This window comes from Bradyrhizobium sp. BEA-2-5, assembly GCF_032918025.1.
Lineage (GTDB): Bacteria > Pseudomonadota > Alphaproteobacteria > Rhizobiales > Xanthobacteraceae > Bradyrhizobium > Bradyrhizobium pachyrhizi.
This window is the reverse complement of the sequence record NZ_CP136629.1, coordinates 6,098,772-6,153,764: the sequence shown is the minus strand read 5'-3', so window position 1 is coordinate 6,153,764 and position 54,993 is coordinate 6,098,772. Positions and strand designations below refer to the sequence as shown.

The 54,993-nt window shown below is 65.6% G+C and carries 54 protein-coding genes, 1 pseudogene and 1 riboswitch (2 of these 56 running past the window's edge); of the genes and pseudogenes, 22 read left to right on the top strand and 33 right to left on the bottom strand.

The features are described 5' to 3' along the window. The 5 genes from RX327_RS29120 to RX327_RS29100 all read left to right on the top strand — a co-directional run. Positions 1-1,073, top strand: partial view of a cell wall hydrolase gene (locus tag RX327_RS29120; protein ID WP_317247866.1) — the 3' portion only. Its footprint begins 403 nt before the window's first position; 1,073 of the gene's 1,476 nt are visible here — the last part of the coding sequence; the start codon falls outside the window, past its left edge; it ends in the stop codon at positions 1,071-1,073. 399 nt (positions 1,074-1,472) lie between these two features. Next, positions 1,473-2,717, top strand: a complete 1,245-nt coding sequence (locus RX327_RS29115) for an MFS transporter (protein ID WP_317247865.1) — start codon at positions 1,473-1,475, stop codon at positions 2,715-2,717. Positions 2,718-2,763: 46 nt separating this feature from the next. After that, positions 2,764-3,750, top strand: coding sequence for an MDR family oxidoreductase (locus RX327_RS29110; RefSeq protein WP_317247864.1), 987 nt, complete (start codon positions 2,764-2,766; stop codon positions 3,748-3,750). Positions 3,751-3,936: 186 nt separating this feature from the next. Continuing rightward, on the top strand, positions 3,937-4,515 hold the full coding sequence (locus RX327_RS29105; protein ID WP_317247863.1) for a hypothetical protein: 579 nt from the start codon (positions 3,937-3,939) through the stop codon (positions 4,513-4,515). Between the two features lie 139 nt (positions 4,516-4,654). Next, complete coding sequence (locus RX327_RS29100; RefSeq protein WP_050384986.1) at positions 4,655-4,888, top strand: DUF6894 family protein; 234 nt, start codon at positions 4,655-4,657, stop codon at positions 4,886-4,888. Between the two features lie 25 nt (positions 4,889-4,913). On the opposite strand, the gene RX327_RS29095 is transcribed toward RX327_RS29100, so the two are convergent. The 5 genes from RX327_RS29095 to RX327_RS29075 form a co-directional block, all read right to left on the bottom strand. Beyond that, a complete protein-coding gene (locus tag RX327_RS29095) occupies positions 4,914-7,619 on the bottom strand; it encodes a DUF2339 domain-containing protein (protein ID WP_317247862.1) in 2,706 nt (901 codons plus the stop codon). A 109-nt stretch (positions 7,620-7,728) separates the two neighbouring features. Further along, positions 7,729-8,235: a tyrosine phosphatase family protein gene (locus RX327_RS29090; protein ID WP_317247861.1), complete on the bottom strand. Its 507-nt coding sequence runs from the start codon at positions 8,233-8,235 to the stop codon at positions 7,729-7,731. A 115-nt stretch (positions 8,236-8,350) separates the two neighbouring features. Further along, positions 8,351-8,962 (bottom strand): HD family hydrolase, encoded by a 612-nt coding sequence (locus RX327_RS29085; RefSeq protein WP_317247860.1) that lies wholly within the window; start codon positions 8,960-8,962, stop codon positions 8,351-8,353. Further along, positions 8,959-9,585 carry a DNA-3-methyladenine glycosylase I gene (locus tag RX327_RS29080; RefSeq protein ID WP_317247859.1) on the bottom strand — a complete coding sequence of 209 codons (627 nt, stop codon included), beginning with the start codon at positions 9,583-9,585 and terminating at the stop codon, positions 8,959-8,961. Before RX327_RS29080 ends, RX327_RS29085 begins: the two co-directional genes overlap by 4 nt. Continuing rightward, positions 9,582-10,568: a YgfZ/GcvT domain-containing protein gene (locus RX327_RS29075; RefSeq protein WP_410712200.1), complete on the bottom strand. Its 987-nt coding sequence runs from the start codon at positions 10,566-10,568 to the stop codon at positions 9,582-9,584. Before RX327_RS29075 ends, RX327_RS29080 begins: the two co-directional genes overlap by 4 nt. Before the next feature lie 23 nt (positions 10,569-10,591). Here RX327_RS29075 and RX327_RS29070 point away from each other — a divergent pair, with 23 nt between their 5' ends. Then, positions 10,592-11,926 (top strand): dihydroorotase, encoded by a 1,335-nt coding sequence (locus tag RX327_RS29070; protein ID WP_317247858.1) that lies wholly within the window; start codon positions 10,592-10,594, stop codon positions 11,924-11,926. A 65-nt stretch (positions 11,927-11,991) separates the two neighbouring features. On the opposite strand, the gene RX327_RS29065 is transcribed toward RX327_RS29070, so the two are convergent. The 5 genes from RX327_RS29065 to RX327_RS29045 form a co-directional block, all read right to left on the bottom strand. After that, entirely contained in the window at positions 11,992-12,258 is a 267-nt protein-coding gene (locus RX327_RS29065; protein WP_317247857.1) for a hypothetical protein, read from the bottom strand. Between the two features lie 155 nt (positions 12,259-12,413). Further along, on the bottom strand, positions 12,414-13,070 hold the full coding sequence (locus tag RX327_RS29060) for an HAD family hydrolase (protein ID WP_050384990.1): 657 nt from the start codon (positions 13,068-13,070) through the stop codon (positions 12,414-12,416). Continuing rightward, entirely contained in the window at positions 13,060-13,437 is a 378-nt protein-coding gene (locus RX327_RS29055; RefSeq protein ID WP_317247856.1) for a TIGR02301 family protein, read from the bottom strand. The genes RX327_RS29060 and RX327_RS29055 overlap by 11 nt, the downstream gene beginning before the upstream one ends. Before the next feature lie 84 nt (positions 13,438-13,521). Beyond that, on the bottom strand, positions 13,522-13,941 hold the full coding sequence (locus RX327_RS29050; RefSeq protein ID WP_317247855.1) for an NUDIX hydrolase: 420 nt from the start codon (positions 13,939-13,941) through the stop codon (positions 13,522-13,524). Positions 13,942-13,983: 42 nt separating this feature from the next. Then, positions 13,984-14,484 (bottom strand): hypothetical protein, encoded by a 501-nt coding sequence (locus tag RX327_RS29045; RefSeq protein ID WP_317247854.1) that lies wholly within the window; start codon positions 14,482-14,484, stop codon positions 13,984-13,986. A 62-nt stretch (positions 14,485-14,546) separates the two neighbouring features. Between RX327_RS29045 and RX327_RS29040 the strand changes: the two genes are divergently transcribed. Continuing rightward, the gene (locus tag RX327_RS29040) at positions 14,547-15,308 is read left to right on the top strand and encodes an SOS response-associated peptidase (RefSeq protein WP_317247853.1); all 762 of its coding nucleotides are present in this window, start codon (positions 14,547-14,549) and stop codon (positions 15,306-15,308) included. Between the two features lie 348 nt (positions 15,309-15,656). On the opposite strand, the gene RX327_RS29035 is transcribed toward RX327_RS29040, so the two are convergent. The 3 genes from RX327_RS29035 to RX327_RS29025 all read right to left on the bottom strand — a co-directional run bounded on the left by RX327_RS29035 (position 15,657) and on the right by RX327_RS29025 (position 17,031). Further along, on the bottom strand, positions 15,657-16,043 hold the full coding sequence (locus RX327_RS29035; protein ID WP_317247852.1) for a RidA family protein: 387 nt from the start codon (positions 16,041-16,043) through the stop codon (positions 15,657-15,659). 3 nt (positions 16,044-16,046) lie between these two features. After that, a complete protein-coding gene (locus RX327_RS29030; protein WP_050384994.1) occupies positions 16,047-16,526 on the bottom strand; it encodes a DUF6691 family protein in 480 nt (159 codons plus the stop codon). A gap of 67 nt (positions 16,527-16,593) precedes the next feature. Next, positions 16,594-17,031, bottom strand: a complete 438-nt coding sequence (locus RX327_RS29025) for a YeeE/YedE family protein (protein ID WP_317247851.1) — start codon at positions 17,029-17,031, stop codon at positions 16,594-16,596. Positions 17,032-17,236: 205 nt separating this feature from the next. Here RX327_RS29025 and RX327_RS29020 point away from each other — a divergent pair, with 205 nt between their 5' ends. Further along, positions 17,237-17,671 carry a hypothetical protein gene (locus RX327_RS29020; RefSeq protein ID WP_028332611.1) on the top strand — a complete coding sequence of 145 codons (435 nt, stop codon included), beginning with the start codon at positions 17,237-17,239 and terminating at the stop codon, positions 17,669-17,671. Positions 17,672-17,733: 62 nt separating this feature from the next. Here the strand turns inward: RX327_RS29020 and RX327_RS29015 are convergent, their stop codons facing one another. After that, entirely contained in the window at positions 17,734-18,249 is a 516-nt protein-coding gene (locus RX327_RS29015; RefSeq protein WP_317247850.1) for a mismatch-specific DNA-glycosylase, read from the bottom strand. Positions 18,250-18,311: 62 nt separating this feature from the next. On the opposite strand from RX327_RS29015, the gene RX327_RS29010 reads away from it, so the two are divergent. Beyond that, entirely contained in the window at positions 18,312-18,473 is a 162-nt protein-coding gene (locus RX327_RS29010; RefSeq protein ID WP_157346238.1) for a hypothetical protein, read from the top strand. A 95-nt stretch (positions 18,474-18,568) separates the two neighbouring features. On the opposite strand, the gene RX327_RS29005 is transcribed toward RX327_RS29010, so the two are convergent. After that, positions 18,569-18,964, bottom strand: a complete 396-nt coding sequence (locus RX327_RS29005) for a hypothetical protein (RefSeq protein WP_050384996.1) — start codon at positions 18,962-18,964, stop codon at positions 18,569-18,571. A gap of 226 nt (positions 18,965-19,190) precedes the next feature. Between RX327_RS29005 and RX327_RS29000 the strand changes: the two genes are divergently transcribed. Continuing rightward, complete coding sequence (locus RX327_RS29000) at positions 19,191-20,861, top strand: flavin-containing monooxygenase (RefSeq protein ID WP_050384997.1); 1,671 nt, start codon at positions 19,191-19,193, stop codon at positions 20,859-20,861. A 90-nt stretch (positions 20,862-20,951) separates the two neighbouring features. On the opposite strand, the gene RX327_RS28995 is transcribed toward RX327_RS29000, so the two are convergent. The 7 genes and pseudogenes from RX327_RS28995 to RX327_RS28965 all read right to left on the bottom strand — a co-directional run bounded on the left by RX327_RS28995 (position 20,952) and on the right by RX327_RS28965 (position 27,356). After that, the gene (locus RX327_RS28995; protein WP_028332607.1) at positions 20,952-21,347 is read right to left on the bottom strand and encodes a hypothetical protein; all 396 of its coding nucleotides are present in this window, start codon (positions 21,345-21,347) and stop codon (positions 20,952-20,954) included. 438 nt (positions 21,348-21,785) lie between these two features. Next, the gene (gene thiC, locus RX327_RS28990; protein WP_317247849.1) at positions 21,786-23,702 is read right to left on the bottom strand and encodes a phosphomethylpyrimidine synthase ThiC; all 1,917 of its coding nucleotides are present in this window, start codon (positions 23,700-23,702) and stop codon (positions 21,786-21,788) included. Positions 23,703-23,830: 128 nt separating this feature from the next. Continuing rightward, complete coding sequence (locus RX327_RS28985) at positions 23,831-24,439, bottom strand: thiamine phosphate synthase (protein WP_317247848.1); 609 nt, start codon at positions 24,437-24,439, stop codon at positions 23,831-23,833. After that, a complete protein-coding gene (locus RX327_RS28980) occupies positions 24,426-25,208 on the bottom strand; it encodes a thiazole synthase (protein WP_317247847.1) in 783 nt (260 codons plus the stop codon). The genes RX327_RS28985 and RX327_RS28980 overlap by 14 nt, the downstream gene beginning before the upstream one ends. Positions 25,209-25,382: 174 nt before the next feature. Then, positions 25,383-25,580 carry a sulfur carrier protein ThiS gene (gene thiS, locus RX327_RS28975; RefSeq protein ID WP_317247846.1) on the bottom strand — a complete coding sequence of 66 codons (198 nt, stop codon included), beginning with the start codon at positions 25,578-25,580 and terminating at the stop codon, positions 25,383-25,385. Then, positions 25,571-26,583, bottom strand: a pseudogene (locus RX327_RS28970) (FAD-dependent oxidoreductase). Before RX327_RS28970 ends, thiS begins: the two are co-directional and overlap by 10 nt. Further along, positions 26,571-26,711, bottom strand: a riboswitch (TPP riboswitch). (Overlaps the previous pseudogene by 13 nt.) Positions 26,712-26,819: 108 nt before the next feature. Then, positions 26,820-27,356 carry a lytic transglycosylase domain-containing protein gene (locus tag RX327_RS28965; RefSeq protein ID WP_317247845.1) on the bottom strand — a complete coding sequence of 179 codons (537 nt, stop codon included), beginning with the start codon at positions 27,354-27,356 and terminating at the stop codon, positions 26,820-26,822. Between the two features lie 378 nt (positions 27,357-27,734). Here RX327_RS28965 and RX327_RS28960 point away from each other — a divergent pair, with 378 nt between their 5' ends. Further along, positions 27,735-27,932, top strand: coding sequence for a hypothetical protein (locus RX327_RS28960; protein WP_028332600.1), 198 nt, complete (start codon positions 27,735-27,737; stop codon positions 27,930-27,932). Positions 27,933-27,961: 29 nt separating this feature from the next. On the opposite strand, the gene RX327_RS28955 is transcribed toward RX327_RS28960, so the two are convergent. After that, entirely contained in the window at positions 27,962-29,317 is a 1,356-nt protein-coding gene (locus RX327_RS28955; protein WP_317247844.1) for an ATP-binding protein, read from the bottom strand. Positions 29,318-29,319: 2 nt separating this feature from the next. Beyond that, positions 29,320-30,057 carry a response regulator gene (locus tag RX327_RS28950; protein ID WP_317247842.1) on the bottom strand — a complete coding sequence of 246 codons (738 nt, stop codon included), beginning with the start codon at positions 30,055-30,057 and terminating at the stop codon, positions 29,320-29,322. A gap of 282 nt (positions 30,058-30,339) precedes the next feature. Between RX327_RS28950 and RX327_RS28945 the strand changes: the two genes are divergently transcribed. From RX327_RS28945 to RX327_RS28935, 3 genes are all read left to right on the top strand, one after another. Next, on the top strand, positions 30,340-30,717 hold the full coding sequence (locus RX327_RS28945) for a PRC-barrel domain-containing protein (RefSeq protein ID WP_028332598.1): 378 nt from the start codon (positions 30,340-30,342) through the stop codon (positions 30,715-30,717). A gap of 335 nt (positions 30,718-31,052) precedes the next feature. After that, complete coding sequence (locus RX327_RS28940) at positions 31,053-31,580, top strand: PRC-barrel domain-containing protein (protein WP_317247841.1); 528 nt, start codon at positions 31,053-31,055, stop codon at positions 31,578-31,580. Positions 31,581-31,760: 180 nt separating this feature from the next. Further along, positions 31,761-34,829, top strand: a complete 3,069-nt coding sequence (locus RX327_RS28935) for an alpha-mannosidase (protein ID WP_050385005.1) — start codon at positions 31,761-31,763, stop codon at positions 34,827-34,829. Between the two features lie 130 nt (positions 34,830-34,959). Here RX327_RS28935 and RX327_RS28930 read toward each other — a convergent pair whose 3' ends face one another. The 3 genes from RX327_RS28930 to RX327_RS28920 all read right to left on the bottom strand — a co-directional run bounded on the left by RX327_RS28930 (position 34,960) and on the right by RX327_RS28920 (position 38,836). Further along, positions 34,960-36,174 carry an ABC transporter substrate-binding protein gene (locus tag RX327_RS28930; protein ID WP_317247840.1) on the bottom strand — a complete coding sequence of 405 codons (1,215 nt, stop codon included), beginning with the start codon at positions 36,172-36,174 and terminating at the stop codon, positions 34,960-34,962. 215 nt (positions 36,175-36,389) lie between these two features. Beyond that, entirely contained in the window at positions 36,390-37,958 is a 1,569-nt protein-coding gene (locus RX327_RS28925) for a DUF4403 family protein (RefSeq protein WP_317247839.1), read from the bottom strand. Positions 37,959-38,146: 188 nt separating this feature from the next. Beyond that, complete coding sequence (locus RX327_RS28920; protein WP_317247838.1) at positions 38,147-38,836, bottom strand: L,D-transpeptidase; 690 nt, start codon at positions 38,834-38,836, stop codon at positions 38,147-38,149. Positions 38,837-39,089: 253 nt separating this feature from the next. Between RX327_RS28920 and RX327_RS28915 the strand changes: the two genes are divergently transcribed. Next, positions 39,090-40,310: an acyltransferase family protein gene (locus tag RX327_RS28915; protein ID WP_244482116.1), complete on the top strand. Its 1,221-nt coding sequence runs from the start codon at positions 39,090-39,092 to the stop codon at positions 40,308-40,310. Between the two features lie 23 nt (positions 40,311-40,333). Here RX327_RS28915 and RX327_RS28910 read toward each other — a convergent pair whose 3' ends face one another. Then, positions 40,334-41,116, bottom strand: a complete 783-nt coding sequence (locus RX327_RS28910) for a sulfite exporter TauE/SafE family protein (RefSeq protein ID WP_050385016.1) — start codon at positions 41,114-41,116, stop codon at positions 40,334-40,336. 115 nt (positions 41,117-41,231) lie between these two features. Then, complete coding sequence (locus tag RX327_RS28905) at positions 41,232-42,614, bottom strand: TAXI family TRAP transporter solute-binding subunit (RefSeq protein ID WP_028332590.1); 1,383 nt, start codon at positions 42,612-42,614, stop codon at positions 41,232-41,234. Positions 42,615-42,752: 138 nt separating this feature from the next. Here RX327_RS28905 and RX327_RS28900 point away from each other — a divergent pair, with 138 nt between their 5' ends. The 3 genes from RX327_RS28900 (at position 42,753) to RX327_RS28890 (ending at position 45,391) form a co-directional block, all read left to right on the top strand. Beyond that, positions 42,753-43,808 (top strand): glycosyltransferase family 1 protein, encoded by a 1,056-nt coding sequence (locus RX327_RS28900; protein WP_317247837.1) that lies wholly within the window; start codon positions 42,753-42,755, stop codon positions 43,806-43,808. A 33-nt stretch (positions 43,809-43,841) separates the two neighbouring features. Next, on the top strand, positions 43,842-44,531 hold the full coding sequence (locus tag RX327_RS28895) for a class I SAM-dependent methyltransferase (protein ID WP_317247836.1): 690 nt from the start codon (positions 43,842-43,844) through the stop codon (positions 44,529-44,531). 242 nt (positions 44,532-44,773) lie between these two features. Beyond that, positions 44,774-45,391, top strand: coding sequence for a hypothetical protein (locus RX327_RS28890; RefSeq protein WP_317247835.1), 618 nt, complete (start codon positions 44,774-44,776; stop codon positions 45,389-45,391). Between the two features lie 299 nt (positions 45,392-45,690). Here RX327_RS28890 and RX327_RS28885 read toward each other — a convergent pair whose 3' ends face one another. After that, complete coding sequence (locus RX327_RS28885) at positions 45,691-47,358, bottom strand: aminotransferase class III-fold pyridoxal phosphate-dependent enzyme (protein WP_317247834.1); 1,668 nt, start codon at positions 47,356-47,358, stop codon at positions 45,691-45,693. Between the two features lie 34 nt (positions 47,359-47,392). Between RX327_RS28885 and asd the strand changes: the two genes are divergently transcribed. Together asd and RX327_RS28875 are read left to right on the top strand one after the other, a co-directional pair. After that, the gene (gene asd / locus RX327_RS28880; protein ID WP_317247833.1) at positions 47,393-48,262 is read left to right on the top strand and encodes an archaetidylserine decarboxylase; all 870 of its coding nucleotides are present in this window, start codon (positions 47,393-47,395) and stop codon (positions 48,260-48,262) included. Positions 48,263-48,380: 118 nt separating this feature from the next. Next, entirely contained in the window at positions 48,381-49,181 is an 801-nt protein-coding gene (locus tag RX327_RS28875; protein WP_317247832.1) for an NUDIX hydrolase, read from the top strand. On the opposite strand, the gene RX327_RS28870 is transcribed toward RX327_RS28875, so the two are convergent. Then, the gene (locus RX327_RS28870; RefSeq protein ID WP_317247831.1) at positions 49,182-50,987 is read right to left on the bottom strand and encodes a winged helix-turn-helix domain-containing protein; all 1,806 of its coding nucleotides are present in this window, start codon (positions 50,985-50,987) and stop codon (positions 49,182-49,184) included. A gap of 166 nt (positions 50,988-51,153) precedes the next feature. Between RX327_RS28870 and RX327_RS28865 the strand changes: the two genes are divergently transcribed. Beyond that, positions 51,154-51,459, top strand: a complete 306-nt coding sequence (locus RX327_RS28865; RefSeq protein WP_028332582.1) for a nickel-binding protein — start codon at positions 51,154-51,156, stop codon at positions 51,457-51,459. 602 nt (positions 51,460-52,061) lie between these two features. After that, positions 52,062-52,889: a class I SAM-dependent methyltransferase gene (locus RX327_RS28860; RefSeq protein WP_317247830.1), complete on the top strand. Its 828-nt coding sequence runs from the start codon at positions 52,062-52,064 to the stop codon at positions 52,887-52,889. Positions 52,890-52,972: 83 nt separating this feature from the next. Here the strand turns inward: RX327_RS28860 and RX327_RS28855 are convergent, their stop codons facing one another. Together RX327_RS28855 and RX327_RS28850 are read right to left on the bottom strand one after the other, a co-directional pair. Beyond that, entirely contained in the window at positions 52,973-54,562 is a 1,590-nt protein-coding gene (locus RX327_RS28855) for a FecR domain-containing protein (protein ID WP_317247829.1), read from the bottom strand. A 154-nt stretch (positions 54,563-54,716) separates the two neighbouring features. After that, positions 54,717-54,993: the 3' portion of a hypothetical protein gene (locus RX327_RS28850; protein ID WP_063616519.1), read on the bottom strand. The gene runs 50 nt beyond the window's last position; only the last 277 of its 327 coding nucleotides appear in the window; its start codon lies off the right edge, out of view; the stop codon is at positions 54,717-54,719.

Genomic DNA, 54,993 nt, shown 5'->3' with positions numbered 1-54,993 from the left:
TCGAACCTGCGGAGCCTGCAACTACGGCGCCGGCGAACGAGGATCCCGCGACATCGAATTCGTCGGTCAAGGGCATGAAGACCGCGACCGCACCGGCCGACAGCGCGCCGCTCGATCCTGAATTGCAGGAGGCGCTGCGCGCGCCGCCCTTGCCGCAATATGCCAAGCCGTCGCCGCAGCAGAACGACGTGTCGCTCTCGCTCGAGGCGAGCCCGCTCGACGATCTGAAGCCTGCGCCCGCGAAGCCTGCGGCTGCGCCCGCCGATGCGGCGCGCGAGCGCGACCCGTTCGCATTCCAGACCGCCAGCCTGTTCTTCGGCTCGTCGCTCGGCACGCCGGAGAACCTCGAGCGCTGGCAGCCCGGCGAGGCGCCGGTTGTTGTGATGCCGGTAGCAACGCCCGATCCCGACATGAAGGTGATGGCGTCATTGCCGGTCGATGCCGACGGTCCGGTCAAGGCCGGCGAGATGGGCGAGAGCGTTGCGCCGAAGGGCGAGGTCAACGCCGACAACCAGCGCGCCAGATCGCCGGCGGAGCGGCTCGCGCTCGACGACAAGTCGCGCGCGAAATCGGAGAAATGCCTCGCCGAAGCCGTCTATTTCGAATCCCGCGGCGAGGCCGTGCGCGGCCAGATGGCGGTGGCGCAGGTGGTGATGAACCGCTTGTTCTCCGGCAAATATCCCGAAACCGTGTGCGGCGTGGTCTACCAGAACAAGTACCGTCATTTCGCCTGCCAGTTCACCTTCGCCTGCGACAACAATCCGGACGTGATCCGCGAGCCCGAAATGTGGGAGCGGGCCAAGAAGATCTCCAAGGCGATGCTCGACGGCGAATTGTGGCTGCCGGAAGTCGACCGCTCGACCCACTACCACGCCTATTGGGTGCGGCCGTCCTGGGTCAGCGAGATGAAGAAGATGTACAAGTTCGGCGTCCACACCTTCTATCGCCCGCGCGCCTGGGGCGACGGCAGCGACGCGCCGAGTTGGGGCAACCCGGCCGAGACCGCCAAGATCTCGGCACAGCTCGCCGAGGCCGCCCAGAGCTCGGCCGAGCAGGCCAGCGCCCGGCGGTAGCTGTCAGCCTAACCTCCCCTTGAAAAGGGGAGGTCGCTTGCTCGTCAGAGCAAAGCGGGTGGCGATCCGGTCCCTCCACGCAGCGATGCGTGTGGCTGACCCCCATCCCGACCTTCCCCCTTTCAGGGGGGGGGGAAGGAGAAGACAACGTTCCCCGCCATTCGGCCTGAGCCCGTCGCGATATTCGGGGCAGACGCGTCGCAACCTCACGACGTCGTTCCGGGATGGCCCGCGGGGCGTGCCCCGGAATGACGGTCATCATCCTCTCCGATTCTGCAGAGCAGCCCTGCAGGCGAATATTTTTCTCCGGTCCCTCTTGGGGTTTTCATGCATCTGCATTAACTCCCCGTAACGTTCGGCGGGGCTGCTCCCCGCGCAGCAATTGCGGGGGAAGACAAGATGGCCGTTACCACCGGGGATCTTCGACCGACGTCGGGCACGTGGCGCACGCCGCTGGTCATCATCGTTTGCGGCTGCGCGATCGCTCTGCTGAGCTTCGGCCCGCGCTCCAGCCTCGGTTTCTTCGTGCAGCCGATGAGTCACGAATTCAGCTGGGGCCGCGACGTGTTTGGCCTCGCGATTGCCGTGCAGAATCTGTTGTGGGGGCTGGGCCAGCCGCTCGCCGGTGCGATTGCCGACCGTTTCGGCCTGCTGCGCGTCATGGTCGTCGGCGCGCTGCTCTACGCCGCCGGTCTATTGCTGATGCGCTACTCCTCGACGCCGCTCTCGCTCGACATCGGCGCCGGCGTCATGATCGGCTTTGGTCTTGCCGGCTGCTCGTTCAATCTGGTGCTATCGGCGTTCAGCAAGCTGTTGCCGGCCGAGAAGCGCGGCCTTGCGCTCGGTGCCGGCACGGCGGCGGGGTCGTTCGGGCAGTTCCTGTTCGCACCGATTGGCGTCGCGTTGATCGATAATTTCGGCTGGCAGACCGCGCTCCTCGTATTCGGCGCACTGATGCTGCTGATCCTGCCGTTGTCGCTGGCGCTCTCGACGCCGCCGGCGGAGACGAATGACGCCGCGCCGGCCGATCAGCAGTCGTTCAAGACCGCGCTTGCGGAGGCCTTCGGCCACCGCTCCTACGTGCTCCTGGTGCTCGGCTTCTTCACCTGCGGCTTCCAGCTCGCCTTCATCACCGTGCATCTGCCGGCCTTTCTGGTCGATAGCGGCATCTCGACGCAAACCGGTGGCTGGGTGATCGCGGCGATCGGCCTGTTCAACATCATCGGTTCGCTCAGCGTCGGCTATCTCCAGAACTATCTGCCCAAGCGCTACATCCTCTCGACCATCTACTTCACCCGTGCGCTTGCGACCCTCGCCTTCATCGCGTTCCCGATCACGCCGTTCTCGGCGATCGCGTTTGGCGCGATCTCCGGCCTGACCTGGCTGTCGACGGTGCCGCCCACCTCGGCACTGGTCGCGCTGATGTTCGGCACGCGCTGGCTCGCGACGCTCTACGGCTTCGCCTTCGTCAGCCATCAGGTCGGCGGCTTCCTCGGTGTCTGGCTAGGGGGCATCGTATTCGAGCGGTTCGGTTCCTACACGCCGATCTGGTGGCTCTCGATCCTGTTCGGCGTGCTTTCCGCGCTGATCAATCTTCCGATCGTCGAAAAGCCCGTCGCCCGCCCGGTTGCGCAGCCTGCCTGATGGGGTAAACCATTCCCCGAAACCAAGATTACGGGGAGTGCACATCGTGGCCACATTCAAGGCGATCCGGATCGACAAGGCGGACAAGGGCACCACCGCGCAGCTCACGCAGTTCGACGAAGCTGAGCTGATGGACGGTGACGTCACCGTCCGTGTGGAGTGGTCCACGCTGAACTACAAGGACGGCCTTGCGCTCACAGGCAAGGCGCCGGTGGTGCGCCGCTTCCCGATGATCGCCGGCATCGACTTCGCCGGCACGGTCGAAGCCTCCTCGCATCCCCAGTGGAAGCCGGGCGACAAGGTGGTCTGCACCGGATGGGGCATGGGCGAGACCCATCTCGGCGCCTATGCGGAGAAGGCGCGGGTGAAGGGCGACTGGCTGGTGCGGCTGCCCGACGGCCTGTCGGCGCGCGACGCCATGGCGATCGGCACCGCCGGCTTCACTGCAATGCTCGCGGTGCTGGCGCTCGAGAAGCACGGTCTCTCGCCGAAGAGCGGCCCGGTGGTGGTGACGGGGGCGGCCGGCGGAGTCGGTTCGGTTGCGATCGCCGTGCTCTCGAAGCTCGGCTACCACGTCATCGCCTCGACCGGCCGGATGTCGGAGACCGACTACCTCAAGGGTCTCGGCGCCACCGAGGTGATCGACCGCGCCGAACTGTCAGGTGCGCCCAAGGCCCTCGCCAAGGAGCGCTGGGCTGGCGGCGTCGACAGCGTCGGCTCGACCACCCTCGCCAACCTGCTCTCGATGACGAAGTACGGCGGAGCGATTGCAGCTTGCGGCCTGGCGGCGGGCATGGACCTGCCGTCCTCGGTCGCGCCGTTTATTTTGCGCGGAGTGTGCCTTCTCGGTATCGATTCGGTGATGTGTCCGATCGAACTGCGGAGGACCGCCTGGCGCCGCCTGGCCAGCGATCTCGACAAGGCAAAACTGGCTGATATCACTCACGAAATCACCCTGGACGAAGTCATGGGCTTTGGCGCGAAAATCCTGGCCGGTGAGGTCCGCGGCCGCATCGTGGTAAAAATTGTCTAACGGCGTTCAGACTTTACCAACCAAGCTGCTCCAATGTTGCCTTGGTTCGTATGGTAAGCAGCGGGTAAAGAGACTTGCAGCATGATCCCGGGGGGCCGGGTTTCCTCGCGCAGACGTCGAAAAGCGTCGGTGCGGGGGGCATGCGCAACAAGGAGCGAGTGCCCGCGCTCGTAAGTGGAGTAGCTCATGCTTGCGCGTTTGGTGTTGGGGGCCGTCACGGCCGGAGCAATGGTCGTGCCGGCATTCGCGGGCATGATGAACGCCGATGAGGCCCGCAAATTCGTCGCCGGCAAGGTGTTCGCGTTCACCTGTTTCGATGGTACCCGTGGCGCCGGCCGCATCCTCGACGATCTGGGTGCGGCAGGCTCGGTCCAGTTCTCCGGCTCGGGGCCGATCCGTCACCTGCGCCTGCCCGGCAACACGCTGCAGATCCGCGGTCAGAGCGTTTGCGCGTCGCTGAAGGGCATTCCGTTCGAACCGTGCTTCAATCTCGACAAGCAGGACGACCGCTCGTTCCGCGGCTCGGTGTCGGGCATGGGCTTCGCCTATTGCGACTTCCGTCACCAGGGCGGCAACCAGATGCTGATGGCGCGCGCTGCGGCGCGGCCGCGCTCGCTGCATCCGCGCACCCGATCGGCGGATGCCTCGCAGACCGAAGTGTCGCGCGTTGAGACGCCGCAGGTCGGAAGCGCGAAGCTCGAGCCGGTCAAGGCCGAGCCCGCCAAGGTCGAGAGCGCGCCGGAATTGCGCCGCTCCACCGACTAACCTTTCATCTGCGCGCTAGCGGGAATAGCGTCGCCAAGCCGTAGTCATACGGATGGCGGTCGCCACGCCTTGCTCGCTACTCAATACCTGGCGTTCGCCGCGAGGCGGGACATTGGGGACTCTGATTTTGAGTAGTCATATGGCGCAATATTTTTTTCGAATCAGTGACGGCGATTACGCTGGTGCATCCGACCACGCGACGGAGTTTGAGAGCCGCGAGGTGGCCTGGGCCGAGATGACCAAGGTCTGCGGAAATTTCCTCGGCAGCATTTCGCGCAATCTGAAGCAGAACAGCGAATGGCACATGGAGCTGCTCGACGAGGGCAGAAAACCCGTGTTCAGGATTAGACTGGTCGCCGAGTCCGTCGACTGAAGGCTGTCTTTCGAGACGGCAGGTTCTAGCCCTCGGCCTGCGCGAGCGGCGGGGTGGTTCGCCTGCGAAACAGGATGCGTTGGTACAGCCAGCCGATCGCGACCAGCACCACGCCGAGGCACATGAACGAGAGCGCGCGGTAGACGCCCGTCAGCGTCGACATGTCGATGACGAAGGCCTTGAGGATCGTCAGCGCGATGACTGCAGCCGACGCCAGCCGCGCCCGTTCCGAGTTGACGAGGATGCCGACGCCGAGCAGCACCACGCCGAAAGCGAGCCAGCCGATCGAATAGGTGTATTGCTCGGCGCCCGTGGTCTCGCCGCGCGTCAGCACCGGTCCGTGGTAGAGCCTCCGGATCTCGAACGTGACGTAGGCGAGCGCAAGGACCAGCGCGCCGGCGGCGATCGTGTTGGCATAGCCGGCAGGACGATGGCCCGCCACCGCATAGGACAGCAGCAGCGCCAGCACCGCCGGCAGCGCGTAGCCGAGCAGCAGCAGGTTGATGAAGCTGCCGCCGACGTCCTGCCACCACAGCATCGGGTTCTCCAGCGCCAGCAGCCCGAACAGGCTGGCGAGCCCGGCGAACGCGGTCAGCACCACCGCGCCGACATTGTGCACGATGCTGCGGCTGCGCAGCCGCAACCGCTCCAGCCCGATCGCCATCGCCAGCGTGACGCCGACTTGCAGAGCGACCTCGGTCAGCCCGGCGCTGGCGTAGTAGACATCGCCGCTGTTGACCGCGTGCCGGATCTCCATGAAGGCGAGCAGCGCGGTGAACAGGATCGCGGCGGCCTCGACCATGCGCAGCGGGACGTCGTCGCCCTTGCGGCGCAGGAAATGGCTTGCCACCCAGAACGAAAGGGCCGGCAGGCCGTAGCCCCACAGCAGCCAGTTCAGAATCGGCGTGGTGCCGACGGCGTCGCCCGCGATCCGCGGCTCATAGCCGATGCGCAGCACCACAATGCCGGCCAAGATCGCGGCAAGCCAGCGCAGGAACGGAATCGGCCGCTGCATCGAGATCCAGGCCGTGCCGAGCGACATCAGCGCCAGCGCGATCGTCAGCCAGCCCTTCTCCAGCGCGAAGGTCAGCGCCAGCGCCAGCGAGGCGAGGGCGCCGGTGGCGGACAACGCAATCGAAGGCGACAGCTCCGGCCGTTCGCCGCGCCGGGTCAGTGCTTCAGTCGCAGCCGCATAGGCGGCGGCAAGCAGCACCGCCAGGATCGCGAACGGGATCGAGCGGTCGAGATGAGCGATACGCGCGTAGAGCGCGACCAGGATCGCGATCGGCGTGAACACGGCCGCGGCGGCCCAGGTCACCGTGACCTTCGTGGTGGCAAAACGGAATTGTGCGAGGAAACCGGCGATGCCGAACGCAGCAGCGAACAGCGCGGCGGTGACGAGATGCAGCGAGACCGAGCCATCGGTCGCGGACGGGCCGATGCCGGGGATCGCGCCGCCCGGCAGCACCAGCATGTCGACGTTGCGGCGGACGGCCCATTCGCCGAACACGATGAACACGAAGATCGACGCGGCGCCGATCGCACGGGTAGCAGCAGGCGCGCGCCAGGCGACAAGCAGGCTTGCGGCCGTCAGCAGCGCGAAGCCGATCATCGCGGTGTCGGCGTGGGCGCTGTTGAGCACGATCAGCATCGCGCCAAGCAGATAAGCCGCGAGCGAGCCCGAGGAGATCGGCTCGATCTCCTCGCCATCGCCGCCGGGGCCGAGCATGAAGCCGCAGACCACGAGCAGCGCCGCCAGCACGAAGCCAGCGATCACATGGAAGACGTGCGGCGCGATCATCTCCGGACCGCATTGCAGGCAAGGGAAGGTCCACAGCAGCGCGAAGGCGATCGTCGTGACCGCGAGCCAGCGCCACAGCCGGATGCGTGCAAGGCCGAACGCTGCCGCCGTGACGATAGCGAGGTAGATGTAGAGCGACCAGAAATCGGGCTTGTCTGACGACACCAGGAGCGGCGTGACGAAGGCGCCGACGATGCCGAGCCCGGCCAGCGCGGGCCCGTGCAGCAGCGCGGCCGCAAGCGTGCCGAGCGCGACAAGGCCGAGCAGCACGAAGGCGGTTGCGGGCACGAGGAAGCCGTAGAGCGCGTAAGCGGCATAGATGGTGGCGAACGCCACCGCCGTGCCGGCCGCGGTGAGGATCGCGGGGATGTTGGCGATCGGCAGCGCCTGGATGCTCGATATGGCCTCCTTGCGCCGCGTCCATTCGCCGGCGCCGAGCAGCGCCAGTGCGAACAATCCGCCGAGGAACACGCGCACGCCGGGGCCGAGGAGGCCGGCCTCGATCGAATAGCGCACCATGAAGAAGCCGCCGAGCGCGAGCGCGAGCCCGCCGATCCACACCACCCAGCGGGTGCCGAGCGTCTCCTCGAAGCCCGGTGCCGGCTGCGGCGGGGCTGGCGGCTCCGGCAGGGGCGGCGGTGCGGCACCTGGCGCGTCCGCGGCTGGCTCGGTCTGCGCGGCCGGTCCCCCGGGAGTCGCCTCCGGGAGCGGTGGCGGCGCGACGGACGGCGCCGTCGGCGGCGTCTGCTCGAACTCCTGCAGCGGGGTCAGCGGTGGCGGCATGGCCGTCCTCACGGCGGCGCCGCCCGCGGCCTCGATCGCATCCAGGCGTCGCTGCAGCAGGTCGATCCGGCCCAGCGCCTTGCGCGCGAAAATGATCGCGACGATGGCGAGGACGAGCGTCAGGAAGTCGAACGGCGAATCGAACATTGGGCCTCCGGCGGGACGCGCCGGACTTGGCCAGCCAGCGGCCCGTCGCAACCTAGTAGTGCCGTGAGGAGGACCGGAAGTTCAAGCGATCGGGGGTGACCGGCCGCGCTTAGTCCAGATCGATGCGGAAAGGCCGGCCTTCGACGCTCATGCTGCCGGGACCCATCGCGTCGAGTGCACGCAGCATCCGGCCCTCGCGCCCCAGCGCCTTGTCGGCGAGGCTGACGATCAGCCGGTTGGGGGCCGCGATCGGCGAGGCCTCGCGGATCATCCGGGCGATGGACATTTCGTCGCGGTGCGGGTTGAGGGCGCAGACCGTGGCGAATGCGCTCGCCGTCGAACGGCTGATGCCGGCGTAGCAATGCACGACCATTGGTGCTTGGCGATCCCAGCCGCGCACGAAGCTCAGCACCTTCTCGATATGCGACTCGTTGGGCGCGACGAAACCGTCCATCTCCTCGGTGATGTCATCCATCGACACCTTGAGATGGTTGGCCGGCAGCACCGACACCGGACGTGCCACCTGCTCGACATTGGCCATCACCGTCAGCACATGGCTGGCGCCGGTGGCGCGAACCGTGTCGGAGAGTGCGGCAAGCGAGCAGACGTGAAGCATGATGGTCCTTCTATCGGGGGTGCCGGATTATAACGGCTGCTCCCGAACGGGCAAAGGCGGGGGTGCCATGCCGATTCGTCGTTTTGCGGCGCAACCGACGGCACACGTGCCGCGCCTAGGAGGCGTGCAATGTGTTGAAGCGCTCGAGGAACTGCTTTTCGGCCCGCGCGGCGGTCCATGGCGTCAGATAGTCGCGCTCGGTCGCTTCGGGCAGTTCCGGATCGCGGCCGAACAGCCGCTTGGCCTCGGCTTGCGAAAATCCCGCCAGATGCGTGGCCTCGAGGTAGGCTGCGCCGCGATCGGCGGCCTTGATGGCTTGCGTGATCTCGTCGGGCAGCACCGGCGGCAGGCCGAAGCGGATATGGATGGCGCCGAGGAGGCGCTTCTCGACCGCCTTGTAATGGCCGTCGAGCACGGCCTTGAACGGCGAGATCATGTCGCCGATCACATATTCCGGCGCATCGTGCAGCAGGGCCGCGAGACGATGGCGGATGTCGACGCGCGGCATCTGCTGGCGCATCACGGCCTCGACCAGCAGCGTGTGCTGGGCCACCGAGAAGATGTGCGCCCCGCTGGTCTGGCCGTTCCAGCGCGCAACCCGCGCCAGTCCATGCGCGATGTCGACGATTTCGATATCGAGCGGCGACGGGTCGAGCAGGTCGAGCCGGCGTCCCGACAACATCCGCTGCCAGGCGCGGGTTGTCTCCGTCGATTTGCGCGCCGTCATTTCTTCTTGAGTCGCGGTGTGCGGAGCTTGCCGCTGCAGCTCTCGTGGCAGAAGCAGGTCACGAGATGATCGTTGACCATGCCGGTCGCCTGCATGAAGGCATAGACGATGGTCGGGCCGACGAATTTGAAGCCGCGCGAGGACAGCTCCTTGGAGATCTGCACCGACAGCGGCGTCGAGGCGGGCACGCTCGCGGTGGACTTGAACTGGTTGACCTTCGGCTTGCCGTCGACGAAGTCCCAAAGGAAATTCGAGAAGCCCGGGCCTTTCTCCATGATGTCGAGATAGGATTTCGCGCTCAGGATCGCGCCATCGATCTTGGCCTTGTTGCGCACGATACCGGCATCGTTCATCAGCGCATGGACCTTCTTCGCGTTGTAGCGCGCGATCTTCTCCGGCTGGAAATCGTCGAAGGCTTTGCGGAAATTGTCGCGCTTGCGCAGGATCGTGATCCAGGACAGGCCGGCCTGGAAGCCGTCGAGCATCAGCTTCTCGTACAGTGCGCGGTCGTCATATTCCGGCACGCCCCATTCGGTGTCGTGATAGGCGACGTAGAACGCGTCCTCGCCCGGCCACGGGCAGCGCGTCTTGCCGTCGGGATGCAGTTGCGCGGTACGGGTCATGCAACGGTCTGCGTGGGTGTGATGCGGACGGCGTCCGGCTCGGCGAGGTGAAGCGACAGCCCGCCCGCGGTCAGCGCCAGGCCCGCGTCGAGCGCTTCGGCAACGCGGTCGATGCGCACGAGGGCAATGCCCTTGCCGCCGGCGGTCGAGCCGATGGTCCCGACCGGCTTGTCGCCGGCGAGGATCGTTGCGCCGGCTTCGGGCGCGGGGCCGTCGAGGACGATCTTCACGCTGCGCGTGCGTGCGGTGCCGCGATGCTGCATGCGCGAGACGACCTCCTGGCCGACGTAGCAGCCCTTGTCGAAATCGACGCCGGCGAGACGATCCATGTTGGTCTCGTGCGGGAACGCATCGCTGTACATGAAATCGAGCCCGCCGCGGGGCACGCCCAGCGCGATGCGGTGCGCCTCGTAGGCGCTGGAGTCGACGAGATCGGCACCGATCAGCTCAGTGAGCCTCTGCTTCAAATCTTCCGGGATCAGGATGCGCCAGCCGAGCGCTGGGTTGCGCGGATCGGCGAACGCGAGATCCGGCGTCGCCGCCGGCTCGCCATCCCAGGCTGCCAGGACACCGAGGCTGTCGGATAGGTTCTCGACCACGACCTTGGCGCGCAGCTTGTAGAAGCCGAGCTTGTCGGCAAGGCCCTTGGCGAGCGCGCGCGGCGCGTCGATCAGGAAGCCGCCGCCATGGCCTGAGGGTATCTCGGTGATCAGGAAATCGACGATGATCTTGCCCTGCGGCGTCAGCAGCGCGCCAAACCGGGCCTGTCCCGCGCGCAACTCGGCGATGTCGGCGGTGATGAGGCCGTTGAGGAAGTTGCGGGCGTCCTCGCCAGAGACCTTAACCGCGCCCCGATCTGGAAGAAACGCTGCTTTCATTCGCAAAATTGGCTCTTTTTCCAAGTTCCTTGGGAAACGCGCAGGCCGCGATATCCCCTGCCAAGCTAAGGCGCTAGAGTGCGCCGAACAAGGCCCGCGCGACAGCCGAAAGCGGGCGTCGAGGACCGATGAATCAGCATTTTGACACCATTCTAAAATCCGGCACCGTGGTCAATCAGGACGGCGAGGGCGTGCGCGATATCGGTATCGCGGGCGGCCGCATCGCCGCGATCGGCTCGCTCAGTCAGGCCTCGGCCGGCGAGGTGATCGACTGCAAGGGCCTGCACATCCTGCCCGGCGTGATGGACACGCAGGTGCATTTCCGCGAGCCCGGGCTGGAGCACAAGGAAGACCTCGAGACCGGCTCGCGCAGCGCCGTGATGGGCGGCGTCACCGCGGTGTTCGAAATGCCGAACACGGCGCCGCTGACGGTGACGGAGGCCGAATTCACCGACAAGGTGAAGCGGGCCAATCACCGCATGCATTGCGATTTCGCCTTCTTCATCGGCGGCACCCGCGAGAACGTGCAGGACCTGCCGGTGCTGGAGCGCGCACCCGGCTGCGCCGGCGTCAAGGTGTTCATCGGCTCCTCGACCGGTGCGCTGCTGGTGGAGGACGACGAAAGCCTGCGCCGCATCTTCCAGGTGATCCGCCGTCGTGCGGCCTTCCACGCCGAGGACGAGTATCGGCTTAACGAGCGCAAACCGCAGCGCATCGAGGGCGATGCGCGTTCGCATCCGGTCTGGCGCGACGAGACCGCGGCGCTGATGGCGACGCAGCGACTGGTCAAGCTCGCGCACGAGACGGGCAAGCGCATTCACGTGCTGCACATCTCGACCAAGGAAGAGATTGAGTTCCTGCGCGACCACAAGGATGTTGCCTCCTGCGAAGCGACGCCGCATCACCTCACGCTGGTCGCGCCCGAATGCTACGAGCGGCTGGGCACGCTCGCGCAGATGAACCCGCCGGTGCGCGGGGCTGATCATCGCGCCGGCATCTGGCGCGGCATCGAGCAGGGCATCATCGACGTGCTCGGCTCCGACCACGCCCCGCATACGCTCGAGGAGAAGTCGAAGACTTATCCGGCCTCGCCCTCCGGCATGACCGGCGTGCAGACGCTGGTGCCGATCATGCTCGATCACGTCAACGCTGGCCGGCTGTCGCTGGCGAGATTCGTCGACCTCACCAGCGCCGGCCCCGCACGCCTCTACAACATCGCGCGCAAGGGGCGAATCGCCGCCGGCTACGATGCCGACTTCACCATCGTCGATTTGAAGCGCAGCGAGACCATCACCAACAAATGGGTCGCGTCCAAGGCCGGCTGGACGCCCTATGACGGTGTCCGCGTCACCGGCTGGCCCGTCGGCACCTTCATCCGCGGCCGCCGCGTGATGTGGCAGGGCGAAGTCACGACACCGTCCACCGGCGAACCGGTTCGGTTCCTCGAGACGCTGAAGCCGTAGGTTCGCGTTTGACGCGTTTTCTTCACGCGAACCGGCGGCCCACTTCGCTCGAAAACGCTATCGGATTACTGTCTGGCCAATGCCAGCGAGAACTCGCCGTTGCGCACGCGCGCGGCGAGGCCCTCGACGAACTTCGCCACCGCGTCCTCGCCATAGGTGCCGACCAGCTCGGCCAGTGCCGCGAACAGGCTCGCCTGCGCCAGGCAATCGCCGTCGACGCCGTCATGGCGCGCCTCGGCCCAGGCCTCGTTGAGATAGCCCAGCGCGGCTTGCTTCTGCTCGTGGTCGGGTCGCGGGTCTTGGTGATGGGGGAAGGACGCTGGATGGCGCATGAAACTCTGCAAATTGACTGCGCGCGGTCCGAGGAGCGAACCACTGCGACGTCCGAGATGTATCACGCATGCGGGTACCGCCTAGCCCACATCTTTCGAAAAGGTTAATGGCGGCCCCGGCATTTAAAGGGGAATTCCGGATGTCCGGGCCGCGATCAGCCGAATGAGCTGTGGATATGGTCCAGCACCGCGCGCGGCGTGGCGCACAGATGGCTGGCGCCGGCCTCGGTCAGCTCCTCCGGCGTGCCGTAGCCATAGGTGACGCCGACCGCCCGGATGCCGTTTCGATTCGCCCCGATCACGTCGTGGCTGCGATCGCCGATCATCAGGGATTTGTCCGGATCGGCCCCGGTCTGCGCCAGCGCATAGGCGAGCAGGTCGACCTTGTTGACCCGGGTTCCGTCGAACTCCGAGCCGAACACATGGTCGAAATAGCCGCCGAGGCCGAAATGCGCGATGATCCGCGTCGCGAACACGTGCGGCTTCGAGGTCGCCACGAACATCCGGCCCGGCGCCCTGCGCAGCTCGGCCAGAACGTCCGCGATATCGGGATAGACGGCGTTCTCGAACAGCCCGACATCGCCGAATCTTTCGCGGTAGAGCGCGACCGCGCGGTCGGCGAGCGCCTCGCCGCCGAGCAGCATCGCAAAGCTCGCCCGCAAGGGCGGCCCGATGCACCAGGTCAGGTCCTCCTGCGAGGGAACCGGGCGGCCGAGCTTTTCCAGCGCGTACTGGATCGAGCCGGTGATGCCGGGCTTCGGGTCGGTCAGGGTGCCGTCGAGGTCGAAGAAGATCGCCCCGTCAGTTGGCATAGCGCGCGGTCAGATCCCGCGAGATCTTCGAGCCTTCCTCGATGTAGCGGCGGATCGCCACCGTCGCGGCCGGCGTGCAGCTGCGGTAGGTCTGCTGAAAGCCGTTATAGCCGCGGTTGAATCCGGCGATCATGCGGGTGCGGCGCTCGCCCGAGGGGGTTTCGGCATCGATCAGCGCCTGCATCTCGTTGCGCCACTTGTTGCCTTCGTTGGACCCGCAGATGCCGCGCAGATAGTGCAGGCCGCCGAGGATCTCGGCCAGCCGCTGCAATTCGCCGTCAAACGGCGCCGCCGCGTCCTGGGCCCGGGCGGGCGTCGCAAGGCATGCCGACATCAGGATCACAACGGCGAGAAAGGCTTTGATCATCGGGGGTTCCGGAATGGCCGTGGTATGCCCCCTCAATGCGCCCGAGGCAAGGCGGCCGAGCCCCCCAAAGCCCCCGGACGGGCCTCAAACCAGCCGCCGGGCGGCCGCAATCACCTCATGCAGGCCGCCGGTGACCTTGAGGTCGCCGATTTCCTCCGGCGCCAGCCATTTGAAATCGTCGTGCTCGTCGTTCAGCACGGGCTCGCGGGATGCCCAGCGCGCGGCGAAGGTCATGATCAGGTAGTGCCCGGTGCCGGGGCCGGCCGGCAGCACCTCGCGCCAGCCGGCGAGGCCAACGATCTCGATACGAAGGCCGGTCTCTTCGTCAACCTCGCGGCTCAGGGCCTGATGCAGCGATTCGCCGAATTCGACCCGGCCGCCGGGAAGCGAATAGAACCCCTTGGCAGGCGAACGGGCGCGTCGGACCAACAGCACCTTGCCGTCGCGGAAGATCACGCCTGACACGGCGAGCTGCGGGCGGATCGGAGGTTCGGGAGAGGTCAAGGTGATTGGCAGCCGGTTGTGAAGACCATCATGCCCGATATCTCAGGCGCCCGCCATGATGCTGTCGACATCGGCCTCTGCGGCGCCGTTGATGATGCCGGCGGTCTGCATCACCAGCGGCTTGACCCAGACGATCGCCTGCTCGGCGAGCGCGACCCGGCTCTTGTCCTGCTGCAATCGCCGCATCGCCGCCCCGACCTCGGTCAGGATCTTCGTCATGCTGTCGGTGAGCTGGTCGAATTCGGCCCGGATTGCGGCGTCCGCGGTCTCATAGGCCTCGATGGCCAAATCCCGTGCCTTGAAATTCGACGCCGTGAAATGCTCGGCATAGGACAGCGGCGTCCAGGTCAGGAAGTCGTCGGCGCATTCCGGCATGTCCGGGACCATTTCGAGCAGCATCACGGCTTCATTGAAATGGTTGAGATAGTCGGTGGCAAGCCCGGTCCGCGGGTTGATGTTGGCGGCGCGCAACAGCGCCGCCCGCGCCTCGTCGGGGTACGTCGGTCGCAGGGAAGAGCCCGCTATGGCGGCCGTTGAGGTCATTGATCGCAGTCTTTAACGTTCCAAGTTAAGGCAGAATAAACGGATACCACTCTGGACGGCAAATGTGCGGACGCTTTGTCATAACCTCGCCGCCGGCGGCCTTGCGCGAGATGTTCGGCTATATCGAGCAGCCGAATTTTCCGCCACGGTATAATGTTGCGCCGACCCAGCCGATCCCGGTGGTGCTGCTGCAGAATGGCGGCCGGCATTTTCAATTGATGCGCTGGGGCCTGATTCCGTCGTGGGTCAAGGACCCCAGGACCTTCTCGCTCCTGATCAACGCGCGCTCCGAGACGGTGCGCGAGAAGCCGGCCTTCAAGAACGCGATCAAGCGGCGCCGCGCGCTGATCCCGGCCGACGGCTATTACGAATGGCAGGATGCCGGCGGCCGCAAGCAGCCGTTCTTCATCCACCGCGCCGACGGCGAGCCGCTCGGCTTTGCCGCGGTGTTCGAAACCTGGGTCGGGCCGAACGGCGAGGAGCTCGACACGGTCGCGATCGTCACCGCGCCCGCGAGCCCCGATCTTGCGCAGCTGCATCACCGCGTGCCGGTCACGATCAGGCCCGAGCAATTCGCGCGCTGGCTCGACTGCCTGCCGAACGATGTCGACGACGTGATGCCGATGCTGAAGGGCCCCGAGGTCGGTGAGTTCGCCTGGCACCAGGTGACGATGCGCGTCAACGCCGTCGCCAACGACGATGCGCAATTGCTGTTGCCGATGACCGCGGAGGAAATCGCCGCGGAGGACGCGCCGGCACCGAAGAAGGCCGCGCCGAGAAAGGCGACTATGCGCGAGGACGACGGGCAGGGGTTGTTGTTTTAGCACATGTCTGCACAGCTGCGCAGCTAGGGCTGGAATTGAAGCGCAGCTCTCCAAGTCGTCGTCCCGGCGAAAGCCGGGACCCATAACCACAGGTCTGCATTGTTGAAGCGCGCTGCAGCTCCAGCTTCGCAAACCAATTGAGATTTGTGGCTATGGGTCCCGGCCTTCGCCGGGACGACACTGAATATGTTGCACGGGCAGTGCATCATACTTCGACATTCTCGCAACATGATCTGCCCGAGCTTTGCATTTCGTTTCGCCACTCTCTCCACTCGTCATTCCGAGGTTCGCGCAAGCGGCGCACCCTCAGGTGCGCAATTGCACACCGGGGAATGACGGAGAGAGTTGTCACCCCTTCACGTGCGCCACGCCCTCGATCTCGATCAGCATCTTCGGATCGGGCAGGGCCTGCACCACGCAGGTCGTGCGCGCAGGATAGGGCGGCGGGCCGAAGGCGCCGGCATAGAGCGCGTTCATGGCGGCGACGTCGGTGGCGCGGGTCAGGAGCACGTTGACCTTGACGAGGTCGCGCACGCTGGCGCCGGCCTCGCCCAGCACCCGCTTGATGTTGACCACGACGTTGGCGAACTGGGCCTCGAAACCGTCGGGCAGCGCGCCATTGGCATCGAAGCCGGGAATGCCCGAGACGAACAACAAATCGCCGACGCGGGCGCCGAACGAGAGTGGCGGCGCCTGGACGCCGGGCGGAGGAGGGAAGTGCTTGATTGTGGTCATGGGTCACCCGTCTGCGCGAGATGGAAGGGGAGAAACTTCGATGGCGCGCGGCGCCGCTGCACGCCGGCGCCAAAGATTCCTGCCGAAGAGATTCTGGCCGATCATGCCTGCGAGCATCGCGGCGACGAAGACCACGACCGGCAGCGAGAGGCCGGCGAGATTGACCAGTGCGGGGCCGGGGCAGATGCCGACGAGGCCCCAGCCGATGCCGAACAGCACGGCGCCGGCAACCAGCGGCGCATCGATGTCGCTGCGGTCGGGCCAGAGGAAGCGCGCCGAGAAGGCGGGCGCGGCGCGCCGCCGCGCGATCGCAAAGCCGGTTGCTGCGACCGCAACCGCGCCCGCCATCACGAAGGCGAGCGTTGCGTCCCACGCGCCGAACAGATCGAGGAAGCCGAGCACCTTCTGCGGATCGGTCATGCCGGAGATCAGAAGGCCCGCGCCGAAGATCAGGCCGCAGACAAAGCTGGCAAGCACCGACATCGCTAAACCCCTCCTTGTTTGAGCATGATCTTTTCGGAAAACCGCTTCGCACTTTTCCGGATCATGCTTAGCCTCCGATACCGTGCCTGACGATTGCGACCGTCGCGATCGCCGTCAGCATGAAGATGCATGTTGCCATGATCGAGCGGCCGGACAGCCGCGCGAAGCCGCAGACGCCGTGGCCCGAGGTGCAGCCATTGCCCATCCTTGTGCCGAATCCGACCAGCAGGCCCGCGATCGCGACCACCACAAGGCTCGCGTTCATCGCCGGCCGCGGCAGCGGCGCGCCGAACAGCGCCGCAATCAGGGGCGCTGCGATCAGCCCCGCGATGAACGCGATGCGCCAGGAACGGTCGGCGCTGCGGTCGGCGGTATCGGCCTGCAGCGCGCCGCCGACGATGCCGGTGACCCCGGCGATCCGCCCGGTCAGCAGCATCAAGAGCGCGGCGGCAAGCCCGATCAGCGCGCCGCCGGCGAGGCCGGAAAGTGGGGTGAAATCGTGCATCGATGCAGATCCCTGTTGCGCAAACTCCTCAGCGATCCGGCAAAGCGGTCGGCGCGCATGCGCCAGTGGTCGCGCGGCTGCCGAGGCGATGATAGACTCCGCACCATCAGGAACAAGCGCAATCCCGCATGTTTCGCGGCATTTCAGCGATGCTGCCGGTCGGTTGGGTTGCCGCGATTCGCTCTCACTTCGTCCGGAGAATCCCATGAAATTGCCATCCGTCGCCCGCGCCGCGCTGCTCGCGCTGGCGATGCTCACCGGAACGTCCGCCGCCCTGGCTGACGAGGGCGCGGTGACGCTCGTGATCTTCAAGGGCGGCTGGGTGTTCGGCGGCTCCGCCGGCAAGGGCGTCATGACCTTCCACGGCCAGACCTATGGGCTCACGGCCGGCGGGCTGGACTATGGCCTCGTGTTCGGCGGCTCGCAGACCACGTTGCAGGGGCGGGTGCGCAATATCCGCCGTCCGCAGGACATCAACGGCGTCTATGCCGCGGCCGGCATGGGCGTTGCGCTCGGCGCCGGCGTGCGCGGCATCCTGTTGACCAACCAGAACGGCGCGGTGCTCGAACTGAGCGGCAAGCAGGTCGGCCTGATGGCCAATGTCGACCTCAGCGGGCTTGCGATCACGTTGAAGGAATAAGCGTTCGATCTCGTAGCGATCTCGTAGGACGGGTAGAGCGAAGCGAAACCCATCCTACGATCCTACGATTCCGTGATCCACTCGGCGAGCTCACGCCACGGCTGCAAACTCCAATGCCCGGACGCCGCGCCTGACGGCGAGGGCAGCACGAACACCTCCGGAAAACCGCTCATGCGCGGCTGCCGACCGAGCACGAGCGCGCTGGTCGGCCTGTTGTAGAACAGGCTCGCCGCCTTCCTGCTGGTGAAGGCGACGATCTTCGGCCGAAACGTCTCGATCTTCGTCCGGAAGCCGACGACGTCGAACGACTGCCTGTTGATCTGGTGATCCATTCCGGCGCCGGTCTTGCAGAGATCGGTGAAGCCGATCCCGAGCGCGATCAGCGATGCGAACTCGCCCGGCTGATAGCGCCGCGGCGTGATCCCGGCCTCATGGATCGCGCGCCAGAAGCGGTTGCCGGGATGGGCGTAGTAGTGCCCGACGGCGGCTGACCGCGTGCTGGCCGCGGTGCCGACGAACACCAGCCGCAGATCGGCGCGGAGCTGGTCGGGGAGGCGGTGGCTGTCGCTGTCGGGCATTTGAGAGATGGCGGAAGTCGCTTGGTTACCGTTGATCGGGCTACGGCGAAAGAGCCGCCGGCGTGACGGACCCGACCGTTACCATTTCCGCCGTTCTCGTCACCGGCCATGACGATGTGGAAACCAGCGTCGGGCTGTTCGTCGCAGATGCGCAGGACCAAAATAGCGAAAACAACCCCATGCAAAGGAGCTGGCGGCTGCCGCCGTCCGATACGGTACCTTGACACGTCGGGCAAATCAGGGATACATTTCCAATATTCCGAAATCGTATGAGCATCCCTCGCCCGCCAGGCTGGCGCATATGGCGTCCCAATACGCGCTACCGCACCGGCTCCTGGATCTGGTCTTCGGCCGTCACCGCCTGCGCCGGCCCAGTCGAACGCACCATCAGAAAATTTCCCGAGAACGCCGTGCCGCGAATGCTCCAGCGGCCGTCGATCTCGGTCGCGTCGGCATTGACCGCGCCTTCATAGTGCACGGTGTTGTAGCCGTAGCCCGGCGGCTCGTAGCGTTTGACGAACGACACCGCGCTGCCGGAGCGGTGACCCGCGAGCGAGGCATTGTGCGTGCTGATCGGACAGCCCGGCATCACGCACGGTTCGGTCACGCTGCCGCCGAGCGCGCCGCCGGCGTCGATCAGCGTCGCCAGGAACGTGACCATGCCGCTCGGCTGAACATAGCTGCCGTCCCAGACGCCGGTGAGATTGTCGGTCATGTCGGTCCAACGTACGATGCGGTAGGTAGCCCGCATGAGCGTAGTGATATGCGGGACGGATGAACCCGGATCTCGCTACGCTCATCCGGCTACGCTTCAGTCGCAACGATCGATGTGGTGCACGCAGCGCCTCAACGCAAGTCGCGCGCGCCGCGGCGCGGTTGCCTGACCGGGCAAAAGGGTCTGTAATCCAGCCCAACAGATCAAGAAGAATTTTGGAGCGGACATGACGGGAGAGGCGAAAACCCATTACGAGGTGATCGTGGTCGGCGCCGGCGTCGCCGGCATCTACCAGATCAAGCGGCTGGCCGATCTCGGCATCGATGCCACCGTGCTGGAAGCCGCGCCCGATCTCGGGGGCACCTGGTACTGGAACCGCTATCCGGGCTGCCGCTTCGATTCCGAGAGCTACACCTACGGCTTCTCGTTCTCGCGCGAGCTGCTCGACGAGTGGCACTGGAAGGAGCGCTTCTCCGGCCAGCCCGAGAATCTGCGTTACCTCAACTACGTCGCCGACAAGTTCGACCTGCGCAGGCACATGCAGTTCAATTGCAAGGTCGATGTCATGCAGTTCGACGAGACGCGCGATCTCTGGCAATTGAGAATCAGTGACGGCCGCGAACTGACCTGCCGCTTCGTGGTGCTCGCGATCGGGCTCTTGTCCGCACCGACCATGCCGCGCGTGCCGGGCATCGAGGACTTCAAGGGCCGCTCGTTCCACACCTATTACTGGCCGCACGAGCCGGTCGATCTCGCCGGCAAGAAGGTCGCGGTGATCGGCACCGGTGCCACCGGCATCCAGCTGATCGGCGAGATCGCCGACAAGGTCGGCGAGCTCACCGTATTTCAACGCCGGCCGAACTGGAGCGCCCCGCTCAACAACTCCGCGATCTCCAACGAGGAGATGGCCGACATCCGCGCCCGCTATGATGAGATTTTTGCTGCCTGCGCGCTGACGCCGGGCAGCTTTGTCCACGGCCCCGACAAGCGCGGCTTCTACGAGGTGAGCCGCGAGGAGCGCCTCGCGCTGTGGGACAAGCTCTATGACGAGCCCGGCTTCGGCATCTGGCTCGCGAACTTCCGCGAGATCTTCATGGATGAAGCCGCCAATGCGGAGCTCTCGGAATACATCGCGGGCCGCATCCGCCGGCGCGTGAACGATCCTGATGTCGCCGAAAAGCTGATCCCGCGGGATCACGGCTTCGGGGTGCAGCGCCTGCCGCTGGAGACGCAATATTTCGAGGCGTACAATCGCGACAATGTGCAGCTCGTCGACCTCTCCGAGACGCCGCTGGTTCGCGTCACCGAAAATGGCCTCCGCACGACGGCGCGCGACTTCGACTTCGACATCATCGTCTACGCCACCGGCTTCGACGCCATCACCGGCGCCTATGACCTGATCGACATCAGGGGCATCGGCGGCGAGCGCCTCGCCGACAAGTGGAAGCACGCGCCGTCGACCTTCCTCGGCATGCTCGTGCACGGCTTCCCGAACCTGTTGATGCCGACCGGGCCGCAAAGCGCCTCGGCGTCGACGAACTTTCCGCGCGGCATCGAGAACGGCGTCAACTGGTGCACCAATCTGCTGCAATACATGTGGGACCGCGGCCTGACCCGCGCCGACGCCACGCTGGAAGCGCAAGAGCGCTGGACCGCGCATGTCGTCAAGATGTACGAGATCATGCTGATGCGCAAAGCCAAGGGCTGGTTCACCGGCTACAACTCCAACGTCGCCGGCCACGAGGAGGGCACCGTGCGCTACTTCGTCTACAACGGCGGCACGCCGAAGTTCTTGGGGATCATCAACGGCGTGGCGGAGAAGGGGTATCAGGAGATCGAGTTTGGCGCGGCGCCGCGGGTCGGCGTGCAAGCGACCGTTGGCGCGACGGCGTCATAGGGTAGGTTAGCCAACGGGTCCGCGCAAAGCGCAGCGTAGGACCTTCGCTAGCCGATCATCCGCGTTGCTCTCCGGCTGTCGCCGCCGACCTCACATCGAGCAGCGAACATACGGCGTCTCAATGGGCACCGGTGCCTTGGAGCTGAGTATGATCTTGTTCTCGCCGGAGAGTGTTATGTCGAATGACACGTCCGAAATCGCGACGCCGTCCGAGCACGCCGCAATCACGCGGATATTCTGCCCGTCATCATGCAGCGATTTGACGGTGCATTTCTGAAACGTGCCGGTGATTTGCTTGCCCTGAACGATCAGGCCGCCCGCGTTGAGATCGGCATCTTTCCTGAACGCGAGCTTGTTGTTCTCCTTGGTGAAGACCTGGTTGCAAGCCGAGGCGTCGATCGTCCAGGCTCCGCTCAAATCCGCAGCCTGTGTCGAGGCCGCCTGCGCAACGAGAAATACGAATAGCACGGCGTTGAAGGTTCTCATGAAACTCTCCAATCAAATGGTCATTAAGCTGCAGGACCTCTGCAAAACGAATGTGGAAAGTCGCTCAATCGTCTATTTGAGGGGAGCCATGATAACATGCCCTGCGCGGCTTTCACCGTTTTTTGAGCATCGCAGCATGCGGTGAGATGAAGGGCCTTTCGTTGATCCAGGTCAATTGTTCTGGGGCGCTCTTGGTGGCTTTGGGCCGGTCGTGACCGCGGCCATCCGGACGCGCGACGGATTTAGTGAACGCTAAGGCGCGATGAGATTAGGTTGAATCGTCATCGCGCCTTAGCTCTTTGTTTGAGCATGATCTTTTCGGAAAACCGCTTCGCACTTTTCCGGATCATGTTTTAGAAGCAAAAAGGCCGGGCTTTCACCCGGCCTTTCGTTTTCGATGGATGCCCAGGTTTTGCCCGGGCATGACGAGCGCGAGGGTTAAAACACCCTGTTGCTCTCCTTCACCTTGTCTGCGTCGAGATACACGTTCTCACCCATCTCCTTGAACTTGGCGCTCATCTGCGCCATGCCTTTTTCGATTTCTGAAGACGGGATTTGAGCGCCTTCGGCTCCAAATCCCTGTTGCTCCTTGTCGTTCAGCGTCGCCGCGTAATCGCGCACGTCCTGCGTGATCTTCATCGAGCAGAATTTCGGGCCGCACATCGAGCAGAAATGGGCGACCTTGTGGGCTTCCTTCGGCAGGGTCTCGTCGTGGAAGTTCTTGGCGGTCTCCGGATCGAGGCCGAGGTTGAACTGGTCGGTCCAGCGGAATTCGAACCGGGCGCGGGAGAGGGCGTCGTCGCGCAATTGCGCGGCGGGGTGGCCCTTGGCGAGGTCGGCGGCGTGGGCGGCGATCTTGTAGGTGATGACGCCGGTCTTGACGTCGTTGCGGTCGGGCAGGCCGAGATGCTCCTTCGGCGTGACGTAGCAGAGCATGGCGCAGCCGAACCAGCCGATCATGGCGGCGCCGATGCCTGAGGTGATGTGGTCATAGCCCGGCGCGATGTCGGTGGTCAGCGGCCCCAGCGTGTAGAACGGCGCCTCGCCGCATTCCTTGAGCTGCTTGTCCATGTTGATCTTGATCTTGTGCATCGGCACGTGGCCGGGGCCTTCGATCATGACCTGGCAGCCCTTGTCCCACGCGATTTTTGTCAGCTCGCCGAGCGTTTCGAGCTCGGCAAACTGGGCGCGGTCGTTGGCGTCGGCGATCGAGCCGGGGCGCAGGCCGTCGCCGAGCGAGAACGAGACGTCATACTTGCGCATGAGATCGCAGATCTCGTCGAAATGGGTGTAGAGGAAGCTCTCCTTGTGATGCGCCAGGCACCACTTCGCCATGATCGAGCCGCCGCGGCTGACGATACCGGTGACGCGGCTGGCGGTGAGGTGGATGTATTGCAGGCGCACGCCGGCGTGGATGGTGAAATAGTCGACGCCCTGCTCGCACTGCTCGATCAAGGTGTCCTTGTAGAGCTCCCAGGTCAGCTTGACGGGATCGCCGTTGCACTTCTCCAGCGCCTGGTAGATCGGCACGGTGCCGATCGGCACCGGCGCGTTGCGCAAAATCCATTCGCGGGTGGTGTGGATGTTGCGGCCCGTGGAGAGGTCCATCACGGTGTCGGCGCCCCAGCGGATCGCCCACACCATCTTCTCGACCTCTTCCTCGACCGACGAGGTCACCGCCGAGTTGCCGATATTGGCGTTGATCTTGGTCAGGAAGTTGCGGCCGATGATCATCGGCTCGAGCTCGCTGTGGTTGATGTTGCAGGGGATGATGGCGCGGCCGCGCGCGATCTCGTCGCGGACGAACTCCGGCGTGATGAAGGCGGGCACGGAAGCGCCGAAGCTCTCGCCGTCGGCGAGCGCGGCTTCGGCGCGTTCGAGCTGTGCCTTGCGGCCGAGGTTCTCGCGCGCGGCGACGTAGATCATCTCCTTGGTGATGATGCCGGCGCGGGCGAATTCGAGCTGGGTGATCTTGTGGCCGTCGAGGCCGCGCAGCGGCCTGTGGTGCGCGGTGAACGCCTTGGCGGCGTGCGCGGCGCCGACACTGCCATTGTCCTCCGGCTTGATCTGGCGGCCCTCATATTCCTCGACGCCGCCGCGCTCCAGCACCCATTGCTTGCGGTTGCGCGGCAGGCCGGCATTGACGTCGATGGTCACGGACGGGTCGGTGTAGGGGCCGGAGGTGTCGTAGACCGGCAGGTTCGGCTCGCCCGCGCCCTCGGAGAGGATGATCTCGCGCAGGGGCACGCGCAGGTCGGGCGCAGCGTCCGGCGTCGCGAAGATCTTGCGCGAGGAGGGAAGGGGGCCGGTGGTGACGGCGGGACGGGTGGTGTCGGGGTTGGAGCGGATGTTCATGAGGGATCCTCCTTATCTTGTCGTCATTCCGGACGGTCCGTTAGGACCGCGGAATCCCGAGATTGTAGCGCGAGATTCCGGGTTCACGCTACGCGTGCCCCGGAATGACGCCGGTGGAAATTTCTGCATCACGCGGCCTCCGCGCTGAGGCCGAGCCATTGCCGCACCCGCGCGTCGGGATCGGCGTTCTGGGTGACGTCGCTGACCACCGCGATCGAATCCGCGCCGGCGGCAAAGATCTCCGCGGCGTGCTCGAACTTGATGCCGCCGATGGCGACTAGCGGGATGTCGCCGATGCGCTTCTTCCATTCCGTGATTTTTGGAATGCCCTGCGGCTCGAAGCGCATCGATTTGAGCGTGGTGAAGAAGATCGGACCCAGCGCGACGTAGTCGGGCTGGGCTTCGAGCGCGGTCGCAAGCTCGTCGTCGTCGTGGGTGGAGATGCCGAGCTTCAGCTTGGCTTTGCGGATCTCGGCGAGGTCGGCGTCAGCGAGATCCTCCTGGCCGAGATGCAGATATTCCGCGCCGGCAACGACCGCCACGCGCCAATAGTCGTTCACCACCAGCTTGGCTTGCGTTCCCTTGGTGATCGCCAGCGCGTCGCTGACGATCTGCAGCGCCTGGGAATCGTCGAGCTCCTTCGCGCGCAGCTGGATGGTGCCGACGCCGAGCTTGGTCAGGCGCTCGACCCATTTGAGGCTGTCGACGACGGGATAGAATCGATCAGGATACGGCATGCCAGAACGGGGTCCCAACGACAGGGGTGGAGGGGGAGGCGAAGTCGCGGGCGTTCATCAGCCCGGCTTCATAAGCGGTGCGGCCGGCATCGCAGCCGAGGCGGAAGGCGTTGGCCATCGCGACGGGATCGGCGGCCTTGGCGATGGCGGTGTTGAGCAGCACGGCGTCATAGCCGAGCTCGAGCGCCTGCGCCGCGTGGCTGGGCGCGCCCAGGCCGGCATCGACCACCAGCGTGATGTCGGGCAGCCGGTCGCGCAAGAGCTTCAGCGCGTCGCGGTTGGTGATGCCCTTGGCGCTGCCGATCGGCGCGGCCCACGGCATCACCACCTTGCAGCCGGCATCGACCAGGCGGCTCGCGACCGAGAGATCCTCGGTGCAATAGGGGAACACTTCGAAGCCGTCCTTGACCAGGATGCTGGCAGCTTCGACCAGGCCGACGACATCGGGCTGCAGCGTGTCGTTGTCGGCGATGACTTCGAGCTTGATCCAGTTGGTGCCGAACAGCTCGCGCGCGAGCTTGGCGGTGGTCACCGCCTCGCGCACCGTGCGGCATCCCGCCGTGTTCGGCAGCACGGTGACGTCGAGCTCGCGGATCAGCTTCCAGAACGCGTCCCCGGTCTTGCCGCCGGCGGATTCACGCCGCAGCGACACCGTGACGATGTTGGCGCCGGAGGCGCGGATCGCGCCTTGCATGATCGCGGGCGAGGGATAAAGCGCGCTGCCGATCAGGAGACGGGAGGCGAAGGTCTTGCCGTAGAAGGTCACCATGGTCCGTGGTGTCTCCTCAAACCGTGCCGTCGTCCCGGCGAAGGCCGGGACCCATACGCCGCGGCCTCGCAATGGGGTACGCGAGGCGTCGTTCGTTCCGCCAATAACCGGTCGTGGTTATGGGTCCCGGCTTTCGCCGGGACGACGCGGGGAGAGTGTGTGCGCTAGCCATCATCACCCTCCCTGCCGCGGCGTGATGATCTCGATCTCGTCGCCGGCCTTCAGGGCGGTCTTGGCCCAGCGGCTTTTCGGCACGACGTCGTAGTTCAGCGCGATGGCGAAATGGGTGCCTTCGTAGTCGAGCTCGTTGAGCAGCGCATCGACGCTGGCGGAATTCACCTCGCGCTGCTCGCCGTTGACGATCACCCGCATTGCATCACCTCATTGTCGATCTGGCCGCGCTGGACATAGGCCAGCGTCAGCTCGGCAAGCGCCGGCGCGATCAGGAAGCCGTGGCGGTAGAGCCCGTTGACCGTGATGCGTTCCTGCTCGATCCTGATTTTCGGCAGGTTGTCGGGGTAGGCGGGACGAAGCCCCGAGCCGAATTCGAGGATGCGGGCCTCGCCGAACGCCGGATGCACCGTATAGGCCGCACCCAGGAGCTCCAGCGCCGAGCGCACGCTGACGCCGGTGTCTTCGGCCTCGATCGAGGTCGCGCCCAGCATGAACAGGCCGGCCTCGCGCGGGATCACGTAGAGCGGCCAGCGCGGATGGATCAGCCGCACCGGACGCGCCAGCTGCACCTCACTGGTCTCGATCAGGATCATCTCGCCCTTGACGCCGCGAAGCTCGGCTCGCGGTCGCGCGCGGCAAGGCCGCGGCAGTCGATCACGACGCCGTCGAGATCGGCTGCCTCGGCGTCGCTGCCGAACTTGATGGCGCCGCCGGCCTTGGCGATCGCGGCATGCAGCTTCGGCAGCACGCGGCGCGGCTCGACATGGCCCTCGGCCGGGAAGAACAGCGCGTCGCGGAAGCGTCCCTCCAGCGAAGGCTCGAGCGCGCGAACGCCCTCGGCGTCGATCCGGCGATGGCCGGTGGTGAGGCGGGCAAAGCGCTCGAAATCGGTGCGGTCGCGCGGATGCGCCACCACCAGCGAGCCGTTGAACGGGGTTTCCGGAACATGCTGCCGCCACAGCGCGAGCGAGCGGATGCCGAGCCGGGAGATTGCCGGCTCGGAGGCCTCCGCCTCGCACCACGGCGCCAGCATCCCGCCGGCCCAGTGGCTTGTGGATTCCGTCATCGCGGCGTCACTGCGCTCATGCAGGGTGACGGCACGTCCGGCCTCTGCGAGCAAGAGTGCATGCCAGGCGCCGGCTATGCCTGCGCCGATGATGGAGACGGGGGAATCCCCCCGCGGTCTTGACGTCTGCAACATCCCTGTCCCTTCGCCGGCATGACCCGGATCAGGTTCAAAGGGTCACCGCGGTCCCGGACTATTCGCCTACTGGCTAGTCCAAGCTTGCGGTATCTCAGCTCCTCCTCGGAGCACCCCTCGGAACGGTGCTAATGTAGGCGGATGGGCTCGTGTGTCAACTTGTATGCCAGACGCGTTGACAGGCGGCGTCGAGGATGGCCGGCACGCGCCGTGGGGCTGCGCGGACGCGATCGGTGCTATTTTTCGGCCTGTTCCGGCTTCGGCTCGGCGGTATCGGCCGTCATTTGCTCCGACTTGTGCTCCGACTTGGCGAATTCCTTCGGCGGTGCACCCGCGCCGCCATGCTTCGCTTCCTTCAGGTGATCGCGGCGCTGGCGCTTTGCAGCGTAGTAATAGCCACCCGCGAAATAACGCACAGCTCGGGCATGATCGCCATTGGCGGCGCGATAGGCGCCGGCGAGGTATTTGACCGCATAGGTGAGATTGGTGTTGGGATCGCGCAGGCCGGCGGCATCGCCGGTGTAGCCGACCCCGCGGGCGGTCGCGAGCTTGATCTGCATCAGCCCGATGGTGCCGCCACGGCCGACGAGGTGCGGCTGGTAACGGCTCTCGCGCATGATCACGCGGTGCACCAGCGCTTCCGGCACGCCGTTGGCCTGGGCCTCGGCCGCCACCATCGCCTCATATTGCGCGCGCGATTGCGCCTGCGCGCTCGCGCAGGACGCCAGCAGCGCGATCGCGGCAAGGCAGCCAAGGGCTTGTACGGTCTTCATCTCAATCGCTCGGGCTTTCAGATGCGCGTCGGTTCTGCGGTCTCATTGGTACGGCGAGCGGGCAGGAATGTGGCAAAACCTTCGCATCAGCGAACGTTATGCATCCGTGATTTTCCGGTCATGGGGTGAGGTCATGGGGTGAAAGGACGACGCGATTGCAAGACGGATGCTTCCTTCAACCGTTTCAGCCAAAATTGTCTTGGCCTGCCATTTCCTTCTAATTTTTCTGACTAATTTTGCCGCACGCTGTCCACAGCAGTTTGTCGTGCAAACGATTCAATGAAGGTCTAAGCTTCATCCACGACAGAGCGTGCGAGCGTTCAGTCAGCAGCTCTGTCCATTGCAAGCACGCAAAAAACAACATTCGGGAGATGCGCCATGGTCCGTCAGGACACCGGCTATATGCCTCGCGAAAATCCCTGCGCGCAATGCGGCAAGCCGATCGCCCGCCCTGATTGGGTGGAGCACAGCGAAGGCCGCTCCTCGTTCTTGTGGAATTGCCGCGCCTGCAATTACCGCTTCGAGGCCATCGCGATCTACGAGGAAGCGGAGCTCATTACGCCGCTCGCCGCCTGACGTCTCCTCATCGCATCAGCTTCGGCTGATCAGGCCGCGGATTTCTGCCGCTGCAATTGCTGTTGCCGCGCCGGCAATTCGATCCGGACCACGAGCCCGTGCGGCTTGCGATCGTGCAGCGACAGCGTGCCGGCATGCGCGAGCACGATGGCGTTGGCGATCGACAGACCAAGGCCGAAGCCTTCGGCCTCGTCCATGGTGCGCGCGTCGTCGCCGCGCACGAACGGCTCCAGCATCTCCAGCTTGCGCGCATCCGAAATGCCGGGGCCGTCGTCCTCGACGTCGATGACGAGGCGGTCGGGCCTGACGTCGAGGCGCACGGCAACTTCGCCGCCGAACCGCACGGCATTCTCCACCAGATTGGTGATGCAGCGATGCAGGTCGGCCGGTCGCGCGGTCGCCATCGCGTGCTGCGGGCCCGCGTAGCTGACCTTGTGACCCATGTCGCCGAACTGGTCGGCGATGAGCTGGAGCGTGCTGGCGATGTCGACCAGCGTCAAGGCCTCGATCTTGCGATCGTTGCGCAGCAGCGACAGCACCGATTCCAGCATCGAGCGCATCTGGTCGAGATCGATCAGCATGCGCCTGCGGTTGCCCTCGTCCTCGATGAACTCGGCACGCAGGCGCAGCCGCGTGATCGGCGTGCGCAGATCGTGGCTGATCGCGGCCAGCATCTTGGTGCGATCGTCGATCAATGCGGTGATGCGCTCGCGCATCCGGTTCAGCGCCCGGGCCAGCGAACGGATCTCCTCCGGACCGCGCTCGGGCAGCGGCGCGGCGGCGCCGTTCAGGCTGAAGGTCTCGGCGGCCTTGACGAAGGACGACAGCGGCGCGGTCAGCGCCCATGCCGCCCACAGGCCGAGCAGGGTGACGCTGATGACGGCGAACAGCACCGTCATCATCCACGGTCCACCCCAGAACGGCCGCATGTGCTGATCCGGCGTCAGGTTGGCGGCGAACATGGCGCCGTCGGGCAGGCGGATCGCGACGCGGCGAATGTCGCCGTCATGCGGCGTGCCGCCAGCCTCGCGCGGCAGCAGGAAGATGCGATAGCCGGCGCCGAGCCGGCGCAGCGCGTGCAGGCTCGGCGTGTCGGTTTCGGTGAGCGCGCCGGCATCGGCCGGCAGGTCGCTGATCGCAAGTTGTGGGAAGGCACGGGCGACGTCGGCCACGAGCCGCGGCCGCTCCGACGCCGGGGCATGCCCGAGCAGTTGCGCGGCGGCGGCGAGCTGGGTGTGCCAGCGGTCCGAAGGCTCCACCCGATCAGGGCGATGGATCAGGAAGGTGGCGGTGATGATCAAATGCAGCGCGACGATCGAAACGACGACCAGCGCCGCCATCTGGGCGCCGATCCCCCGCAGACTCAGCACGCGCAGCAGCTTCATGGTCAGTTGTTCGTGGCGGCAACCGCCTCCACCCTCGGCGTGAACAGATAGCCGCCGGAGCGCACCGTCTTGATGAGGGTGGGGTCGGCCGGATTGGGCTCGATCTTGCGGCGGATGCGGCTGACCAGCACGTCGATGGAGCGCTCGAACGAGCCGGCGTTGCGGCCCTGCGTGAGGTCGAGCAGGCTGTCGCGCGACAGCACGCGGCCCGGCCGCTCGCAGAACGTCCTGAGCAGATCGAACTCGGCGCTGGTCACCGCAACGCGCGCGCCCTCGGGATTGCGCAGTTCGCGCAGGCGGATGTCGATACGCCAGCCGAGGAAGGTCAGCGTGGTCGCGCCCTCGATCGCGCTGGCGTTGTGCGCCGCGGCCTGGCGGCGCAGCACCGCGTTGATCCGCGCGAGCAGCTCGCGCGGGTTGAACGGCTTCGGAAGATAGTCGTCCGCGCCCATCTCGAGGCCGACGATGCGATCGACGTCCTCGCCGCGCGCGGTCAGCATGATGATCGGCGTCTGCGATTCCGCGCGCACCTTGCGGCACAGGCTGAGGCCGTCTTCGCCGGGCAGCATGACGTCGAGAACCAACAGATCCACGCGGTGGTCGGTCATCGCCTTGGCCATCTCGCGGCCGTCGGAGGCGGTCGTGACATGACAAGAATTGGTACGGAGATATTTTGCGATAAGGGACCGCGTCTCGCGGTCGTCCTCGACGACAAGGATATTGGGCGCAGCCTGGGTCATACCGATCTTTTTGTCCGTGATTCGGGGAAAGCGGCTCAGGAATTTTGTTTCAGTGTGTGTCTGAAATCTTGCCCGGCTATCCGGGTTAACAGGTCGGCGGCAGGGAGAAAAGTTATCGTTCTTTCATCAATCCTGATGCCCCGGAATGCGGGCAGAACCCTCCCGGGACAGCGCCCTGGCCGCCATGGCAGCCGGAGAAAGGGCAGGGCGGCTGTCGCATCCGGGGGCGGAACCCGTTACCCCGGCGACGCGTTATTTCCCTTTCAGGTCAAGGAGGGTGAGATGGCTGTCGAGGTCGGGACCAGGCCGCATCAGCTCATTGCAAGCGACCGGGTCGAGGGGACGGCGGTGCGCCGGGCCAATGGCGACATGATCGGCCATATCGAGCGGCTGATGATCGACAAGATCTCGGGCAAGGTATCGTACGCGGTGTTGAGCTTCGGTGGCTTCCTGGGCATTGGAACCAATTTGATCCCGCTGCCCTGGGGCCGGCTGCACTACAACCCGAAGTTCGAGGCCTATGAGCTCGACATCGAGGACGAGGAGCTGAAGCGCGCGCCGTCGTTCCGTGCCGACAAGGATTTCGATTGGGGCGATCGCTCGCAGGAAGTCGAGCTGCATCGCTTCTACGGCGTGCCGCCCTATTGGGGCGGCTTCTGAGCGCGCGCCAACATGCGCGCATGACGACGCTCGTCGATCGATGATGCGGTCGCCGGGGCGAGCGCGCGGCTTGTGCAGCGCGGTTCGCCGGGACGACTTAGTGAGCCAAACATCGTCACATCATGGACTGCGCGTCCGGCGCAGTCGTGAGGCTCAACCGCAAGCTCACTTGTGAGATCACGATCGCTCTCGTCAAGCGGCGCAGCGTTCCATGCGCTGAAGGTCCTCACCCTGTTCCTCGGCCATCCAAGCGGCTTTTGAGCGCAGGCCCGTTAGGAACGGTTGCGAAGATGACGGGTTTTCCCAGCATCGATTTTGCGAGAGGAGAGCCATCAATGTTGGTCAAATCCATCATCGCCGGCCTCGCCGGCACCGCGCTGCTTGCAACCGTCGCCGTTGCGCAGACGCCAACCGATAAGGGCGACAAGATGTCTCCTGCGGCGTCGACGTCAGCCACATCAGCCACGTCGCCGGATTCGTTCAAGGGCAACTGGCGCGCGTCGAAGGTCGTCGGCCTCAGCGTGTACAACGAAGCCAACGAGAACATCGGCACGATCAATGATCTGCTGATGGACAAGAGCGGCGCCATCAAGATCGCCGTGATCGGCGTCGGCGGCTTCCTCGGCGTGGGCGAGCATCTGGTCGCCGTCCCGATCGACAAGGTGAAGTTCGTGAGCGAGCCGATCGCCTATACCGGCGCCTCGAACACCGGCGCTGGCAGCACCAGCAAGACGACCACCACGGGCGCCGCGCCTGCGGCGGCGACGTCGAAGCCGAATCCCTGGTATCCGGACCACGCCGTGTTCAATGCGAGCAAGGACGAGCTGAAGGCGATGCCGGAATTCAAGTATTCGACCGACTAACGCGTCGCGTCCCCTGCAAGAGAAGAGCGCGTCCGGTTGCTGCCGGGCGCGCTTTTTGCTGGCCGGATGGATAAAATTTGGGAAGAGTGTAGGGAGTAGGTTAGGCGATCCAATTCGGACAGCGCGTCGCAATCATCATCAACCCTTACGTGATCATTCGTCAAATGGCTGAAGAATCCGATGCATGACAGGGACCGCGATGGCGGCGATCCCGCGATAGCCCGGATTCGCGGCCGCTACCCGCAATACACGCGGCGCCGGTTGGCAGGCTTTGCGGAGCGGCTGCAACAGAAGCTTCATGCCGGCCGAGTGCCGGTCACCTCGCTCGCGCTTGCCGGTCCCACCGAGCGGATCAGCCTCGAGGACGCGCTCAAGCTCGATTATCGGCCGGTCCCATTGGGCGAGACGCTGGGACCGCTTTGGGCGACTTATTGGGTGCGGGTCGTGGCCGAGGTGCCGCAGGACTGGGCCGGCTCGCGCGTGGATCTGTATTGGGACAGCCGCTCGGAAGCGCTGCTTTGGCTCAACGGACGTTCCTCGCAGGGTCTCAATCCCGGCCGCCACATCGCGCCGCTCGTTCAGTCGGCGAGCGGAGGGGAGACGATCAGCTTCCATGTGGAGGTGGCCTGCAACGGCCTGTTCGGTGCGTTCTGGAGCGATCCGCAGGCCTACGCGCTGGTCGCCTGCGAGCTGCGCTGCTTCGATCCCGAGGCCACGGCATTCTATTTCGACTACGAGGTGCTGCGCCAGCTCGAGGCTGACCGCGATCCCACGACAAAGTCGAGGTCATACGGAGCTGTCGGAGAGACGGCGCAGCCGGCGCTGGATCGGACCTGGGCGGGGCGCCTGCTGCACGATCTCAACCGCATCTGCAACATCACCGATCCCGACGACCGCGCGACATGGCCGGCGGCGCGGGCGATCCTCGATGGCCTGCTCGCGGCACGAAATGGCAGCATCACCCACGAGATGTCGGCGATCGGCCACGCCCATCTCGACACGGCATGGCTGTGGCCGCTGGCGGAAACCCGGCGCAAGGCGCAACGCAGCTTCTCCACGGCGGTGGCGCTGATGGAGCGCTATCCCGATTTCAAGTTCGCCTGCTCGCAGGCCTATCAGTATGCCGTCATCGAGCAGAATGACCCTGACCTGTTCGCCCGAATTCGCGCCAAGGCCGCCGCCGGCCAATGGATTCCGGTCGGCGGCAGCTGGATCGAGCCGGACTGCAATCTGCCGTGGGGCGAGTCGATCTGCCGGCAGTTCCTCTATGGTCAGCGCTATTTCGAGCAAACGTTCGGGGCGCGCTCCAGCGTGTTCTGGAATCCCGACGTGTTCGGCTACGACGCCCAGCTGCCGCAGCTGATGCAGTCGGCGGGGATGTCGCGCTTCCTGACCCAGAAGCTGTCGTGGAACAAGTTCACCTCACCGCCGCATCACAGCTTCCATTGGCGCGGACTGGACGGCAGCACGGTGCTCGCGCATTTCCCCCCGGCGGACACCTACAACGGATCGGCGCAGGTCGCGGAGCTCCGCTATCACGCCGCCAATTACAAGGACGCCGACCGTTCGTCCGACGCACTCTATCTGTTCGGCTATGGCGACGGGGGCGGCGGTGCCGACGAGACGATGCTCGAGACGTTGCAGCGCGCAAGGGACTTGCAGGGGCTACCGCGGATCCAGATTCGCTCCGTCGACGAGTTCTTCGACCGCCTGGCGATATCAGCGCCGGATCTGGCAACGATCGAAGGCGAGCTCTATCTCGAATATCATCGCGGCACCTACACCACGCAGGCCGAGACCAAGCGTCTCAACCGCGCTTGCGAGGCCGGCCTCCAGGCACTCGAATTCGTGACCACTGTCGCGGCTGTCTGCCGGCAACCGGCACCATCCGCACAGGAGATCGAAGTGCTGTGGCGCACGCTGCTGGTCAACCAGTTCCACGACATCATTCCCGGCAGCAGCATCCGCGAGGTCTATGAACGTGCGGAGGTCGAACTCGCCGGCGTGGCGGAGGAGGCCGGGCGTCGCACGCAAGCCGTGCTGGCGACACTGTGCGATCCCGAAGACGGCAATTGGACACCCGTCAACACGCTGGGCTGCGCGCGCGCCGAGGTCGCGTCCGACCCCGACGGCGAGCTTCGTCACATCGTCGCCGCGCCGTTTGCGGCGGGCGAAACGACGACGACCGGCGATCGTGTGGTGGTCGCCGCCGATCCGGACGGATTCGTGCTGTCGAACGCGCGGCTCGAAGCGCGCATTGATCGCAGCGGGCTCGTTCGGTCGCTGCTGCATGTTGCGACCGGCCGCGAGACCTTCGCATTACCGGCCGCCCGGCTGCTGCTGCTCGATGACCGGCCGCTCGATTTCGAGGCATGGGATATCGATCCGTTCGCGCTCGAGACCGCGCGCGAGGTGACAGGGGAGGTAAGCTGCGCCGTGTTGTCGGATGGCGGACTGCGCGGCGAAGTCCGTTTCGAGCGCGGGCTCGGACGCACGAGCCGGCTCGCGCAGGTGATCCGCCTCGATGCCGGCGCAGATCATCTCGAATTCGAAACCACGGTCGATTGGCAGGAGCGCAAGACGGCGCTGAAGGTCATGTTCCCCATCGCCTGCCGTGCATCGAACGCAACCTATGAAACCATGTTCGGCGCAACCGAGCGTCCGACCCATGCCAACACGGATGCCGATGCGGCCAAGTACGAGGTGCCCGGGCATCGCTGGGCCGATCTCGCCGAGCCGGATTTCGGCGTGTCGCTGTTCAGCGACTGCCGTCACGGCTATTCGGCGTTCGGCAACCAGCTCGCGCTGACGCTGTTGCGCGGCTCCGAATTGCCTGATCCCCAGGCCGATATCGGGCGGCACCGGATGCGCTATGCGATCTATCCCCACCACGGCGACTGGCGCAGCGCGGACACGGTCGGGCGCGCCTTGCGGTTCGAGCGTCCGGTGCTGTGGACGAAGGGAAAACCACGCGCGCCCTTGCGACGATCGCTCCTGACCGCGTCCCCGGCCAACGTGATCGTCGATACGATCAAGCCCGCTGAGGATGGAGACGGCTGGGTGGTGCGGCTCTACGAGAGCGCAGGCATTCGCACCCCCGCGGCGCTCGAATTCGGCGTCGACATTGCGTCAGTTTGGATGAGCAACACCCTGGAAGACCGCATCGAGGCCCTGCCGACCGAGGATCGGGGATGCCGCCTGGCGCTGCGTCCATTCCAGATCGCAACGCTGCGGGTCTTCCAGGCGTAATGCTTGCAGCGACGTTCGCCCCGGCTTGCGGGGCACGGCATTGGCAGCCGCGGGATTCCGTCTGCTATAGCTCGGCTTGCGCGGAGAGACCGGATCGCATCGCTAGATGCGATCCGGTCTGGCGTAGCCGTCAGTTCGACTTCACCAGCGGACAGCCGCCCTTGTCGAGCGGACGGAACGCCTCGTCGCCGGGCACGGTGGCGATCAGCTTGTAGAGGTCCCACTCGCCCTTGGATTCCTCGGGCTTCTTGACCTCGAACAGATACATGTCGTGGACCATGCGGCCGTCAATCCGGATATGGCCGTTCTTGGCGAAGAAGTCGTTGACCGGCGTGGCGCGCATCTGGGCCATCACCTTCGGCGCCTCGTCGGTGCCGATGGCCTCGATCGCCTTCAGGTAATGCATGGTCGCCGAATAGAGGCCGGCCTGGATCATGGTCGGCATATGGCCGACCTTCTCGTTGAAGCGCTTCGAGAAGGCGCGGGTCTCGTCGTTCATGTCCCAGTAGAAGGCGTCGGTGACGATCAGGCCCTGGGTGGCCTTGATGCCGAGCGAATGCGTGTCGGTGATCTCCTGCAGCAGCGCGATCATCTTCTGGCCGCCTTGGGTCAGGCCGAACTCGGAAGCCTGCTTCAGCGCGTTGGTGGTGTCGCCGCCGGCATTCGCTAGCGCAACGACCTTGGCCTTGGAGGCCTGCGCCTGCAGCAGGAAGGACGAGAAGTCCGACGAGTTGAGCGGATGACGCACGTCGCCCAGCACCTTGCCGCCGCTCTCCTTGACGACATTGGCGGCATCGCGCTCCAGCGCCATGCCGAAGGCGTAGTCGGCGGTGAGGAAGAACCAGGTGTCCTCGCCGCGCTTGACCATCGCCTTGCCGGCGACGTTCGACAGCGCGTAGGTGTCATAGGTCCAGTGCACCGTGTTGGGCGAGCAGGCGGTGCCGGTGATATCGGAGGAGCCGCCGCCGGAATTGATGTTGATCCTGTTCTTCTCGCGCGTCAGCGCCGAGATCGGCAACGCGACCGACGAGGTCGGCACGTCCAGGATCGCGTCGACCTTGTCGTTGTCGTACCAGTTGCGCGCGATGTTGACGCCGACGTCGGGCTTGTTCTGGTGATCGGCTGCGATCACCTGCACCGGCTTGCCTTTTACCTTGCCGCCGTAATCGGCGACCGCCATCTCGACGGCGGCGACCGAGCCCTTGCCGGTGGCGTCCGCATAGAGGCTCGACATGTCGGTGAGCACGCCGATCTTGACGACATCGTCGGAGATCTGGGCGTTCGCCGCGGTCGCTGAGACCGCGAGCGCGAGGCCGGCCGCCGCTGCGGCCAAGAGTGTTTTCATCGTGTTTTTCTCCCTGACTTTTTCGTTGAGGGTTGCTTCCACCGGGGCGTTCTAGCCGCTGCGGCAAGCTGTCGCAAAGACGACTTTTTGAGCATGGGCAGGGCAGGGGCGGATGGAACGCGCGAGCGGAGGGCCTTGTTACCTCGCCCTGCTTGCGGGGAGAGGTCGGATTGCGCGGCAATCCGGGTGAGGAGGCACAGGTCTCGCTGCGCCGGTCAGAGCGCCGGTAACGCGGTGACGGCGGCCTTGATGGTGCCGTCGGTTTCCACGATCACCCGCAACGTCTTGGAATCGAAGTCGATCCCGGCCAGCCGGATGCTGTTGACCTCGGCGTCGACGCGGATGCCTTCCTCGTTCTTCTGCAGGTCGGCGATGGCGGCGGCGACCTTGCGCTGCGCGTTGGTCGCGAATGGCTTCAGGTCGACCACCAGCCGGTCGTTGAGGGTCTGCTGCATGTGCGGGATCGCCGCGCGCGCGGCAGCGCCCAGCAGGCCGAAGGCGGCCTCGGATTCCACCGCGAGCTCGATGTCGTCGAGCCGCAGCGTCTGCCGTGCCTGGTCGAGAATCGGCCGGCCCCAGATGTGCACGGTCGCCTCGGCGCCGAGCCCGAACCAGCTCTTCTTCTCCTTGGCGCGCACCAGAAGCGAGATCAGCAGCCGGTCGCCCGAAGGGGTCACGTTGGCGCTCTTGACGGTGACGTCGACCGGGCCGGAGCCGTCCTCGGGGAAGGTCTTGCCCTTGAGCTGCGCCTCGACCAGCTGGCTCAGCGTGGTGAAGGACAGGTCGACCGGCAGGCCGATCGCGACCTGGCTCGCCATCGGCGGCACGATCGAGAGTTTTTCGGGGAACGGGCAGTTCGGGGTGGTCTGTGCTTCCGTGATCCGCGTTTCGGCCTCGATCCCCATCGTCAGGATCAGCGAGGACGCATCGACCTTCGGCTGCGCGGCGATCGCGCGGGTCGGTCGCAGCTCGAGCCACATCGGCGGCATCGAGGTGGTGCCGCCGGTGCCTTGCAGCGGGATCGAGCGGCAGGCCTTGGCCCATTGCGCGCGGGCGTTGTTCTGGAACACCGGGTCGTTGTGCAATCGGGCCTCGACCTCGGCAATCTGGTCGGCGACCGCCTTGTCGATGACAGGCTTGACCTGGGCCGGCACGCTGATGCGGACGCCGGCCGTCGACAGGCTGGTGTCGCCGAGATTGACCTGTGCCTGCAGGTTCGGCTCGATCCGCCAGGATGCGCCGAGCTTCGGGCGCGAGGTGACGACCACGTTGCCCTTGATCTCGGCGCTGGCGTTCAGGTTCTTGATGTTGACGGCGCCGATCTGCTTGGCGACATTGCCGCCGAGCAGGCTGCCGAGCGCGTCGTTGACCGCGCCGGTTGCCTTGGCGGACAACGCGCCGGTGACCTTGAGCGTGCCGTTGATCGGGGTGGTCAGCGTCAGCACGTCCTGCGCGCCGGTGGCCGCGATCGGCCCGCGCGATGCGGTCCAGCCGATGTCGGCATTTTGCAGGATTTGCTGGACCGGGTTGTCGGCCTTGCCGCCGAACGTCTTCGGCGCGCCGCGTTCGGCGGCGTCGCGGATCGCCGACAGCGCGACCGAGACCTGCGCCACGATCGTCGAGGAACGCGGCGCCTGCGGCAGCGGCGGCGGCTCTGCGAGCTTCGGCTTCTGCACGGTGACGCTCGGCGCGAGCCAGTCCATTGCCTTGAGGCTGATCACGAACGAGATCAGCACCACCGTGATCCCGAGCGCTATCGTCCTTGGATGCATCGGTAGACGCATCATTCCCCCGGATGAAAATCAACTTGACGGGTTGTACAGGCCCCCTGACGAGGGCGCCAGTGTGGCGGGATCAAGCTGCTTCAGGGGCGATGGCGTTAAGGTTTATGAACGCGACAACGGCTCCGGCACGAAGTGCCGGAGCCGTTGTCGAGGACGCCTTTGTTAGGGATGCCTTGGAAGGGCGGGAGTTAGCGGACGGCCGAGCCAAGATCGGCGCTGCGTTCGGTCATCGGCAGCACGATCACCTTGGTGCCGATATTGACGCGGGAATAGAGGTCGGTGACGTCCTCGTTGGTCATGCGGATGCAGCCGGAGGAGACGCGCTTGCCGATGGTGTCCGGCGCATTGGTGCCGTGGATGCGGTAGATGGTGCCGCCGAGATACATGGCGCGGGCGCCCAGCGGGTTGCCGGGGCCGCCGGCCATATGACGGGGCAGATAGGGCTGGCGGGCGATCATCTCGGGCGGCGGGGTCCAGTCCGGCCATTCCGCCTTCCGGCTCACCGACTGAATGCCGGACCAGGTGAAGCCGTCGCGGCCGACGCCAATGCCGTAGCGCAGCGCCTGGCCGTTGCCGAGCACGTAATAGAGATAGGTGTTGGGCGTATCGATGATGATGGTGCCCGGCGCCTCGCGCGTCGCATAGGAAACGGTCTGGCGGCGGAAGCGGGCCGGCATCTCGACCGCGCGGTCTTCCTCCTGCACCTGCGGCATCGACTGCACCGGCGGCTGCACCGTCTGGGTCGGCGGCGTCAGGATGAAGGGGAACATCGGCAGCGGTGCGGCCGCGGCGGAATCTGCGAAAGCGACGGTGCCGATCGCCAGCGCGCCGAAGGCGGCGGCAGCGAGACGCGAGTTCAGCTTGATGGAATTGAACATTGTCGACCCCTGTTGTTTGCGCCCTGCGCGCCAGTTCCGGCGCGTCGTTGGGTCAAAGCAGTACAGGCGAGGCGTTTCAGGACGTTTGCACGAAATCGCCAAAATGGTTTCGTGCCGTTAGGGAATTGTTTCGTGCGTGTTTCGTCGCACGGTTAAAGCCGGGTTGCCGGGAAGGGGGTGTCCCGCCGCAAGACAGTCTTCCTGGCACGGTGCTTGCTGTCCCAGCGCATTGTTTCGGAATGGAGTGGAAATGATGCTGGGGCACACGATCGGCAGCATGCTGGATCGGCAGAAGGGTTTCGGCCCCGGGTTCGATTTTCTCCGCATTGCACTGGCGATTTCCGTCGTCGCCGCCCACGCGCCCTATGTCGCGAGCGGCAGTGGCGACGGCGAGCAGGCGTGGATCTCCTGGTTTCCGCATTACGCCATTCTCGTGATGTTTTTCGCGCTGAGCGGGTTTCTGATCGCGGCGAGCGGGCTGCGGCTCTCCCTGAAGGAATTTCTCACCAATCGCGGCATGCGGATCATTCCGGCGCTTGCGGTCGAGATCGTGCTGTCGGCACTGATCCTCGGGCCGATCTTCACCGCGCTGCCGCTGTCGGACTATTTCACGAACTTCGGCACCTACAAATACTTCACCAACATCGTCGGCCTCGTGAACTACGTCCTGCCCGGCGTGTTCAGCGGCAATCCCGCGCCGGAGGTCAACAGCTCGCTGTGGACGGTGCCGTTCGAATATGGCTGCTACGCGCTGATGACGGTGTTCATCCTGTTCGGCCTGTTGCGCAAGCCGCCGCTCATCGTGCTCGGTGCGCTCGTGCTGGTCGGCATCGGCCTTGCGCTCGCACTCACCGGTCATAGCGCGCAACTCCCGCAACTGCCCGCCGGCGTCGCCGGCACGCTGCATGACAGGATCTTCAGCACGGCGCCGTTCCTCGGACGCGGCGCGAAGCTGCCGGTCGCGTTCATGCTCGGCATCGCGATCTATCTCTATCGTGACCGCATTCCCTACAACGGATGGCTTCTCGCCGCGTGCTGCGCGCTCTGCGCGGGCGCCGCGCTGCTTGGTCCGGCGGACTGGATGAGCCAGCCGGTGCTCAATCTGCTGGTCGCCCCGGCGCTGGTCTATATCACCGCCTATCTCGGCGTCTCGAAGCTGCCGCGGCTGCCGCTGATCTCGCGCGGCGACTATTCCTACGGCATCTATCTCTACGGCTTTCCGGTGCAGCAGGTGGTGCGGGTATGGCTGCCGCACGCGCCCGTGATCGTCCAGTTCGCGATCGCGCTGCTGCTGATCACGCTGTTCGCCGCGTTCTCCTGGCACTGGATCGAGAAGCCGATCCTGAAACTGCGCAGCCGCTTCTCCTTCGTGGCGCGCGAGCGCCTTGCGCCCGACGATGCGGCCGCGCCGCGCCAGGACATTGCGCCTCTTGCCGTTGCCGCCAGCGCTGTCCGCAGCAGGCAATCCTCCTGACGAGGAGCCAGCACTTTCGCTGTTCAGGAGCCGAGATATCCGGCCGATCCGTCCCACAGCAGCTTGGCGGCGGTGATGACCAGAATGGCGTAGCAGGCACGGTACAGCGCGCGCTGGTCGAGACGTTCGTGCAGCCGCCATCCGGCCCAGACGCCGACCGGTACCGCCGGCACGCAAAGCGCCATCAGCATCCACAGGCTGCGCGACGGCGTGGCGAGCACGAGCCACGGGCCGGCCTTCAAGAAGTTGCCGACCGTGAAGAACAGGCTGGTGGTGCCGGCGTAGAGCGTCTTCGACATGCCGAGCGGCAGCAGATAGATCGCAAGCGGCGGCCCGCCCGAATGGGCCACCATCGTGGTGACGCCGGAGGACAGGCCGGCGAACGTCGCCTTGAATGTCGAGCGCGGACGCGGCTTGATCTCGCCGCCGCCGAGAAACCACAGCGCGGCGAACACCAGCGTCACCACGCCCATCACGATCTCGACGGCATGCCGGTCGAGATCGCGCAGCACGAAATAGCCGAGGCCGATGCCGACGACGAGCGCCGGCAGCAGCATCGCGAGATCGATGCGCGACCACGTGCTCGGGCGCCAGAATCGCAGCGCGGTGACGTCCATGACGACGAACAACGGTGCCAGCAGCGCGCCCGCCGCGATCGGGTCCATCGCCAGCGACAGCAGCGGGATGCCGACGATGGCAAATCCGCCGCCGAACGCGCCCTTCATGAAGGCGATCAGGAAGACGCCGGCGAAGGCAACCGCGAGCACGAAAGGCCCGGGCAGGTCAGCGACGATGGACGTGATCATGGTGTCGTGCGAAGCGTTGTGGTCGTACTCAACATGGCCACGCGCGCCTGCACGCGCAATCCAAACATTGCTCTCGGTGCACATTGCTCTCGGTGCAATTCGGCGTGCACGCGGCCTAGCCGGCGCGCATCCGCGGCAGGCCCGGCTTGTCGCCGTTGATCACGGCGCGGCGGTCGGAGACGGCGTGATGGAATTGCTCGAGCGTCAGCCCGATCACCGAGAGGTCGCCTTCCTCGATCGCGCCGTCGTCGTAGCAGTCGAGCGCCTCGCGCAACAGGGCATCCGCGTCGCCCTGCATGGCCGCGAGCTGTTCCGGCGTCTCGGCGCCGCGCACCTGCGAGATCAGCGTCAGCAGATTGTCGCGATGGGTGATGTAGTGCTCGCGCTCGTCGCGCTTCACGTAGTGGCGCAGCCAGGCGCCCGCGGAGCCAAGGCCGGAGAGCAGCAGGATGCCGCCCCAGATGTAGTCGGAGTATTTTTCGAGGAAGGTGCGCTCGGTGCCGTCGATATAGGCGGCCGCGCCCTGATGCGCCGGCAGCGCGGCGTCCTTGTCGGTGTCGGGCTTCTCGATCTTTGCCGCCGCCGGCAGATCGCGCGCGACCTGGAGGCGCAGCGTGAACAGCTGCCGGTCGAGCGCGCCGACGGTCGCCTCGCTCAGCGCATGTTGCGCGATGATGAGGTGATTGACGCTGACGGTCTCAACCTTGTCCTCGGGCCGCGCCGGCGACGACGAGAAGATGCTGCCGGCGATCTCCTCGGACTCATAGCGCGGATGCTTTTGCGCGATTGCCTCCGAGACATCGATCGGGAGGAAGACCGGCTCGCCGCGCGCCGCCGCCGTTGCCGTAATCGCTTCCGCCGTCACCTTGCTGTCGAGCGGGCCGACGGTCATGTAGGCATCGAGCGAGGGATCGCGCGCGAGGTCGGCGATCTTGTTGACGGCGAACTGGCTGACCGCGACCTTGTCGGGGTTGACGCCGGACTCGGTCAGGATCACGCGCAGCAGCGTGACATTGGCCTGGGTGCTGCCGACCACGCCGACCTTGTGGCCGGCGAGGTCGTCGATGCTCTTGATCTTCGCGGACCGCCGCTTGCCCTTGGCGCCCGAGGGCGCCCACAGCACGACGACATTCTTGCGCAGGATCGCAACCGACTCGGCGCTCGCGGGCAGATCGAGGTCGCCGCGCACCACCGCGAGGTCGACCTTGTTCGCCGTGAACAGTGCGATGCTCTCGGCGGAGCCCTGCGTCGTGACCGGCTTCAGCCGCACCGAGCTGCCGTCGTGCGTAAAGACCTGGGCGAAGCCCTGGATCAGCTTGACGTCCTCGCTGCCGGTCGGGCCGACCGCGATCGCGAGCGTCACCGGACGCAGCGCGTAATACAGCGCGCCGGCGGCGAGGCCGAACACAAGCATGCCGGCCGCAAGGATCAGCAGCGACGAGTTTCGTCTCCTGAGCCTGCGGCGCTTGGCGCCGGGATTTTCACTCTGCTCTGACATCTAGCTGTCACGTTACACGAAAAACCGGCTGTTTGCCGTGAAAAACAACCTAACATTTCGATGACGTCATACGTTTGAAACATCCATGTCAGAACGTCGTGCGAGCAGAATCAAGATTAACGATTTGGATCTCCTGCAATGCGCATACTCGTTGCGACCGATGCCTGGCATCCGCAAGTCAACGGCGTGGTCCGGACGCTGACGTCGCTTGCGCGCAGCGCAGCCGGGCTGGGCGCCGAGATCGAATTCCTCACTCCCGACGGTTTCCGCTCGGTCGGCGTGCCAACCTATCCGGGCCTGCGCGTGGCGCTGCCGAACCGCCGCGAGATCGCGCGCCGGATCGAGGAGGCTGCGCCCGAGGCGATCCACATCGCGACCGAAGGGCCGATCGGTTGGGCGGCACGGGCCTATTGCCGCCGCAACCGGCTCGCCTTCACCACCTCCTACACGACGCGCTTTCCGGAATATGTCGCGGTGCGGACCGGTATCCCGGCCGCCGTCGGCTATGCGGTGCTGCGCCACTTCCACGATGCCGCCGCCATGACGATGGTGGCGACGCCCTCGCTGCGGCAGGAGCTGTCCGAGCGCGGCTTCAAGCGGCTCGGCTTCTGGACGCGCGGCGTCGACACCAGGATATTCAATCCGGACCAGCCGGCTGTGCTCGACCTGCCGCGGCCGGTCTTCATGACCATGGGCCGCGTGGCGGTGGAGAAGAATCTCGAAGCCTTCCTCTCGCTCGACCTGCCCGGCACCAAGGTCGTGGTCGGCGACGGCCCGCAGAAGGCGGCGCTCGAAAAGAAATATCCCGAGGCGGTCTTCCTCGGCGAGAAGAAGGGCGCGGATCTGACCGCGCATCTCGCCGCTGCCGACGTCTTCGTGTTTCCGAGCCTGACCGACACCTTCGGCGTGGTGCAACTCGAGGCGCTCGCCTGCGGCACGCCGGTTGCGGCGTTTCCGGTGACGGGACCGAAGGACGTCATCGCCGATCACCCGATCGGCGCGATCGACCACGACCTGCGCACCGCGTGCCTGCGCGCGCTGACGATGTCGCGCGCGGACTGCCGCAATTTTGCGTTGGAGCGTTCCTGGGAAAACAGTGCGCGTCAGTTCATCGGCAATCTGGCCACGTTGCAGCCGAGCCGCGCGCCGCGGCCCGCCCGTCGCGTTGCCGGCCGCAGCGCGGTTCCGAATTAACAGCTCAATCGAACGAGAGACGAGAGACGATCTATGGCTGAAATCATCAAGCTGGGTGCCGACCGTTCCATGGACTTCGACCGCGACACGGTCGAGCAGGCCTATGACCGCTGGGCGCCCGTCTACGACCTCGTGTTCGGCGGCGTGTTCGCCAAGGGGCGGCAGGCTGCGATCGCGGCCACCAACAAGATCGGCGGCCGCGTGCTCGAGGTCGGCGTCGGCACCGGCATCTCGCTGCCGCTCTATGCCCCCAACCTTCGCATCTTCGGCACCGACATTTCGGAAGCGATGCTGGACAAGGCGAAGAAGCGGGTCGCGGAGCGGGGTCTGAAGAACGTCGAGGGCCTCGCGGTGATGGACGCCGAGAAGCTCGAATTCCCCGACAATTCCTTCGACGTCGTGATGGCGCAATACGTCGTGACGGCCGTGCCGAACCCAGAGAAGGCGCTCGACGAATTCGCCCGCGTGCTGCGCCCGGGCGGCGAGCTGATCATCCTGACCCGCGTCAGCGCCGATGCCGGCATGCGCCGCTTCATCGAGCAGAGGCTCCAGCCGGTGGTGCGTCCGCTCGGCTTCCGCACCGCCGAGTTCGCCTGGTCGCGCTATGCGAAGTGGCTCTCCGGCGCGAACGGCATCGAGCTCGCCGAGCGCCGCCTGATCCCGCCGCTCGGTCACTTCTCGCTGGTCCGCTTCCGCAAGGCGGATGTCGCCAAAGCCGCCTGAGGTGGCCCGGCCGGGCGGCCCGGCCCGCCGCACCTCCCGGGTAAGGTAGCGCACAGCGCACCCCAAGCCGGGAGGCTACGATCTCCTTCGCCTGATCCCCGCAGATTTCGTCGGGATGAGGCGAGACCCTGCTCCGGTTGCGTCAAGGCGTCGCTCCGCATTGTCATATGTCATTATGATGATGTCACACGCGATACATCGAATCCCTGTAAATCCTGTTCCGAAAGATGTTGGGGGAACCAATGATCAAGAATTTCCTGCAAGAGCTGCGGATCCAGCGCTGGGACGACCATCGCTACTATCACCACAGCCGCATCAACCAGAGCCTGCACTTCGTCAGCGCGCTGAGCTTCCTGTTCGCCTATGTCTGGCTGTTCATCGACCCCGTGGTCTCCGCGCTGGTCGGTTGGCTGATCTCGATGACCTCGCGTCAGGCCGGCCACTTCTTCTTCGAGCCGCACGATTACGATCACATCAACCATGCGACGCACGAGTACAAGGAAGAGATCAAGGTCGGCTACAACCTGCAGCGCAAGGTGGTGCTGATGGCGATCTGGGCGCTGTCGCCGCTGGTCCTGCTTGTCGATCCGACGCTGTTCGGCCTGTTCACGCCCTGGGCGAGCGCGACCGACTTCATGCGTCAGGTCGCCAAGATCTGGCTCGTGGTCGGCGGCGGCGGCCTGTTGTTTCGCACCGTGCACCTGTTCTTCATCCGCGACGTCGAGACCGGCCTCGTCTGGATGACCAAGATCCTGACCGATCCGTTCCACGACCTGATGCTCTATCACAAGGCGCCGCTGTTCCTGATGAAGGGCGAGCTGATCGATCCGGGTCTCGAAAAGCACGTCAAGCACGCCTGATCGTTGCTCCCAGCGTCTTCAAACTCCGTCATGCCCGGGCTCGTCCCGGGCATCCACGTTCTTAGGACCACAGCGGATACTTTCTTAGGACCACAGCGGATACTTTCTCGTTGAGCCTTTTTGATCCCACGCGCACTTTACCTCGCCCCGCATGCGGGAAGAGTTCGGATCGCGTCAGCGATCCGGGTGAGGGGGGCTCACCGCGAGTCCGTCCATTTCCGATTTTGTGGATGCAGCCCCTCACCCCAGCCCTCTCCCCGCAAGAGCGGGGCGAGGGGGCGGAGGAACAGCGCCAGCCCTCAGCGGCCGAACCTCACGGCCAGCATCTCTTTCAGGATCTGCCGCTTGATGTTCTTGTTGGTGAGCACGCCGTCGTGCCACCAGAAGCCGTCGGCCTTCATCTTTTCGGCGGCGCGGACGAAGCGTTCGGCGACCTCGGTGAAGTCGGCGTCGGTGTAGTTGAGGCTGAAGATCAGCCGGCCGGTGCCGACCCAGCTCAGCGCCAGGCCTTCGGCGCGCAGGTAATATTGCAGCATCCAGTTGTAGCGGGACGGCTCGGTGTAATAGACGGTCCAGATCGACGAGATGTTGCCGACCCGAACCGGAAGGCTGGCGGCTTTGAGCCGGTCGTTGAGCGCCTTGGCGCGGCCGTTCCAGGTCTCCTCGAGGCCGTCATAGACCGCGCGGAAGTTCGGGCTGGCGAGGCGGCTCAGGAACTCGTCCATCGCCGTCATCACGTAGGGATGCGAATTGAAAGTGCCTCGGGCAAAGCAGATGTCGGCGGGACGATCTTCGCGGAAGCGGCGCATCAAGTCCTTCTTGCCGCAGACCACGCCGACCGGCAGGCCGCCGGCGAGGCTCTTGCCGTAGGTCACCATGTCGGCGCGCACGCCGAAATATTCCTGAGCGCCGCCGGCGGCGAGACGGAAGCCGACGAAGACCTCGTCGAAGATCAAGACGATGCCGCGTTCGGTGCAGACTTCGCGCAGCCTCTTCAGCCACTCCGTGTAAGCCGCGCGGTCGTATCTGGAGGAACGCGAGGAATCGACCAGCGAGGAATCGCCGGGCGCGTTGGCGTTCGGATGCAGGCCCTGCAGCGGATTGACCAGCACGCAGGCGATGTCCTTTCGCGTCTTCAGCACGTGCAGCGTCTTCTCGGACATCTCGGCGAGGGTGTAGGTCTCGTGCGCGGGGATGGGATTGCCGACGCCGGGCTGCACGTCGCCCCACCAGCCATGATAGGCGCCGGCGAAGCGGACCAGATGCGTGCGCTTGGTGTGGTAGCGCGCCAGCCGCACCGCCTGCATCACGGCTTCGGTGCCGGACATGTGGAACGAGACTTCATCAAGGCCGGACAGCTCGCACAGCCGTTTGACGTTGTCGGCAATGATCGGATGGTAGGGGCCGAGCACCGGTCCGAGCGCATGCGCCCGCTTCTCGGCGCCCTCGGCGATGCACTCCTTGTAGAAGTCGTTGCCGAAGATGTTGACGCCGTACGAGCCGGTGAGATCGTAAGAGGTGTTGCCGTCGACGTCGGTGACGGTGACGCCGCTGGAGGCCTCGACGAAGGCCGAGGTGCCGAGATGTTCGCGCACCAGGCGGCTGTACTGGAACGGCACGCGGTAGGTTTCGGTGAACTGCAGATCGGAGATGCGCTCCGTCACCTCGGCGGTCAGCGCGCGGCCCTTGGGGTAGCGATCCCCGTAGAGGCCGGCGAGGCGGAAGAAACCGTCCTGGCGCTGCATCGCGACGTCCTTCGGCGCACCGTCGGAGCGGAAGAAGTCGTCGATGTCGAATTCGTAGTGCGGGACCATCCGCGCGACCATCTTGGACATTTTGGAATGTCCGGTCAGCGAGCGGTGCTTGGCGCGCGACAGCGCGATGCGGGCCTGAATTTTGGGGAAGGCTGCGGCGGCGCCGGCAAGCGCGGCGGCGGACAGCGAGAGAATCGGAAGGGATGTTTCCATGACAGAAGCGCTAGCCTCAGCACCTGACAGATTCATGACAGTCAAAGCCCTCATCGCCTCTTTCACCCAGCAGGAAGACCTCAACTTCCTGTTGACCAACCGCATCCCGCGCGCGGCCCTGACCCGCTTCATGGGCTGGTTCTCCAAGGTCGAGAATCCGCTCGTCCGCGACTTCTCGATCGCGCTGTGGAAGCTGTTCTCGGACCTCGATCTGTCGGAGGCGCGCAAGACGCATTTCAAGAGCCTGCACGACTGCTTCACCCGGGAGCTGAAGCCGGGCCTGCGCCGCGCAGCGGCCGATCCCGCCATTATCGCGAGCCCGTCGGACGCGATCATCGGCGCGCATGGGCGGATCGAGGACGGGCAATTGTTCCAGGTCAAGGGCGCGCCCTATTCGCTGCTCGACCTGCTCGGCGATTCCGCGCTGGTCGACCAGCACCGCAACGGCTCCTTCGTCACGCTGCGGCTGACGTCGAGCATGTATCACCGCTTCCACGCACCCTATGACGCCCATATCGAGCGCGTCACGCTGATCCATGGCGACGTCTGGAACGTCAACCCGATTGCGCTCAAGCGCGTCGAGCGTCTGTTCTGCAAGAACGAGCGCGCGGTGCTGCGCGCCAAGCTTCCAGCCGGCGAGGCGCTGACGCTGGTTCCGGTCGCGGCGATCCTTGTCGCCAGTCTCCGCCTGCATTTCCTCGATATCACGCTGAACGCGCAGTCGCGAGGCCCGGTGGATTTTTCCTGTAACGCGCATGTGAAGAAGGGCGACGAACTCGGCTGGTTCGAACACGGCTCGACGATCATCGTGCTGGCGCCCGGCAATTTCGAATTCTGCGACAACGTCGCGGAGGGAACGCGGATCAAATGCGGCGAACCGTTGCTGCGAAAGCCTGCGATCTGATCTGCGCATCGCGCTCATCGTTTGAGCAGGAAAACCGGCTTCCACTTTTCGAGATCATGCGTAGAATAGCAGGGATCGTCGTGCGACGATCCTAAATCGCAAACCTGATGGACACGAGATGGCGCGGACGCCTGTTCTGGCGGCGGGAGGCATTGTGCTGCGGCGGGAGACACCGCCGCGCTTTGCGGTCGTGCGCCAGCGCAAGCGCAACGAATGGGTCCTCCCCAAGGGCAAGCTCGACGACGGCGAGACGCCGAAGGAAGCTGCGCACCGCGAAGTGCTGGAGGAGACCGGCCACGAGGTTGCCGTGCACGAATTCCTCGGCACGCTGGTCTATGATTCAGGCGGCCGATCCAAGGTGGTGCATTACTGGCGCATGGATGCCGGCGGCAAGCCGGTGCGGGCGCTGATGAGCGACATCCGCGAGGTGGACTGGCTGCCGCTCGATGAGGCACTCGAGCGTCTGTCGCGCAGCTATGAGCGCGCGTTCCTGGAAAATATCGGCCCGATCGCGCTGCAGGCCGCGGCGAACGCCGAGCGCGAGCGGCGTGCGCGGGCGAGAGCCGTGGCCGCAGAGCGCCGGCGGATTCGCGAAGTCGCTGTGCCACAGGTCATAGACGAGCAGGAGGTCGTCGACGCGCCGGATGTTGCCGATGCGGCTACGCCGGCAGAGACGCCGGCTATCGATCAGCCTCCGCTGGCGCAAAGCGAACCCGATCCGCCCGGCATGGCGCCGCAAGAGGATCCGGCGGCCGCACCCGATGCAATTGCAGAGACCGAGCGGGGCGCCGAGACGGTCGTCCCTGAACAATCGCCGACATTCGTGCACGAGGTCGTGCCGGCCGGCGCGGCACCTCAGCCCGCGCCGCGCAAGAATCTGATCGAACGCGTGCGCGACTGGCTGCGTCGCGCGGCGTGATCACCCGCACATCTGACGTCGTGCCGTTGGCTGCCAGGCGTCAATGTCACGCTGCAAGGCAAGACACTCGGCAAGACGCTTGGGCGAACCCAGGTCACGCGCCAGAAGCTGTGCCGCATGAACTTCGGCCATGGCGCCGCGAACATCTCCATGCTCCAGCTGGAGGCTGGAGATCTGAAGCCTCAGCCGCACGATCTGAACCCGCCCTTCGATGCTGGACCACAGCTGGCGGGCGAGATGAAGGTGCCGCATGGCTGTTTCGTGATCCTGCCGGGAAAGCGCGAGGATCGCCTGTGCTTCGTTGGTGAGCGCGCGGATCGAGGGCATCGGCCAGCGATCCGGACTTCCCGACAGTTCGCAGATCAATGCCTTCGCTCGAACGGTCCGATGCGTGTGCGCGGCAACCAGCGCCAGATGCGCGAGCAGGATTCCGCGTCGCTGCAGCGTCCACCAGGTCTTGCCGATCAGGCTCCGCTCGAGGCTTGCATAGGCGGCTTCCGCTTCGCCTCTCGCGAGCAGCAGCATGGCGCGGCCCGGCTCCGGGCACCAGCCCAGCGTGTAAGCCCTGTCATAGGCTTCGAGCGCTGCGTCGTCAGTGCCGATCGCCGCCTGAATATCGCCCAGCACCCGGTTGGCATCGCCAAGAGACCAGGGCGCATCGCTGGTCAGGCGCGCGAGCGCGTCCTGAATGCGCGCCAGCGCTTCGTCGAGCGAGCCTCGGATGCCGAGCACCTCGGAGCGGTGCAGCTGGCACGAGCCCGTCAATTCCATGCCGCTGCCCGAGCAGAAGTTCTGGTAGCTCCGCGTCCACTGGTCGGCGCGTGCCCAATCTCCGAACATCCGGGCCGCCCAGAGGATGTTGCAATAGAGGTTGCCGCCCATGATCGGGTCCAGATTGTTGCTGGACAGGGCAACTGCGGCGGCATGGTCCTGATCGGACAATCCTCCGTGTGTGTCGCCGAGGCACAGCCGATAGAAGCCGCGATAGGCCAGGCTCAGCGCTTCGATATTGATCGCATCCTTGTATCTGACGGCGGTGTAGGCAGCGTCGGCCAACGCGAGTGCCTGTTCCGGCTCGCCATCGAAAGCAGCCAGCTTCGACTTCATCCATAACACCAGGGCCGTCGTCGGAGGATCGTCGAGCGTTGAAGCCCAATCCTCGGCCCGCGCGAGCCAGCCCTTTCCGATCGCGGCCTGGCCGCTTTCGAAATGCAAAGCCGAGAGCGCGATCGCATCGACCGTGGCGCCTGCGGCGTCACCGGCCTGGCTGCGTGCGCCGACCGCGCGAACCAGAATCGGAATTGCTGCCGTGGCCCTGCCGAGGCACTGCAGGGCAAGCGCCCAATCGTGCAGATCTTCAGGGCTGAGCTGGCCGCTTTCATCCGCGCTCGCGAACAGGGTCGCTGCCTGCAACCACAATTGTCCGGCCGCTGCGCGTCGGGCGAGACCGATTGCACCGACGGTGCCATCGACTTGCTTGGGGGCGATGCGTTCCGGCTGCCGGATCTCGGACTCGAGGAAGAAGCGATAGCCCTTGCCCGGCAGATTTCGGATCGCGCCGTCCATGCCGCCGTGGCGCAGCGCGGCGCGCAACGCACTCACCGCCCGCTGCAGCGAGTTGTCGGTGACCGTCACATCCGGCCAGACGGCTTCGAGGAGTTCTTCCTTGGAGATGACCCGGTCGCGGTGTCGAACCAGATAGATCAGCAGATCGAACACACGCGGCTGCAATGGGACCTCTTGGCGCGCGCACAGCAACACGCGTCCAGCTTCATCAAGCTCGAACAGTCCAAATGAGAATGCCATGTGTATGAGTTGGGGCTCGGCGGAAAAGGTTCAGGCAAGGATCAGACAAAGATCAGGCAATGATCAGTCCGCGGTAAGGACAGTCGGCATCGTCAGCGCCTATAGCTCATCGTGGCTCGCCATGAGCGCAGCCTGCTGTTCAACAGCCGCAACCGAGGAGATTTCGATGGAACTCTATGTCATTCGCCGCCCGAGCGCCTGGGCGAACATGAGCGAACTGGAACTCGCCGGCGCAACCTCCGCCAGGATCGGCGACGAGCAGATGCCGGACCGTGTCCGCTGGATCCGCAGCTATGTGGTGCATGAGGCGGATGGTCGCATCGGCACATTCTGCATATACGAGGCGCGTGACGGTGACTCGATCCGGGAGCATGCGCGCTGCGTCGGCATGCCGGGCGAGGAATTCTACAAGGTCGCGGCAACCGTGGTGGTGCGCGGTGATCCGGTCCAACCGCCCATTGCAGCCGAATGACGCCTGCGCGGCGTCGCTTGGCGTATCCCGACCAAACCTGATCCGGAGCGCCATCACACTTCGATCAAGGAAACAATTATGTCGATTTCATTCATGGAATCCATTTCAAGTCCGGTACGAAGGCATTTTTCCTTCCTGCTTTTGCGGATCCGCCGGATCGTCAATCAATCGGTCGCAGGCATGCTCGCCCATCGCGAGCGGCAGGCCAGTCGCCTGATGCCGCGCGAGGCCGGCGGCCAGTCGAAGGACGCCGGGAACCGCTGCTCACGGCCGATCGGGCGAAGCGCACTGCTCGGGCTTGTGATCGCGGGTTTGTCCTCACCCGTATTCACCCGAGCGGAGGAACCTGTCGTTCGGGAGCATCGTGCAGCTCCGGCGCAGCAGGCCGCCTCGACTCAGCCTAGCAGCCACGGCTGCAGGCATCGCTCGGACTGGAGCATAGTTGCCGCATCGACCATCCCGGTCCTGCTCGACCGCCGTACGTAGTGCGCAGCACATTTGAAGTCATTGCACCGCTCGACGCCGTTTTGGCGCAACTCGCGGACTCTCGGCGAAGCCGGCGGCCTCGCCGCGAGCCGCACCACATTTCAAAGGAGATGCACATGAACGTTCAGACCGAAATGCCGACCATCGATCTGGCCGCCGTCAAGGCGCGCCAGCAAGCCACCTGGAGTTCGGGCGACTACGCGATCGTCGGCACCACGCTCCAGATCGTCGGCGAGATGCTCTGCGAGGCAGTCGACCTGCGCAGCAATCAAATGGTGCTCGACGTCGCCGCCGGCAACGGCAATGCGACGCTGGCCGCGGCGCGGCGCTTCGCCGACGTGGTCTCGACCGATTACGTCGCGGCGTTGCTCGAGCGCGGCCGCGAGCGGGCGGCCGCGGAGCATCTGCCCGTCACGTTCCAGGAAGCGGACGCGGAGAAGCTGCCGTTTGCCGACGCCAGCTTCGACGTCGTGCTGTCGACCTTCGGTGTCATGTTCACCGCCGACCAGCAGCAGGCGGCGAATGAACTGCGCCGCGTCTGCCGCATCGGCGGCAAAATCGGCCTCGCCAACTGGACGCCGGAAGGTTTCATCGGCCAGCTGTTCAAGACCATCGGCAGGCATTTGCCGCCGCCGGCGGGGGTGAAGTCACCGGCGCTGTGGGGCACCGAAGCGCATCTCGGCGCCTTGTTCGGCCCGCAGGCGACGCTTGATGCCAAGCGCAGGCACTTCAATTTCCGTTACAGGTCGCGCGAGCATTTCCTCGAGATCTTCCGCACCTATTACGGGCCGGTGCTGAAGGCGTTCGGAGCGATCGATCCGGTCAAGCAGCAACTGCTCGCCGCCGACATGTTCAGCCTGATGGACCAGTTCAATATCGCCAGGGACCGCACGCTGGTGATCCCGAGCGAATATCTGGAGGCCGTGATCACCAAGCGCGGCTGACCTGCCGGTCGATCTGTGCATGGCGCCGGCGTAACTCGCCGGCGCCATTCGCTCGTTTGATCGACATTGCTGCGATCACTCGGTTACTGGCGCTTGTCCCTGGGCGGAGGCTTCGCGCCGCGTGGCGGAGGCGGCGCGCGCCGTTGCTGGAAGCCGGGCCGCGCCTGCACCGCGGGCCGTTGCATGCCCGGACGCACGCCCGGTGCGGCTTGCTGGATACCGGGTCGCATCTGGCCGGGCGCCTGCGGCATAGGCTGCGCGGTGCCTTGTCGCGGCGCGCCCGGTTGACCCGGCTGGGGCGCTGGTTGTCCTGGTTGGCGCACGCCGCCCGGGGCCTGGGTGCGGCCGGGCTGCAGACCGCCTTGCCGAGCCGGCGATTGTTGTCCGCCGGGTTGCGTCGTGCCGCCTTGGCGCGCTGGCTCTTGCGTGGGGGCTTGGCGCGTTGGCTGTTGTCCCGCCGGCTGTTGTCCGGCTGGCGTCTGGACGCCGGGCGCGTGTGGCAGCGTCGCGCCGCCGGGTTGGCCGGGCAGCGCATGCTGTGCGCCGCCTTGCTGCTGCGTGCCGGGTTGCTGCTGCGAACCTTGCCGGCCAGGCGTGCCCGGTTGCTGCCCGGGACGGTTCGGCTGGCCGGGCTGCTGCATCTGGCCCGGACGATTCTGCTGACCCGGCTGCTGCGGGGCGTTGCGGTTCTGGCCCGGCAGGCCGTTCTGGCGCTGCGGGTTCGGCTGCACCGGCTGGCCGCGGTTCGGATAGGGCGCTGCCGGATTGGCCCTGCGGAAGTCGGGATTGGCGCGGCGGAAGTCGCGCTGCTCGGTGACGATCTGCCGGCCCAGCGTCTGCGCGCTATGGACCTGGCGCACAAAGCCCTGGTCGCGCGTGATCTGTTGCGGCGAGATCGTCAGCGCTACCGCGGCGAAGCGGGCGCCGCCGGTGCCCGGACGAATCGCAAAGCCGCTCGCGCCGCGCGTCAGCACGCCGAGCGAGGCGCCGCTGCGGTCGTCGACGTCGATGTGGCCGACCCGGCCATCGGCGTCGGGATAGAGCTTGATGTTGACGTTGCTGGCCCTGCTCGCCGCCGCGCCTTCCGGCACCTCGACGACGCCGGTGGTGCCGCGGATGCCGAGCGTTGCCGTCGGCGTGGTGATCTTCATGTCGCCGGTCTTCGCCACCGCTGCCGCCACGAAGGCGACCGTGCCCTTGGTGACGTTGAACAGCGCGCTGTTCTGCGGGCCGCCGTCTTCGTAGACGTAATTGTCGATCGTGATTTTGGCGCTGGCCGAGAGATTGAAAGTGGTGGCGTCGTTGAAGGTGATGCCGAGCGAGGAGGTCGCTGATGTCGCGACCTCGTCATTGGCGAAGATGTCGTCGCGGATCTGCAGCGGCGTCGCGGTGTTGTTGCGCGTGACGGTCGCGGTTCCTGTCAGTGTTGCCACGTTGCCGATCGGCTCGGGCGCTGCGGGCTGCGCACTCGCGGCCGGCGCCGGCGTTGCAGGCGCGGGTGTTGCGGGAGCAGGCGTAGCCGGCGTCGCGCTCGGCGCCGGGGCGGGCGCCTGTGCAGGCTGCGCCTGTGCGAGCTGCGTCAAGCCCGGTGCGGCATTGGCCGTTGGTTGCCAACCGATCGTGACGCCGGCGCCAAGCAGAAGCGCAAAGAGAAAGCTGCGGCGCATCGCCATCGATTCCCGGGGGAGGCAGTGGGGACGGCAATTGAGCCGCGTCAGGCTGAATGCCGGATGAACAATTCCGCCTTGTTGTCATGGCGGACCGAAACGATCAAGCACCGCGCTCCGTTGTCGGAAGCGCGGTGCTTGGTCGCTGTTGGGGTTTTGCTTAGCCGCGCTTGTGAGGAGTGATATTGAGCGGTTTCGCCGGCTTGGCCGCGGGCGCATAATTCGCGGGTTGCGCAGCCGCCGGCGGCACGTAGTGGAACACCGCCTTGCAGCCGTCGCTGAGCAGCGCGCGCTGGCGGACCATGCAGGCGGTGACGCGATCGACGTCGGGAATTTCCGAGCTGCACAGCCGCATGGCGTCGCTGGTGCACATCTGCTGCTGCTCGTCGGTGTAGGCATAGGACGCCGAGGTCAGCAGACCAAGCGTGAACGCGGTT

Bases quoted from the DNA above. Each gene is read 5' to 3' on its own strand.
- RX327_RS29115 (WP_317247865.1), top strand. From the start codon at position 1,473: ATGGCCGTTACCACCGGGGATCTTCGACCGACGTCGGGCACGTGGCGC.
- RX327_RS29105 (WP_317247863.1), top strand. From the start codon at position 3,937: ATGCTTGCGCGTTTGGTGTTGGGGGCCGTCACGGCCGGAGCAATGGTC.
- RX327_RS29100 (WP_050384986.1), top strand. From the start codon at position 4,655: ATGGCGCAATATTTTTTTCGAATCAGTGACGGCGATTACGCTGGTGCA.
- RX327_RS29095 (WP_317247862.1), bottom strand. From the start codon at position 7,619: ATGTTCGATTCGCCGTTCGACTTCCTGACGCTCGTCCTCGCCATCGTC.
- RX327_RS29090 (WP_317247861.1), bottom strand. From the start codon at position 8,235: ATGCTTCACGTCTGCTCGCTTGCCGCACTCTCCGACACGGTTCGCGCC.
- RX327_RS29085 (WP_317247860.1), bottom strand. From the start codon at position 8,962: ATGACGGCGCGCAAATCGACGGAGACAACCCGCGCCTGGCAGCGGATG.
- RX327_RS29080 (WP_317247859.1), bottom strand. From the start codon at position 9,585: ATGACCCGTACCGCGCAACTGCATCCCGACGGCAAGACGCGCTGCCCG.
- RX327_RS29070 (WP_317247858.1), top strand. From the start codon at position 10,592: ATGAATCAGCATTTTGACACCATTCTAAAATCCGGCACCGTGGTCAAT.
- RX327_RS29065 (WP_317247857.1), bottom strand. From the start codon at position 12,258: ATGCGCCATCCAGCGTCCTTCCCCCATCACCAAGACCCGCGACCCGAC.
- RX327_RS29060 (WP_050384990.1), bottom strand. From the start codon at position 13,070: ATGCCAACTGACGGGGCGATCTTCTTCGACCTCGACGGCACCCTGACC.
- RX327_RS29055 (WP_317247856.1), bottom strand. From the start codon at position 13,437: ATGATCAAAGCCTTTCTCGCCGTTGTGATCCTGATGTCGGCATGCCTT.
- RX327_RS29045 (WP_317247854.1), bottom strand. From the start codon at position 14,484: ATGACCTCAACGGCCGCCATAGCGGGCTCTTCCCTGCGACCGACGTAC.
- RX327_RS29040 (WP_317247853.1), top strand. From the start codon at position 14,547: ATGTGCGGACGCTTTGTCATAACCTCGCCGCCGGCGGCCTTGCGCGAG.
- RX327_RS29035 (WP_317247852.1), bottom strand. From the start codon at position 16,043: ATGACCACAATCAAGCACTTCCCTCCTCCGCCCGGCGTCCAGGCGCCG.
- RX327_RS29030 (WP_050384994.1), bottom strand. From the start codon at position 16,526: ATGTCGGTGCTTGCCAGCTTTGTCTGCGGCCTGATCTTCGGCGCGGGC.
- RX327_RS29025 (WP_317247851.1), bottom strand. From the start codon at position 17,031: ATGCACGATTTCACCCCACTTTCCGGCCTCGCCGGCGGCGCGCTGATC.
- RX327_RS29020 (WP_028332611.1), top strand. From the start codon at position 17,237: ATGAAATTGCCATCCGTCGCCCGCGCCGCGCTGCTCGCGCTGGCGATG.
- RX327_RS29015 (WP_317247850.1), bottom strand. From the start codon at position 18,249: ATGCCCGACAGCGACAGCCACCGCCTCCCCGACCAGCTCCGCGCCGAT.
- RX327_RS29005 (WP_050384996.1), bottom strand. From the start codon at position 18,964: ATGACCGACAATCTCACCGGCGTCTGGGACGGCAGCTATGTTCAGCCG.
- RX327_RS29000 (WP_050384997.1), top strand. From the start codon at position 19,191: ATGACGGGAGAGGCGAAAACCCATTACGAGGTGATCGTGGTCGGCGCC.
- RX327_RS28995 (WP_028332607.1), bottom strand. From the start codon at position 21,347: ATGAGAACCTTCAACGCCGTGCTATTCGTATTTCTCGTTGCGCAGGCG.
- thiC (WP_317247849.1), bottom strand. From the start codon at position 23,702: ATGAACATCCGCTCCAACCCCGACACCACCCGTCCCGCCGTCACCACC.
- RX327_RS28985 (WP_317247848.1), bottom strand. From the start codon at position 24,439: ATGCCGTATCCTGATCGATTCTATCCCGTCGTCGACAGCCTCAAATGG.
- RX327_RS28980 (WP_317247847.1), bottom strand. From the start codon at position 25,208: ATGGTGACCTTCTACGGCAAGACCTTCGCCTCCCGTCTCCTGATCGGC.
- thiS (WP_317247846.1), bottom strand. From the start codon at position 25,580: ATGCGGGTGATCGTCAACGGCGAGCAGCGCGAGGTGAATTCCGCCAGC.
- RX327_RS28965 (WP_317247845.1), bottom strand. From the start codon at position 27,356: ATGAAGACCGTACAAGCCCTTGGCTGCCTTGCCGCGATCGCGCTGCTG.
- RX327_RS28960 (WP_028332600.1), top strand. From the start codon at position 27,735: ATGGTCCGTCAGGACACCGGCTATATGCCTCGCGAAAATCCCTGCGCG.
- RX327_RS28955 (WP_317247844.1), bottom strand. From the start codon at position 29,317: ATGAAGCTGCTGCGCGTGCTGAGTCTGCGGGGGATCGGCGCCCAGATG.
- RX327_RS28950 (WP_317247842.1), bottom strand. From the start codon at position 30,057: ATGACCCAGGCTGCGCCCAATATCCTTGTCGTCGAGGACGACCGCGAG.
- RX327_RS28945 (WP_028332598.1), top strand. From the start codon at position 30,340: ATGGCTGTCGAGGTCGGGACCAGGCCGCATCAGCTCATTGCAAGCGAC.
- RX327_RS28940 (WP_317247841.1), top strand. From the start codon at position 31,053: ATGTTGGTCAAATCCATCATCGCCGGCCTCGCCGGCACCGCGCTGCTT.
- RX327_RS28935 (WP_050385005.1), top strand. From the start codon at position 31,761: ATGCATGACAGGGACCGCGATGGCGGCGATCCCGCGATAGCCCGGATT.
- RX327_RS28930 (WP_317247840.1), bottom strand. From the start codon at position 36,174: ATGAAAACACTCTTGGCCGCAGCGGCGGCCGGCCTCGCGCTCGCGGTC.
- RX327_RS28925 (WP_317247839.1), bottom strand. From the start codon at position 37,958: ATGCGTCTACCGATGCATCCAAGGACGATAGCGCTCGGGATCACGGTG.
- RX327_RS28920 (WP_317247838.1), bottom strand. From the start codon at position 38,836: ATGTTCAATTCCATCAAGCTGAACTCGCGTCTCGCTGCCGCCGCCTTC.
- RX327_RS28915 (WP_244482116.1), top strand. From the start codon at position 39,090: ATGCTGGGGCACACGATCGGCAGCATGCTGGATCGGCAGAAGGGTTTC.
- RX327_RS28910 (WP_050385016.1), bottom strand. From the start codon at position 41,116: ATGATCACGTCCATCGTCGCTGACCTGCCCGGGCCTTTCGTGCTCGCG.
- RX327_RS28905 (WP_028332590.1), bottom strand. From the start codon at position 42,614: ATGTCAGAGCAGAGTGAAAATCCCGGCGCCAAGCGCCGCAGGCTCAGG.
- RX327_RS28900 (WP_317247837.1), top strand. From the start codon at position 42,753: ATGCGCATACTCGTTGCGACCGATGCCTGGCATCCGCAAGTCAACGGC.
- RX327_RS28895 (WP_317247836.1), top strand. From the start codon at position 43,842: ATGGCTGAAATCATCAAGCTGGGTGCCGACCGTTCCATGGACTTCGAC.
- RX327_RS28890 (WP_317247835.1), top strand. From the start codon at position 44,774: ATGATCAAGAATTTCCTGCAAGAGCTGCGGATCCAGCGCTGGGACGAC.
- RX327_RS28885 (WP_317247834.1), bottom strand. From the start codon at position 47,358: ATGGAAACATCCCTTCCGATTCTCTCGCTGTCCGCCGCCGCGCTTGCC.
- asd (WP_317247833.1), top strand. From the start codon at position 47,393: ATGACAGTCAAAGCCCTCATCGCCTCTTTCACCCAGCAGGAAGACCTC.
- RX327_RS28875 (WP_317247832.1), top strand. From the start codon at position 48,381: ATGGCGCGGACGCCTGTTCTGGCGGCGGGAGGCATTGTGCTGCGGCGG.
- RX327_RS28870 (WP_317247831.1), bottom strand. From the start codon at position 50,987: ATGGCATTCTCATTTGGACTGTTCGAGCTTGATGAAGCTGGACGCGTG.
- RX327_RS28865 (WP_028332582.1), top strand. From the start codon at position 51,154: ATGGAACTCTATGTCATTCGCCGCCCGAGCGCCTGGGCGAACATGAGC.
- RX327_RS28860 (WP_317247830.1), top strand. From the start codon at position 52,062: ATGAACGTTCAGACCGAAATGCCGACCATCGATCTGGCCGCCGTCAAG.
- RX327_RS28855 (WP_317247829.1), bottom strand. From the start codon at position 54,562: ATGGCGATGCGCCGCAGCTTTCTCTTTGCGCTTCTGCTTGGCGCCGGC.